Source organism: Achromobacter sp. FW305-C-28 (genome assembly GCF_058783235.1).
Map to the genome: position 1 here is coordinate 114470 of NZ_JBYSYL010000014.1, position 54710 is coordinate 169179.

The window sequence follows — 54710 nt, forward strand, 5'->3', positions numbered from 1 at the left end:
CTGGCGGGCAGCAAGCTGATCGATGCCGCCCGCGACATCGGCCTGGCCGCGGCCAGCGAAGTCTTCGCCGACCGGTCCTACCAGGACGACGGCTCGCTCACTCCGCGCACCCGCGCGGGCGCCATGATCGAAGACGTGGACCAGGCGGTTGCGCAGGTGCTGCGCATGGCGCGCGAAGGCTTGGTGCGCTCGGTCGACGGCAAGGATGTGCCGGTGCAGGCCGACACGCTCTGTATCCATGGCGACCAGCCCAACGCGCTGGTGTTCGCGCGCGCCATCCGCGACGCGCTGCAACAGGCAGGCATCGCGGTGCGCACGCCGCAGGCGCGCTGACGGGGTATCGACGTGAAGAAGGCCGCGCGTTAGCCGCGGCCGAAACGCGGCGCCGGCTCTTCGGCGTCCTGCAGCGAGGCCTCGTGGTAGGCCCGCAAAATGCCCGGCAGCACATCCAGCACGTAGCTGCGCGTCAGTTCGGCCGCCCGGTCGAAATCGCGGCTGGCCATGGCCTGCGTGATGCCCTGGGTGTAGGTCTGCAGGTTGTTCGAGTCCATCGTCTCTTTGGCCAGCAGATAGCGCAGCGGCTCGACCTGCTCGTACAGCTTGGTGAGCACGCCCACCAGCGGCGCATTGCCCGTGAAACGGGCGCCGGCCAGGTAGAACTCGCGCAGCGCCGCGATGTAGGCGCGCACGTCGCGCTTGGCCATGGCCGCGGCGATGGCATCGTCGTAGGTGCGCAGTTCGGCCACCAGCGGCGACACGTCGTCCATCTCGGCGACCTGGCGGATACAGTAGGCTTCCAGTTCGGCGCGCAGCTTGTACAGGTGGCGGATCTGGGTTTCCGAATACAGGGTGGCCCTGAAACCTTTGCGTTGGACATGCGTCACCAGGCCGCTCAATTCCAGCAACCGCAGCGCTTCCCGGATGGGACTGCGGCTGGTGCCGAAACGCTGCTCCAGTTCCTGTTCCCGCAACGGCTGCCCGGGCCTGATAGTGCCATCCACTATCAACTCACGAATCTGTTCCTGTAGGAAATACGGAATCGTGGCGGGCGCTTTGACGTCCAATCGGCTCCCCTTGTACTGCGTGATGCAAGTATTGCGACACCGAGAAGATACTAGAAATCTATTGAAACACAAATAAGAAAATTGTTGCAGCAGTTCGTGTGTGAGCCCATTGATGGCAATCGGATTGGCGGGCCGACCTGGGCCGCTACCGGCTCAAGCGTCAGGCCAGCAGACGTCGCCTGAGCGCGTCAATCCCAGTCGTCGCGGTAGACGAACTTGGGCATCTGCCAGTTGAAGCGCAGGGCCAGCAGGCGCAAGGCCAGGCCCGCCGCCAGGGCGATGGGCACGGCGGCGTTGGCGGACAGCCCCAGCGCCTGGCTGCCCAGGTACAGCGCCCCGGTCACCACAGACACGCTGGCGTAGAGTTCCTTGCGGAACAGCAGCGGCACCTCGTTGCAGAGCACGTCGCGCAGCACGCCGCCAGCGCAGCCGGTGATCATGCCGCTGATCAGCACCACCGTGATCGGCAGCTGCATCAGTTGCGCCACCTGGCAGCCGATGACGGTGAAGGCCACCAGGCCCAGGGCGTCGGCCAGCAGGAACAGGCTGCGCAGCCGCCGCATGATCGGTGCGATCAGGGCCGTAAGCAGCGCCGCGCCCGCCGTCATCCACAGGTATTCCGGATGCACCACCCACGTCAACGGGTAATGGCCCAGCAGCACATCGCGCAGCGAGCCACCGCCCAGCGCGGTGACGCAGGCGATGATGCACACGCCCATCCAGTCCATGTCGCGCCGGCCGGCCGACAGCGCCGCGGTCATGGCTTCGGCCACGATGGCGACCAGGTAGAGCGTGTGCAGCAAGGTGGGAGAAAGATCGGGGAACATGGATCGGGCAAGCGTGAAAAAAGCGCCACCGGGGTCGGACCCCACGGCGGGCGGCAGGCCCCCATTGTATTGACACCGCGCAATGGCGTTGCCGCCGGCCCCCGCCATCCCTTACGCTGAAAGCACGTTGATATCGGTCAAGCCCCCGTTCGCGCCGCGGCCGGACAATGGGGTATGCCCGCCAAGGGCGCCATCGGCCGGACGGAGGCTGGCGGGAGTCTCCGGCCCGGCCACTCATCGGGAGAAACGTATGTCTGAACAACCAGGCCCCATCCTTCTGGCCACGGACCTGAGCGCGCGGGGCGACCGCGCACTGGACCGGGCGCTGCAGCTGGCCAAGGAACGCAACACCAAGCTGGTCGTGCTGCACGTCATGGAAACCCATTCCGTGCCGGCGCGCCTGACCACGCCGGTCTGGCGCCGGCTGTCGACCGACCACAAGGCCCTGGCCGAGCGCGAGCTGGCCGAAGACCTGGCCGACGCCGGGATTCCTACCGAGGTCGTGGTGGCCACCGGCGATCCGCTGGTGCGCATCATGGAAACCGCCGACAGCTTCGGCTGCTCGCTGATCGTCACCGGCATTGCCCGCGACGAAACGCTGGGCCGGCTGCTCTTGGGCACCACGGTGGAAAAGCTGGCGCGCCAGGCCCGCCAGCCGGTGCTGGTGGTCAAGACCCGGCCGCGCAAGCCCTACCACGACGTGCTGGTCGCCACCGACTTTTCGCCGGGCTCGCGCCAGGCCCTGCGCGCCGCGCTGCACCTGGTGCCCGACGCCAGCCTGACGCTATTCCACGCCTACGACATGCCGTTCCAGGGCAAGAATGTGCCGGACGACGCCGTGACGCGCAGCTTCTACAAGGCGGCCGAGCAAAGCGCGCGCGAGTTCATCGCAGAAACGGCGGAACTGGCGGACGTGGCGGCGCCCAAAGTGGTGCTGGAATGCGGCCAGCCGGAAACCGTGCTGTCGGAATACTCGTTCAACCATCGGTCTGACCTGGTGGTGACGGGCACCCATGGCCGCACCGGCCTCTTGCGCACCGCCATCGGCAGCGTCGCCGAACGGCTGCTGGAAGCCCTGCCCAGCGACGTGCTGATCGTGCGGCTGACCGACGAGCAATAGCCCGCCGCGCGGGAACTCAGGCGTCCCCGTTCTGGATCATGGCCTCGATGCGGCTGCGCAGCATGCGCAGCAGCACCAGGCCGGGCAACGCAATGACGACCGTCACCAGGAAGAACCCTGGCCAGCCCAGGTGTTCGACCAGGGGCGGCGTCAGCGGTCCGGCCAGGTAGGTGCGGCCCACGGCCGACAGCGCCGACAAGAGCGCGAACTGCGTGGCCGAAAAGCGCTGGCGGCACAGGGCCATCAGCAGGCCCACGAACGAGGCCGTGCCCAGCCCGCCGCACAGGTTTTCAAGGCCCACGGCGCTGGCCATCAGCCAGATGCTCTTGGGGCTGACGGCAATGAGCCAATAGCCCAGGTTGGACACCGCCTGCAGCAGGCCGAACACCATCAGCGACCGGTACAGGGTCCAGCGCGACATGATGAAGCCGCCGGCCAGCGCGCCGACAATGGTGGCGGCCATGCCCATGACTTTATTGACCGCGCCGACCTCGGTGGGCGTGTAGCCCGCGCCGCGGATCAGGAAGGTGGTGGACAACGCGCCGGCAAAGGCGTCGCCCAGCTTGTACAGCACGATCAGCAGCAGCACCAGCAAGGCGCCGCGGCGGGTGAAGAATTCCTGCAATGGCGCCGCCACGGCTTCGCCCAGGCTGCGCGGGGCCACGGCCACGCGTTCCGGTTCGGGCGCCCACAACGTAGCCAGCGCGCACAGCAGCATCAGGCCGCCCATCACCACATAGGTATTGCCCCAGCCGATCCATTGGTCGGCCATGATCAGCGCCAACCCGCCCGAGACGATCATGGCCAGGCGGTAGCCCATGACCTTGATGGCCGCGCCCGCGCCGCGCTCTTCCTTGCGCAGCACGTCGGTGCAATAGGCATCGAAAGCGATGTCCTGGGTGGCGGACAGGAAAGCCACCAGCACCGCCAGCAACGCCAGCGTCTGCAAGGCCGACGACGGCGACAGCGTCCCCATCACCATGATGGCCAGGGCCAGCAGGACTTGCGTGACCAGCATCCAGCCGCGGCGCCGGCCCAGCAGCGGGGGCACGTAGCGGTCGACCAGCGGGGCCCACAGGAATTTCAGGGTGTAGGCGGTGCCTACCAGGGTGAGGAAACCGATCTGCTGCAACGGCACGCCGGCCACAGTAGCCCAGGCCTGCAAGGTGCCGCTGGTCAGGGCCAGCGGCAATCCGCTGGCAAACCCCAGGACCAGCAGGGGTGCAACGCGGGGGCTGGTGTAGACGTTGGATACAGCGGTAATGACGGTCTCCTGGAACGGGCCGGCGCGGCGCACAGGCGTGCGCCACGGGCTTGCGGCATTTTAGGCGCGGATCGCCCGAGCCGTCAGCCGCCGTTGCAGAAAGTCAGGGAGAGGCGAAGCGATACACCGCCAGGGTGCTGCGCCAGCTGGGAAACGCCTTGATCTCGCGCCCTTCGTTGAAGGTGGCGCGTTCCAGGATGCGCAGGCCCAGCTCACCGGCCAGCTGTTCGAAGTCGCGCAGCGTGCACAGGTGGATGTTGGGCGTGTTGTACCACTGGTAAGGCATCTGGCCGGTCACCGGCATGCGGCCGCGCAGGATCATCCAGCCGTGCGGCCAGTAGCCGAAATTGGGAAACGACACCACGCCGTGGCGCGCCACGCGGGCCATTTCGCGCAGGATGTGCTCGGTGCGGTGCATGGACTGCAGCGTCTGCGACAGCACCACGGTGTCGAACTGCTTGTCGTCGAACAGCGCCAGGCCGTCTTCCAGGTTCTGCTGGATCACTTCCACGCCGCGCTTCACGCAGGCGATGACGCAGGTGTCGTCCAGTTCCACACCCGCGCCGCGCACCTGGCGGTGGTCGCGCAGGTGCGCCAGCAGCGCGCCGTCGCCACAGCCCAGGTCCAGTACGCGGCTGCCGGGCTCGATCCAGCTGGCGATTCGCGCCAGGTCGGGCCGTAGCGTGGCCACGGCGGGCCGGGGGGTGACAGGGTTCATGCGTAGGATCCTTCGATCTGAGCGGCGTCGACCAGGCCCAGTTCGCGGGCGATGCGCTCGTAATAGCCGCGAACCACGGCATGGTAGCGCGCGTCGTCCAGCAGGAAGGCGTCGTGCCCGTGCGGGGCGTCGATCTCGGCGTAGGTGACGGGGCTGGCGTTCTTGAGCAGGGCCCGCACGATCTCGCGCGAGCGTTCCGGCGGGAAGCGCCAGTCGGTGCTGAACGACACCAGCAGGAAGTCGGCCTTGGCCGGCGCCAGCGCGCGCGCCAGGTCGCCGCCGGTCTTGCGGGCCGGGTCGAAGTAATCCAGTGCGCGGGTGATCAGCAGGTAGGTGTTGGCGTCGAAATAGCGGGTGAATTTCTCGCCCTGGTAGCGCAGGTACGATTCGACCTCGAACTCGACGCCGTAGCCATAGTGGTAGGCGCCGTCCGCCGCCGGCTCGCGCTGGGCGCGGCCGAATTTCTCGGCCATGTCGTCGTCGGACAGGTAGGTGATGTGGCCGATCATGCGCGCCACCGACAGGCCGCGGCGCGGCACCGTGTCTTGCGCGTAGTAGTCGCCGCCGTGGAAATCCGGGTCGGTGATGATGGCGCGGCGCGCCACCTCGTTAAAGCCGATGTTCTGCGCCGACAGGCGCGGCGTGCTGGCGATGACCACGCAATTGGCCACGCGGTCGGGCAAGGTGATGGCCCAGCTCAGCGCCTGCATGCCCCCCAGCGAACCGCCCATGACGGCGGCAAAGCGCTCGATGCCGAAGTGGTCGGCCACGCGGGCCTGCGCCTGCACCCAGTCTTCCACCGTCAACACCGGGAACGCGGCGCCCCAGGGCTTGCCGGTCTCGGGGTTGATGCTGGCCGGGCCGGTCGAACCGAAGCACGAGCCCAGGTTGTTCACGCCGATGACGAAGAACAGATTGGTATCCACCGGCTTGCCGGGGCCCACCATGTTGTCCCACCAGCCTACGTCGCTGGGCGTGTCGGCCGCCTGGCCCGCCACGTGATGCGAGGCATTCAGGGCATGGCAAATCAGCACGGCGTTGCTGCGCTGGGCGTTCAGGGTGCCATAAGTTTCGACCGCCAGTTCGTAGGCGGCCAGCGACTGTCCGCTGAGCAAGGACAGCGGCTCGTCGAAACGAAGATAGACGGGTGCGACCAGGCCGACGGAACCGGGATCAACGGCGTCGGACTGAGTGACGGGTGCGACGGTGGCAGGCGAGCCTGCAAGCGCGGCGCTGGCCGAATCACCGGCCAAATGTTGGGCAGGAGTGGTCATACGGACCTCTTTAGCTGGATTTATTGGAAGGCGCCCGCAAGCGGATCAGGCAAATCGGCGCCGAAATTAGGATAGTGCGGCAGGAATTCTAGCACTGCTTGCGGTGGGGGCCGCAAGCCCCGCCGCCGCCGCGCAGCGGCGGGCTGCCGGTCAGGCGCCGGCCTCCCAGGGTTCGTGGCCCAGGTATTCGTAGTGCTCGGTGTTCACGCGCGAGATGCGCCATTCCACCGGCTGGCGGTTGTACGAAAACGCCACGCGGCGAATCTCGAGCAGGGGCGCGCCCTCGGCCACGCCCAGCCAGCGCGCGTGGGCGCGGTCGGCCAGGCAGGTGCGCAGGCGCTCGTCGGTGGCGATGACGTTGACGCCGAATACGTCCTGGTACAGCGCGTACAAGGTGCTGGCGCGCTCGCGCAGGTGCGCCTCGGTCATGCCGGGAAAGCGCGCTTCGGGCAGGCAGATGTCGTCGATCATGACCACGTCGCCGTTCAGCGACAGCATGTTCAGGAACTCGAACACATAGGCGCCGGCAGGCAGGCCAAGCTTCTCGCGCGCCGCGGCCGATGCCTTGACGCGGCGAAACCGCAGCAACTCGGTCGTGGGGTACGACTTGTTGCCGTCCTGGCGCAGGATGCGGAAGAACTTGAAGAAGTGGTGGTTGCGCGTGTGCACCGCCACATAGGTGCCCCGGCCCTGATGGCGCACCAGGATGTTTTCCGCGGCCAGTTCGTCGATGGCCTTGCGCAGCGTGCCGATCGACACGCCAAAGCGTTCTGCCAGGTTCTTTTCCGGGGGGATGGCCTCGCCCTGCTTCCATTCGCCTTGCGCCAGCGCGGCAAGCACGGCTTGCTTGACCTGCTCGTACAAGGGACTGCCCAAAGGCACAGTCGATGACAGGCTGGTGTTCATGGGTGCATCGCAAAAATCAGGGACCTCCAGTGTAGCGGTCCAGGACGCCTCGGCTCAAGTCATACAATTCATATATATGATTTAGTTGACATACCGAAAAGCCGATCTTAAGATTTGCCGGACGTTGTGATCCCGAAGCGCTTGCGGCATCCGCCGCATGCCCAGCCCAAGAGAGGAAGACGATGATTCATGCCGTATTGCACGATGCCAAGGACACGGTGGCGGTCGCCGTGGTGGAAGGCCTGACCGCCGGAACGGAACTGAACGCCTGGATCATGGACGAGGACAAGATCATCCATGTGCGGGCCTCGCAGGACATTCCCATCGGCCACAAGGTCGCGATGAAAGACATGGCCGAGGGCGACACGGTCTTCAAGTACGGCGTGGACATCGGCCGCGTGGTGGCGCCGATCAAGGCCGGCCAGCACGCCCACGTGCACAACATCAAGACCAAGCGCTGGTAAGCGACCCACCTGCCCCCAAGAGGAAAAAATCATGTCCGTCATCAATGCTCAGACCACCTTCCAGGGTTACCGCCGCGACAACGGCCGGGTCGGCGTGCGCAACCACGTCATCGTGCTGCCCGTGGACGATATTTCCAACGCCGCGGCCGAGGCCGTCGCCCACAACATCAAGGGCACGCTGGCGTTGCCCCACCCCTATGGCCGGCTGCAATTCGGCGAAGACCTGGAGCTGCACTTTCGCACCCTGATCGGCACCGGCTGCAACCCGAACGTGGCCGCCGTGGTGGTGATCGGCATCGAAGAAGGCTGGACCAAGCGCGTGGTCGACGGCATCGCCGCCACCGGCAAGCCGGTCATGGGCTTCAGCATCGAACTGCATGGTGACCACGACACCATCATGCGCGCCTCGCGCTGCGCCAAGGAATTCGTGCACTACGCCACGGCGCTCACGCGCAGCACGTGTCCGATCTCGGACCTGTGGGTGTCGACCAAGTGCGGCGAGTCCGACACCACGTCCGGCTGCGGCGCCAACCCCACGGTGGGCAACGCCTTCGACAAGCTGTATGCGCTGGGCTCGACCCTGGTGTTCGGTGAAACCTCGGAACTGACGGGCGGCGAACACATCGTGGCCGAGCGCTGCGCCAACGACGCCGTGCGCGAGCGCTTCATGTTCATGTTCGACCGCTACCAGGCCATGATCGACCGCTGGAAGACCAGCGACCTGTCCGAATCCCAGCCCACCAAGGGCAACATCGCCGGCGGCCTGACCACCATCGAGGAAAAGGCGCTGGGCAACATCCAGAAGATCGGCAAGCATTGCCGCGTGGACGGCGTGATCGACAAGGCCGAGATTCCCGACGGGCCGGGCCTGTGGTTCATGGATTCGTCGTCGGCCGCGGCCGAAATGGTCACGCTGTGCGCGGCGTCCGGCTATGCGGTGCACTTCTTTCCCACCGGCCAGGGCAACGTCATCGGCAACCCCATCCTGCCGGTCATCAAGATCTGCGCGAACCCGCGCACCGTGCGCACCATGTCGGAACACGTGGACGTGGACACCAGCGCGTTGCTGCAGCGCGAGATCGACCTGAACCAGGCCGGCGACAAGCTGCTGGAATGCATGCTGGCCACCGCCAACGGCCGCTGGACCGCGGCCGAGGCGCTGGGCCACCGCGAGTTCGTGCTGACCCGCATCTTCGAAAGCGCCTGACAAAAAAAACGCAGACCCGGGCGCAAGCCGCCACGGCAGCACAGGCGTATGCATTCCTACCCGGGCGCCACCCCCAAGGAGGAAGACAGATGAATCGCGAGCAATCCCCCCCGATCGACGACGCGCAGCGGCGCCGGGTACTTGGCGCCCTGGGCGCCGCCGGCCTCTGTATGCTGGCCCCCTGGCAGCAGGCGCTGGCGCAAAAGCGCGCATGGCCCGAACGCCCCATCAATTACGTCGTGCCGTTTCCCCCGGGCGGCCTGACCGACGTGGCCGCGCGCCAGGTCGGCAAGGCGCTGGGCGATGCCGAACGCTGGAACGTGGTAGTGGAAAACAAGCCCGGCGGCAGCGCCAACATCGGCGCGGCCCACGTATCGCACGCCGCGCCGGACGGCTACACCTGGCTGGCGATCACCCTGTCGCACGCCGCCAATGCCACGTTGTTCGCCGGCAAGGCCGGCTACGACCTGACACGCGACCTGACGCCGCTGGCCGGGCTGGCCTCGTCGCCCATCATGGTGGTGGTCAACGCCAAGAGCCCCATCAAGACCATGGACGACCTGGCCCGCGCGGCGGCCGCCAAGCCGCTGGCGGCCGGCTCCAGCGGCAACGGCACGCCCCCGCACCTGACGCTGGCGCTGTACCAGAAGCTGACCGGCGCGCCGCTGATGCACGTGCCGTACAAGGGCGGCGCGCCTTCGCTGACCGACCTGATCGGCGGGCACCTGGACGTGGTGTTCTCGAACTACCCCGAGTCGCTGTCGCACGTGAAGAACGGTTCGCTGCGGGCCCTGGCCATCACCACCCGCGAGCGCAGCGCCGACCTGCCCGACGTGCCCACCGTGGCGCAGGCCGGACTGCCCGACCTGGTGGTGGAGAACTTCACCGGCGTCATGGGCCCGGCCGGCATGCCGCCCGAACTGGTGCAGCGTATCGGCGCGGCCATCGTCAAGCAGGTGTCGCAGCCCGCCATGCAGCAGGCGCTGCAACAGCTGGGCTTCGTGCCGCAACCGCGCGGACCGGAGGAATTCGGCGCCTATGTGCGGTCCGAGGTCGACCGCTGGGCCAAGATCATCCGCGATGCCAACATCCAGATCGCCTGAGCCCGGAGGCCACATGCATGTATTGATCTCGGAATTCATGGACGCGCCCGCCGTCGACGCCCTGCGCCAGCGCTTTGACGTGCGTTACGCCCCCGACCTGGTGGATGCGCGCGATGCGCTGCTCGATGCCGCGCGCCAGGCCGATGGCCTGATCGTGCGCAACCGCAGCCAGGTGGATGCCGCGCTGCTGGCCGCGGCGCCGCGGCTGCGGGCGGTGGGCCGCCTGGGCGTGGGGCTGGACAACATCGACCTGCCGGGCTGCGCCGCCCGGGGCATCCAGGTGGTGCCGGCCACCGGCGCCAATGCCCGCGCGGTGGCCGAGTACGTCATCGGCACCGTGCTGGCGCTGCTGCGCGGCGCCTATGCGTCCAGCGCCGACGTCGCGGCCGGACGCTGGCCGCGCACGGCGCTGTCGCAAGGGCTGGAGGCGCACGGCCGCACCCTGGGCGTGGTGGGCTTTGGCGGCATCGGCCAACTGACGGCGCGGCTGGCGGCGGGCCTGGGCATGCGCATCGTCGCCTGCGACGCGGCGCTGCCGTCCACGCATCCCGTCTGGGCCGAAAGCGGCGCCACGCCCCTGCCGCTGGATGCGCTGCTGGCGCAGGCCGACGCCGTGTCGCTGCATGTGCCGCTCAATGCCGACACCCGCCACCTGCTCAACGCCGACCGTATCCGCGACATGCGGCCGGGCGCCATTTTGGTCAATACGTCCCGCGGCGGCATCGTCGACGAGGCCGCCCTGGCCGCGGCGCTGCGCATGGGCCACCTGCGCGGCGCGGCGCTGGACGTGTTCGACCAGGAGCCCCTGCCTGCCGGCGGCCCGCTGGCGGACGCGCCCAACCTGATCCTGACCCCGCACATCGCCGGCCTGACGCAGGAAGCCAACACCCGCGTTTCCGACATGGTGGCCGCCGGTGTGACAATAGCGCTTACCGGCGGCGCCCGATGACGCGCGGCGCGCCCCCCCGAACAGGAAGGATATGGCTCACATCTATCTGGACGAACTGCAACACCTGGCCGCGGCCAGCCTGGCCGCCGCGGGCGCCAACCCCGCCATGGCCGACAGCACGGCGCGAGCCCTGGTCTTCGCCGAAAGCCAGGGCCTGAGCTCGCACGGCCTGTCGCGCGTGCCGTTCTATGCCGGCCACCTGCGCACTGGCCGCGCGCTGGGCAACGCCGTGCCGCGCATCGTGCACGAGCGCGGCGGCGCCGCCCTGATCGACGCCGGTTCCGGCCTGGCATTCCCCGCCTGCGCCATGGCGGTGGAACAGGCCGCCGTGCGCGCCCGCGAACACGGCGTGGCCTTCATCGGCGTGGCCAACAGCCACCACTTCGGCGAAGCCGGCTACCACCTGGAAGCCCTGGCCGATGCCGGCCTGGTGGCCCTGGCCCTGAGCAATTCCCCCGCCGCCATGCCGGCCTGGGGCGGCAAGCGCCCGCTGTTCGGCACCAACCCCATCGCCGCGGTGTTCCCGCGGCGCGGCGGTGCGCGCATCGTCATCGACCTGTCGCTGTCGCAGGTGGCGCGCGGCAAGCTCATGATCGCGGCGCGCGACAACCAGCCGATTCCGCTGGGCTGGGCGCTGGACGCCGACGGCCAACCCACCACCGACCCCAAGGCCGGCCTGGCCGGCAGCATGCTGCCCGCGGGCGGCGTCAAGGGCGCGATGCTGGCGTTGATCATCGAACTGCTGGCGTGCGCCCTGACCGGGTCGCATTTCGGCTTCGAGACCGAATCGTTCTTCGTCGACGAAGGCGGCCCCGCTCGCCTGGGCCAGGCCTTCATGGCGATCGACCCCGGCGCGCTGGCCGGCAAGGAAACCTACCTGGACCGTGTCGAAGTCCTGGTGGACGCCATGCTGGAAGACGACGGCGTGCGCCTGCCGGGCGAGCGCCGCCGCAAGCTGCGCGACGAAGCGATCAAGCACGGCGTGGAGATTCCCGAGGCGTTGATGGCGCAATTGCGCGCCATGTCGGGCGCGGCCTAGCGCCGGCCGGGGCGGCGCGGCGCCGCCCCCTTCCCCGCCACGGCCCCTAGCCGCCGTGGCTGAACCACAGCATCAGCGGCGCCAGCAACAGGAACACCACGGTCGACACCAGCACGGCGCCGGCCGCGGTATCGCCCATGGCGGTGTAGCGCTTGGCGTACATGTAGCTGACCACCGCGCAGGGCATCGCCATCTGCAGCGTCAGCGCGCCGGCCAGCACCGGTTCCAGGTCCAGCAACCACACGATTGCCAGGCCCGCGGCCAGGCCGGTGACCAGGCGCATCGCCGCCACCTTGGCGCCGTCCTTGATGCCATTGGCCGGTATCAGCGCCAGCGCATGGCCCAGGCTCAGCAGCATCAGCGGCACGGTCACCGCGCCCAGCATGCGGGCCGTCTCGATCACCCAGTCAGGCACCGGAATGTGCAACGTGCGCATCGCAACCGCCACGATGGAAGCCAGCAAAATCGGACTCTTCCAGCTGCCCTTGGTGTTGACGCCGGGCAGCAGCCGCACCGCGATCGTGTGCATCACGAAGGAATTGACGGCGAAGAACGCCACGGCCACCGACAGGCCCGCGTCGCCGAAGGCCAGTTGTGAAATCGGCAAGCCCAGATTGCCGGCATTGGGCAGGAAGGCGGTGGGCAAGAGCGTGCGCACCGGCAGCCGGCCCAGCTTGAGCAGCAGCGCGCAGGCCAGCGCGCACAGCAGCAGCGCCAGCAGCGTGGCCGCGGCCACGTCGGCCAGCGCGCGGTCGTCCAGGTGGGTGGTGACGAAGGTATGGAACACCAGCGCGGGCGTGGTCACCGAGGTGACCAGCGTGGTGATGAAGGAACCGCCGAACGGCAGGTCGCGCTTGCCCCAGAACACGCCGATACCCACGCACGACAACAGGGGCATCATCAGCACGATGGCCGACAGGTAGAACTGCGCGATGGCGAGCATCCGGTTATTCCGTCAGAGATAAGTAAAGTAATTCGCGGCAGCATCAAAGCTTGCCCGGCGCACCGGCTTGGCCTCAGCATGGGAATTCTCATGCCAGGAACCCGCGCCATTGCCCACGCCCGCCAAACCCGTCCCCGCCGTCCGGCTGTCGCCGCGCGAATCCGCGTGCCTGCACTGGGCAGCCGCCGGCAAGACCAGCTGGGAAACCGGCCGCATTCTCGACATCAGCGAAAGCACCGTCAATTTCCATCTGCGCAATGCCAGCCGAAAACTGCAGGTGCGGGGCCGGCGCGCCGCGGTGGCGGCGGCCATTCGGCAGGGGCTGCTGCACCCCGTCACGGCTTGACGACGACCGATCTCAGGAATTCGCGGGCGCGTTCGGCCGGCAGGCTTTCCTCGGTGCCGGCAGCCACGGCCTCGATCAGCATGTTGTCAGTCACCCACACCCGCGCCCGCAGCCAGCCGGGCTTGCCCATGGCCTTGCCCTGCACGTCGATGTCCTGCCCGAACGGCGGCCAGTCGGTAGGCGGCGGCGCCTGCATGTTGACGTACAACGAACGCATCAGCGCCAGGCCCAGCGCCTGGCGGGCCACCGGGTCGGCGGCAATCTCGGGCGGCAGCGGGGCCGAGCCGACGGCGAACACCGCCTCGCCGACCGTGGCGCTGGCCAGGGTAAAACTCAGGGTATGGGTATCCAGCCGCAGTTGGCGGGTCTCGGTCTGCACCCGATCCGGGAAAGCCGCCCGCACGCGACCGTCCGCCACGTCGACTTCCCGCCAGTTGTAACGGGGCGAGCACGCGGCCAGCAGCAGGGCCAGCGCAAGAATCGCGCCGCCTTTCTTGAACATGAAACGAAACAGCGATGAAATCGTCATTACCGGAAGACCCCACGGTCTTTTCATTTCGAGGAACGCCCCAAATTGTCGCCGATTTCGATGACCCCCGCGCCCGACGGCACGCTTTTGGCCAATTATGTCTGGGCCGCCGCCCCGAACGTGCCCACGCCGGTCACCGGCCCCGGCACCCCCAGTATCTACCTGTTGCACGGCCTGAGCGAGCACGCCGGGCGCTATGACCGGCTGGCGCGCTGGCTGACCGCCCGGGGCTGGACGGTCGGCGCCCACGACCACCGCGGCCACGGCCGATCGGCCGGCCGGCCCGCCACCCTGGCGCGCCAGGAAGACCTGGTCACCGACGCGGTGTCGCGCCTGGACGCCTGGACCGCCGCCCATGGCCGCCCGCCCATCCTGCTGGGCCACAGCCTGGGGGCCCTGGTGGCGGTGCGCATCGCCCTGCAACAACTGACCCCGATCGACGCCCTGGTGCTCAGTTCGCCGCCCTTCGTGGTCAATGTGCCGATGTGGGTGCGCCGCACGCTGACCTGGATGTCGCTGCACGCTCCCGACCTGCGGGTGCCCCACGGCCTGGCGCCCGCCCGCATCTCGCACGACCGCGCGGTGGTCAAGGCGTATCGATCCGACCCTCTGGTGCGCCGCAGCATGACCGGCCGGCTGGCTCGTTTCGTGGACGACGGCGGGCGTGATTCCCTGCGCGAGGCCCACCTGCTGGCCTGCCGCACCCTGTTGATGGTGGCCGGCGACGATTCCATCGTGGCGGCCGAGGGCAGCCGCCAATTCGCCCAGCGGGCCCCCGCCGAATTGCTGACATTGCGCTGGTACGACACGGCCTGGCACGAGATTTTCAATGAAACCGCCCCCATCGCCGACCCGGTCTACTCCGACCTGGACGAGTGGCTGGCGCGCACTGCCGCGGCATTGTCCCTGTCCCCAGTACTGACTCCCTCTGCAGAGGAGGCCAGCACCCCGTAAAATCCCGCGACAGACCCCATCGAGAATATTCCGTGACTGATACCGCCGCACACCGCCTCGCCCGCCTGGAGGCCAACCGCCCGCTGCTGGCCCAGACCCTGCGAGGCATCGAAAAAGAAGGCCTGCGCGTCGACGAGCAGGGCATCCTGGCCCGCACGCCGCACCCGGCCGCGCTCGGTTCCGCGCTGACCAACGAGCACGTCACGACCGACTATTCCGAATCCCTGCTCGAACTCATCACCGGCACCCACAACAATGTGGAGGCCCTGCTGGCCGAACTGACGGCCACCCACCGCCACGTCTACAGCGTGCTGGACCATGAACTGATCTGGAACCAGTCCATGCCCGCCACGTTGCCGTCCGAGGCCGACATTCCCATCGCCTGGTACGGCACGTCCAATACCGGCATGCTCAAGCACGTGTACCGCCGCGGCCTGGCCGAACGCTACGGCAAGACCATGCAATGCATTGCCGGCGTGCACTACAACTTCTCGCTGCCCGAACAACTGTGGTCGGTGCTGGACAACCAGCCCGGCACCGATCAGGAACGCCGTTCGCGCGGCTATATCGGCCTGATCCGCAACTTCACGCGTTATTCCTGGCTGCTGATGTACCTGTTCGGCGCGGCGCCCGCGCTGGCGCGCGATTTCCTGCGCGGCCGCGAACACCCGCTGCAAAGCCTGGGCGACCACACGCTGTACCTGCCCTACGCCACCAGCCTGCGCATGAGCGACCTGGGCTACCAGAACAAGGCGCAGTCGCAGCTCAAGCTCTGCTACAACGACCTGGATACCTTCCTGGGCCGCCTGTACGACGCCGTCACCCAGCCCTGGCCCGATTACCAGAAGCTGGGCACGCACCGCAACGGCGAATGGATCCAGCTCAATACCAACGTGCTGCAGATCGAAAACGAGTACTACTCCAGCATCCGCCCCAAGCGCGCCACCGGCCGCTGTGAACGCCCGATCACCGCGCTGGCCGAGCGCGGCGTGCAATACGTGGAAGTGCGCTGCCTGGACATCAATCCGGAATCGCCGGTGGGCATCGACGCCGACACCAGCCGCTTCGTCGACGCCTTCCTGCTGTTCTGCGCCACCGCCGACAGCCCCTTCTTCCCGGCCAACGGCTATTGCCAGCGCAGCGCCGATAATTTCTCCACCGTCGTCAAGGAAGGCCGCAAGCCCGGCCTGCAACTGGACCGCGACGGCCAGGCCATCGGGCTGGCCGAATGGGGCGAGCAACTGCTGGACCAGATCGCGCCTTACGCCGCCTTGTACGACGCCGCGCTGGGCGGCAGCGCCTATGCCGACAGCCTGGCCGTGCAGCGCGCCAAGCTCGGCCGCCCCGACGCCACCCCGTCGGCGCATCTGCTGGCCGCGCTGACCGACAGCGGCGAATCGTTCCACGACTTCTCCCTGCGCCAAAGCCAGGCACACGCCGATACGCTGCGTGCGCAGGCCCTGCCAGCCGACCTGGCAGCCCAGTACCGCCAAGGCGCGCTGGACTCCAGCGCCGAGCAGTTGCGCATCGAACAATCGGACGACGTGGATTTCGACACCTACGTCGCGCGTTACCACGCCGCCCTGAAGGCGCCGCGCAAATAAGGCGTATCGTATGGCCTGTTGATACCCAGGTTTTGGATCAGGAGACTTTTTCCATGCGCCGCTTCGCAACTCTATTGCTGGCCCTGGCCGCCAGCACCGCGGCGATTTCCCACGCCGCCCCGCCGCCCATGCAAACCGTGGACTCGGTGGACCTGAAGCGCTATGCCGGCATGTGGTACGAGATCGCCAATTTCCCGATGTTCTTCCAGCGCAACTGCGTGGGCGACACCACCGCCGAATACACGTTGCACCCGGACGGCACCGTTGGCGTGAACAACCGCTGCCGCACGAAAGACGGCGAGGTCGACTCGGCATCCGGCACCGCCACCGTGGTCGAAGGCAGCAACAACGCCAAGCTTGAAGTCTCGTTCTTCAAGCCGATCAAGGGCGATTACTGGGTGATCGGCCTGGACCCCGACTACCGCTGGGCCGTCGTCGGCACTCCCGACCGCAAATACCTGTGGATCCTGTCGCGCTCGCCGCAACTGCCCAAGGAAGACCTGGACCGCGCCCTGGCCGCTGCCACGGCGCAGGGTTACCAGCTGGACGAACTGCGCTACACGCCGCAGAAATAAGCAAGCTCAACCCGCGTAATCGCGCGCCAATCTCACCACCGTCACGCCGGGTTTCAATTGCCGCAGCGACGGCATGACCAAGGTGCAGCGGTCATACGGCGACACGATCGCCTGGCCGTCCGCCCAGCCGATCACCGACCCCGCCTTGTCCAGCGTTTCCAGCCCCTGCCAGGGCTGCGAGAACGTCAGGTCCATCGACGGCGCCACCACGGCGTCGGTCACTTCCAGCACGCGCTGCGCGGCCGGGTCGGGCCGCAGCCAGCCGGCCGGGATGTCAGCCGCATCGACCACGCCCGATTCGACCAGCATGCGCGCCACCATGTCGCGCGCCACCTCGCGTGCGGCAAGGTCGCCATGAAAGCCGCATTCGATCAGCAAGGCGAAGGCGTCTTCACGCGCGGGGTCACCGAACTGGGCAAAGTCGCGCATGCGCACGCCATCCTTGTGGCCGGCGTCCACGATCACGTGCTGCGGCGCCTTCAGGCGCCGCGCCAGCGCGATATTGCGCGGCAGCACGCCGGTCAACAGCAGCGGCGCGCCCGGCTCGTGCATCGAGTGCAGGTCCAACAGCCAATCGGCGCGTTCCACCCAGGGGCGCAGTTGCACTGCGCGTTGGCGGTCGACGCTTGTGGGGTTGTCCAGCCGCTCGGCGCTCCAGACCCGGTTCATGTCTTCGTCCACGAAACGCGAGGCGTCGTGGCGGGCCAGGTCGAACCGGTCAAAGGCCGGCAGGTTGCAGAACGCCAGCGTCAGGCTGCCGCGGCGCGGCCGCAGGCCGGCCGCCAGCAGGTCTTTCAGCGCCCAGGCCCCGCACAATTCGTTGCCATGAACCAGGGCTGACAACATGAGGGCACGGCCCGGCACGCCAGCGTCAAAATGCCAGACGCCCGGCGTGTCGGTGTTGCCCTTGCGTTCGGCCGCAAGGTCGGGGACGGGAAGCGTGAATTCCATGAGGTTGCCTGTGTTGCTGCGGAGATATCGGATGTCTTGATGCAACGGCGGCGGCCGTCGCCCGTTTCAGATGCGCTTACTGCGCCTCGATCTTGGCCGCCTTGACCAGCGCCCCGTACTTGCGTATTTCGGCGGCCTGCGAGGCGACGGGGTCCACGCCCGGCGCCGCCAGCGCGCCGCCGGCTTCCTGCATCTTGACGCGGAACGACTCGGACTTGAGCGTGTCCGCCAGGGCCTCGCGCAGCTTGGCCGCTACCGGCTCGGGCAAGCCGGCCGGGCCGAACAGCGAAAACGTGATGCTGATATCCACCGATTCAAAGCCCGGCGTCTCGGCCAGCGCCGGAATGTCCGGCGCCATCGGCGAACGCTTGGCCTCGGTCACACCCAGCGCCACGACCTTGTCGCCACGCACCTGTGGCAAGCCCGAAGACAGCACCAGCATGCCGAAATCCAGTTGCCCGCTCATCAGGTCGGTCACCAACGGCGCCACGCCGCGATAGGGTACATGCTCGGCGCGCGTGGCGGTGGCCTGGTTGATCATTTCACCGGCCAGGTGCAGCGTGGTGCCCACGCCCGACGAACCGTAGTTGAAGCTGCCCGGCGCCGTTGCGCGCAGCTTTTGCAGATATTCGGCCGCCGTCTTCACGCCCGAATTCTTGCTGGCGGCCAGCAACATGGGCTGCGAGGCGATCACGCCCAACGCCGAAAAATCCTTGACGCCGTCGTACTTGACCGCGGTGTTGATCATCCGGGCAATGACCATCTCGTTGGTCGATCCCAGCAGCAGCGTATAGCCATCAGGCGCGGCGCGAGCCACGCGCTGGGCGCCGATGGTGCCGCCGGCGCCACCGACGTTTTCCACCACCACGCTCTGGCCCATGCGCTTGGCCAGCTCCTCGCCGAACAGGCGCGCGGTCAGGTCGACGCTGCCGCCAGCCGGGTAGCCGACCACCAGCGAAATTGGGTGATCGGGATAACCGGCGGCCAAGGCCGGCTGGGTCACGGCCAACGCCGTTGCGGCGCAGAACACGGCCAATGCGCCGCGCAGCGGATACGGTACGGATTTCATGAATTTCTCCCTGGGGTGCTGTGTCGGACGGCGGAGCCGCCTCGTTCGAATTTCGGGAGACATTTTGCGATGCCGGGCAGACCCGCTACGTGCCATATCGGCACATATCGGTGCTATTTCAGCTATCCGGTCAATACCTTGTCCACGCCTGGCGACGCTCAGGCCTTGCGGTTGGCGGTGGCTTGCCACGCCGCCTCGGCCAGATCCGCCAGCCGCGCCCGCGACCGATACAGCCGCACCTCGAAGGCAATCTCGTCGCTGCGTCCGCCCAGGGATACCAGCGTGCCACGGCGGCAATCGGCGGCCACCATCGACCAGGGCAGCCAGGCCACGCCCAGCCCCTTGACCGCCGCGCCGTGCGCCGCGTCCAGGGAATCGCTGCGCATGAATGGCGCCAGCGCATAGGGCGTGGTTTCCAAGCGGTCGCCCAGAATGCGTTCCATCGACAGCCCCCCCGCGTAGGTGATCAGCGGTGCGGGCTGCCCCCCCTCGCTGAGCGGATAGCGAGCGCGGCCGCGGCTGTCGGCCTGGCTGACGGGCACCAGTTTGTCGGTGCCCAGCGTCATATAGCGGTAGCGCACCGGACTGAGCTGCATGGACAGCGCCGGGTGCTCGTAGCAGCACAGCAGGTCCACCTTGCCCTGCTCCAGCCGTATGGACAGGTCTTCCATCTTGCCGGTGGAGATTTCCACCTGCGTACCATCGACCAGCACCTTGGGCGCACGCAGGCGCAGACGCGCGATCCAGTCGGCCACCAGCGTGCGCGCCAGGCTGCGGCCGGTGGCGATGCGCAGCACCGCCTCGCCGCCCGCGCCCGAGCTGCGGATGCGATGCCGCACCAGCCCCATCTGCTCGACCACCTGCGTGGCCGTCTTGAGCAGCGCCTCGCCCTCGGCCGTGAGCGTGACCGGCACGCGCTGGCGTTCCACCAGCGGCGCACCGGCCCAGGCTTCCAGGGCGCGGATGCGGCGCCCGAACGCCGGATGCGTCACGTGCCGCGCCTCGGCGGCGCGCACGAAGCTGCCGGTCTGCGCCAGCGCGATCAGGTCTTCCAGCAGCTTCAGGTCAGCCATGGCATGCGAGACGTCGGCTTGGCCGTCAGGCCGGCACCAGGCCCATCATCGCCAGGGTGGCCCGGGTCAGGTCGCTGTTCGGGTCTTCCAGCTCATTCACCAGGTCGAAGTGATTGCACTGCGGCGTGGGGATGCGGGTGGCTTGCAGGCCGGCGCCCGTCCAGGCCCGTTCAAAGGCCTCGGTCTGGTTCTTGAAGCCTTGCGTTTCCAGCCCGCCCACCGCCAACAGCATCGGGCCGGCGCGCTTGGGCAGGTGAAAGATCGGGCTCTGGTGCGCGGCCTGGTCAGGCGTGAGCTGTAGCCAGGTATTGGGCAGGATGTCGCACAGCGGCCGCAGATCGAACAGGCCGCTCAGCGCCAGGGTGCCTTTGACCACGTCGTCCGGCACGCCATAGCGCGCCGGCCAGTCGGGCGCGGCCAGCATGCCGGCCAGTTGGCCGCCGGCCGAGCTGCCGCCCACGTAGATGCGGTCGCGGTCCACGCCATAGGCAGCCGCGTTGTGATACAGCCAGGCCAGCGCCGAACGCATTTCGCGCACCACCTCGCCTAGCGTGGCCTCGGGCACCAGCGTGTATTCGGGCACGGCCACCGCGGCGCCGGCGTTGTTGAAGGCCTCGGCCATCACCGGCGCGTCTTCCTTGCGCTGTGCGCGCCAGTAGCCGCCATGGATGAACACGAACAGCGGCGCCGGCGTGCACGTGGAGGCGGGCAGGAACAGGTCCAGCCGTTCATCGTGTCCCATGCCGTAGCGCAGGTTCAAGAGACCGGGGCGGCGCGACTTCACCGCTGCAGCAGATTCCGCGTAGCGGCGCACGCAGGCGTCGAAATCCGACACCGATTCCCGGGCGTTGTATTGCACCTCGCGCTCGGCGATGGTGGGAAAAAACAGATCGATATCCGCGTCACTCATTGATGGCCTGCCTGTCGTCCTGGGAAATGATGTGTTCGATGAACTGCGCTGTCTTGCGATAATGCGCCGCCAGCATCGCCACCGAGCGCTCGACATCGCGCGAGATCGCGGCGTCCAGCAGCTGTCGATGCTCGTCGTCGACGTTGCGCTCTGGCCCATAGGCCGTGGCGCCGGCACGCGCCGGGCGGCGGTAGCGTTCGGTCTGCGCGTACAGCTGCGTGGACAGGTCCAGCAGCCAATGCGAACGGCAGGCGCCGATCAAGGCGTGATGGAAGTCCAGGTGGCGGGCCTCGAGCGATTCTTCGAGTTCCTGGCTGGGCGGCGAGGCTTCGCCCGCGCGCTGCGCCGCCAGCGTCAGCGCGTGGTACGCGCCGACCAGGCGCGTCTCCCAGCCATCGTCGGCATTGGCCAGCGACCGTCTCAAGGCGTCGCAATCGATCAGGATGCGCGTTTCACAGGCGTCCCACATCTCTTCGATCGACAGGGGCGCAATGCGAAAACCGCGCGAGGTGGTGGTGACCACCATGCGCTCGCTGCGCAGGCGGTTCAGGGCTTCGCGGATGGGAGAAAAGCTGCTGCCGTAGCGCTGCTTGAGCAATTCCAGGCGCAGGGACTGGCCCGGCGCGAAGGCCCCGCTCATGATGTCGCGCCGAAGCAGGCGGTAGACCTGCTCGGACAGCGTGATTTCCTCTACCTCGGCGCTCCCGTCCGATCCGGGCTCGTCCTGGCGGGAGGCTTTGATTCTTGGCTTCAACGTGCTCTCCAGATGTCGGCGGCTAGCCGGCCGGCCCGGGGCCGGCGGCCCATTCTACTCGCGGGCCGACCGCCCTTGCCGGCGCGCATCGGGCTGCGGCTCGGCGGGTGCGGCCGACGGGGCCCAGTCGGGCTCCTCGCGGTTCAGATCGTCCTGGTCGTCATAGCGGGCCGCCTGCAAGGGCCGGCGATTCACGCGCAGGTCGAACACGTCGAAGCGGTTGTAGTGGCCGGTGATGTCGTGCATCTGGCGCGGCTGGATGCAGCGCGACAGGTCGATGTCGGCATAGACGATGCCTTCGTCGTCGATCAGCGGTTCGCCGATCACGCGGCCGTCCGGCCCCAATATTCCCGAAAACGCGCTGTTGCGGCGCGCCAGCGTCTCGCGGGCCTCGGGGTGGCTGGCGCTGATGGCGTCCTGGATCTCGGTCGAGATCGTCGAGCACGACACCACGGTGAACACCTTGCCTTCGAACGAATGGGCCGCCGCGCGCAGGCGGATGGCCTCGGCCATGTCGTAGTCGGGTGGCGCCACCGGCAGCGAGATATAGCTGGCCACGTGCACCATTTCGCCCTGCGCCAGCAGCGAAAAGCGCGCCAGCGTATTGGTGTTCTCGCCGCAGGCCAGCCCGCCCAGCTTGCCGACCGAGGTGTCGTACACCCGCAGCGATTCGCCATCGCCGTGCGCCCAGGTCAGCTTTTCGGCCCAGGTCGGCACCAGTTTGCGATGACGGCCCAGGATGCGGCCTTCGTCGTTGATGAACACCATCGTGTTGTAGATCGTGCCCACGCCAAAACGGCTCCGCTCGTTCACGCCCACCACCACGTTGATGCCGTGCTGGCGCGCGGCTTGCGCGATGCGGCGGATCTCGGGGCCGGGCAGTTCGATGGCGCTCTTGCAGAGCTTTTCGAACCACGGACTGCCCTGCACCGGGTTCATCACCCAGCTCCAGTACGGATAGGCCGAGATGAACACTTCCGGAAACGCCACCAGCCGGGCGCCCTGGCCGGCGGCCTCGGCGATCAGCGCGCAGGTCTTGTCGACGGTGGCGTCGGTGTCCAGGAAGACGGGCGCCGCCTGCACGGCAGCGGCCTTGAATTGGGGCAGATTCAGCATGATTTCGGCTCCTGTTGCGGGTCAGATACCCAGATAGCGCTGCGCCAGATCGGGCTGCGCGGACAGTTCGGCAGGCTGGCCCGACCAGGCCACGCGGCCCTTGTCGACGATGTAGTGGCGGTCCACCAGCGTCGCCATCTCGGGCAGGTTCTTGTCGATCACCAGAATCGTCTGGCCTTCGGCCTTCAGGGTGTGCAGGCACCGCCAGATTTCCTGCCGGATCAGCGGGGCCAGCCCTTCGGTGGCCTCGTCCAGGATCAGCAGCTTGGGGTTGGTCATCAGCGCCCGGCCCACCACCAGCATCTGCTGCTCGCCGCCCGACAGCGTGCGCGACGATTGCCCGCGGCGTTCCTGCAAGCGCGGAAACAGCGCATAGACGCGGGCCAGGTCCCAGCCGCCGGGTGCGGCGCGCGAGGTCGCCACCAGGTTTTCTTCCACCGTCAGCGACCCGAACACACGCCGGCCCTCGGGCACCAGCCCCACGCCCAGCCGCGCCACCACGCTGGGCGCCGGCCGCAACAGCGTCTGGCCGCGAAACTGCACCTGCCCGCCGGTCGCCGGCAGCATGCCCATCAGCGTCTTGATGGTGGTGGTCTTGCCCATGCCGTTGCGGCCGATCAGCGAAATCACCTCGCCCTCGCCCGCCTCGAACGACATGCCGAACAGCACCTTGCTCGAGCCATAACCGCCCGTCAGGCCGTCAACCTTCAACATGTTCTTCTCCCAGGTAGGCGGCGCGCACGTCCGGATGGCGCCGCACCTCGTCGGGAGCACCGCTGAACACCACCTTTCCGTAGACCAGCACGCTGATGCGGTCGGCCAGCGCAAAGACGGCGTCCATGTCGTGTTCCACCAGCAGGATGCCGTAGTCGCCCTTCATGCCCAGCAGCAGCCGGGTCATGCGGGCCGATTCCTCGGGTCCCATCCCGGCCATGGGCTCGTCCAGCAGCAACAGCCGCGGTGAGCGCGCCAACGCCACTGCCAATTCCAGCTGGCGCTTTTCGCCATGGGCCAGGTCGGCCGTGCGCACATGGCGGCGCTCGGCCAGGCCCACGTGCGTCAGCCACTGCATCGCCTGCGCCTTCAGGCCCGCGTCGCGCCGGGGATCGGACCAGGCGCCAAACGCCCGACCGCCCTTGAGCATGCTCGACAGAATCACGTTTTCCAGTGCGGTGTATTCGTGGCACAGCTCGGTGATCTGGAACGAACGCCCCAGCCCCAGCCGGGCGCGTTCGAAGGCCCGCAGCGCGGTCACATCGCGCCCTTCCAGGTGGATGGTCCCCGAATCCGGCCGGATCTCGCCGCAGATCTGCGCGATCAGCGTCGACTTGCCCGCGCCGTTCGGGCCGATGATGGCGTGGATCTCGCCCGCCCGCACGTCCAGGTCGACCCCATTGGTCGCCACCACGGCGTCGAAGGCCTTGCGCAGCCCGGATAGCTGCAGAAGTACCTTCCCGGCAGCAGCTTGCGATGCTGCTTCCCCATCGGGATGCCACGGAGCCGGCTCCGCCGGTCCGTCGGCATGCCCCCTGGAGGGGGAGGCGCGTAGCGCTTCGGGGGGGGTCTTAATCAGCATGACGGGTCTCCAGCAGACGACCGAAGAGGCCTTTCTGACCCCACAGCACCACCAGCACCAGGATCGGCCCCATGTACAGCAGCCAATGCTCGGTCAACGACGACAGCAGTTGCTCCAGCCCCAGGAACACGGCCGCGCCCGCAATCGGGCCCAGCAGCGTGCCCACGCCGCCCAGGATCACGATCGCCATCAGCTCGCCGGACTTGGTCCACGCCGCCATGTCGGGCGTCACCAGCCCCGCGTAGTTGGCCCACAGCACGCCGGCCAGCCCCGTGCCCACCGCCGACAGCACGAAGGCGGAGAGGCGGTAAGGCGTGGGCGCCACGCCCAGGTTCAGCGCGCGCCGCTCGCTCTGGCGCAGCGCTTGCAGCACCATGCCGAAACGCGAATTCACGATGCGGATGCACAGCAGCGTCCAGGCCACCAGCAGCGCCAGGCAGACGTAGTAGAACGTCACCGGGTTCTCCAGGTTCAGGCCCGGCAGCACATTGCGCTGCGCGATCATCAGGCCGTCGTCGCCGCCGTAGAACTGCAGCGACACCAGGATGAAATACACCATCTGGCCGAACGCCAGCGTGATCATGATGAACTGCACCCCGCGCGTGCGCAGCGCCAGGTAGCCGAACACCCAGCCCGCCAGCGCGCACACCACCAACGCGATCGGCCACACCACCAGCGCGGCATTGCTGCCGGCCCAGCCGAACAGCGGGCCCGCCTCGGCCGTGTGGAACGCGATGATGCCCACCGCATAGCCGCCCAGCCCGAAGAACATCGCATGGCCGAAGCTGACCATGGCGCCATAGCCGATCACGAGATCCAGGCTCACTGCCGCCAGCCCGTAGATCAGAAAGCGCGTCACCACGCCGATCAGGAACGGCGAACCCGAGGCCGCCGCGGCCCCCGGCAGCGCCAGCAGCAGGACCAGCCCGGCCAGCCCCCAGCGCGCGCGATTCGAAAGATTCATTGTCATCATCATCCCCGCGCCGGAAACAGCCCGCCCGGCTTGGCGATCAGCACGATCGCCATCAACACATAGATGCTGGCCGATGCCAGGCCCGCCGCCAGCGGGTCTGCCGTGGCCGGCGAGAACACCGCGCCCAGCAGTTGCGGCAGGAAGGCCCGCCCCATGCTGTCCACCATGCCCACCAGCAAGGCCCCCGCCAGCGCCCCACGCACCGAGCCCACGCCGCCGATCACGATCACGACGAAGGTGGTGATCAGGATGCGTTCGCCCATGCCGATTTCCACCGCCAGCAGCGGCGCGGCCATCACACCCGCCAGGCCGCACAAGAGCGCGCCCAGGCCGAACACCAGCGTGTAGAGCTTCTTGATGTCGATGCCCAGCGCGTCGACCATTTCACGGTCGTCGGCGCCGGCACGGATCAGCATGCCGATGCGCGTGCGGTTCACCAGCCACCACAGCCCCACCGCCACCAGCGCGCCGATGGCGATGAACGACAGGCGGATCAGCGGATACTGGAACCCCGGCGCCAGCGTCACCGCGCCTTCCAGGAACGACGGAATGCCTACCAGCGGCGGGCGTCGCCCGAAGATCAGGCTGACCGCCTCGTTCGAAAACAGCAGCAGGCCGAACGTGGCCAGCACCTGGTACAGGTGGTCGCGCTTGTACAGCTTGCGGATCACCAGCACCTCGACCGACAGGCCGTACAGCCCCGCCCCCAGCAACGCCGCCAGCACGCCCGCCAGGAACGAGCCGGTGGTGCCGATGGCGTAGGCCGCGCAGTACGCGCCCACCATGTAGAACGAGCCGTGGGTCAGGTTCACCACGCCCATGATCCCGAAGATCAGGGTCAGTCCGGCCGCGAGCAGGAACAGCATCGCGCCGAACTGCAGCCCGTTGAGCAACTGTTCAAAGAGCAAGGTCATGACGGCATCTTGCAGAATTGGGCGTAGGCGTCCTTGTCGTCCGACACCAGCTTGCGCACCAGGTGCGGCGACAGCGCGCCGCTGGCGTCCTTTTCAATCTTCATCAGGTACAGGTCCTGCACCGGGTGCTGATTGGTGTTCATGCTGAACTTGCCGCGCAGCGACGCGAATTCCGGCTTGCGCAGCGCGGCCCGGAACTCGGCCTGGCGCGACAGGTCGCCGCCGGTGGCCTTGAGGCCCGCCCCGATCAACTGCGCCGTGTCGTAGGCCTGCATGGCATAGTCGGTCGGCACGCGGCCGTAGGCCGCTTTGAATGCCGCCACGAAGGCCTTGGACTGCGGGTTGTCGAAGTCCACCGACCAGATGCCGGTGGTGTAGGCGCCCAGCGCCGCGTCACCGGTGGCCTGGATCATGCGCGCATCCATCGAGAAGCTGGGCATCAGCATCGGGATGGTCTTGTTCAGGCCGGCCGCCGCGTACTGCTTGACGAAGTTGATGCCGGTGCCGCCCGGATGGAACTGGTAGACGGCTTCGGGCGCCAGCGACCGCAGGCGCGCCAGTTCCACCGAGAAGTCCGACTGATCCAGCTTGGTGTAGATCTCGGCCACCACCTCGCCCTTGTAGGTGCGCTTGAAGCCTTCGATGGCGTCGCGCCCGGCCTGGTAGTTGGGGGCCAGCAGCACGACCCGCTTGTAGCCCAGCTCGTTGGCGGCCACGCCGCCGGCCGTGTGGAAGGCGTCGTTCTGGTACGAAGCCACGAAGTAATTCTGGTCGCACTTCTCGCCCGCGAAGCTGGACGGCCCGGGGTTCAGGCTGACGTAGAAGGCGCCCGCCTTGACTACGCCCGGCGCCACCGCGGCCAGCACGTTCGAAAAATTCACGCCCGTGAACAGCTTCACGCCCGATTGCAGCATGCGGTCGGCCGCCTGTTTGGCATTGGCCGGCTTCAGGCCGTCGTCCTCGATCACCAGCTGCACCGGCACCCCACCCAGCGCGCCGCCGCCCTGCTTGATGGCCAGGTTGAAGGCATCGCGTTCGTCTTCGCCGATGTAGCCCGCCGGCGTGGACAGCGTGGCGATGAAGCCGATCTTGACCGGGTCCGCGGCCTGCGCCGCGCCGCCCAGCGCCATGGCCAGTGCGGCCGCCCATACTGTTTGCTTGATCATTGTTTTCCCCTTGGAGACCGCTGCGCCGGCCGCCCTTGCGGCCCGCGCCGGAATTCGCCTAGACCGCCACCACCGGATGCCGCAGCGTGCCGATGCCTTCCACGCACGCCACCACCACGTCGCCCGGCCACAGCCATTCCTGCGGCTTGCGGCCCGCCCCCACGCCTTCCGGCGTGCCGGTGGCGATGATGTCGCCCGGCTCCAGCGTGATGCCCGCGCTGATGTCGGAAATCAGGAACGGCACCTTGAACAGCATGTGGCGCGTGTTCGAGCCCTGCTTCTTTTCACCGTTCACCGTCAGCCACAGGTCCAGCACCTGCGGATCGGGAATCTCGTCGGCAGTGACGATGCACGGGCCGAACGGCGCGTAGGTGTCCTGGCCCTTGGAATAGATCCACTGGCCGGCGCGGCGGCAATCGCGCGCGCTCATGTCCAGCATCACGCTGTAGCCAAACACATACGACAGCGCATCGGCCTCGGCCACGCGCGTGGCGCGCCGGCCCATGATCACTGCCAGTTCCACCTCCCAGTCCAGCTGCTGGGTGATCCTGGCGTTGTGCTCGATGGCATCGCCCGGCCCGATCACCGTGGTGGGCGGCTTGGAGAAAATCACGGGCTGCTTGGGCAGGTCGGCCGACGTGTCCAGCGTGCGGCTCGATTCCGCCACGTGCTCGACGTAGTTCAGCCCGATGCCGAAGATGTTCTTGCGCGGACGCGGAATCGGCGCCAGCAGCTTCACGTTTTCCTGCGGCAGGGCGGCGCCCACGGGCCAATTACCGCGGTAGGCCTCCAGCAGTCGCGACGCCTGCGCCACGGCCACCGGCCCCAGGTCGATGAAGGCCAGCATGTCGTCCGGCAGCGCCACGCCGCCCGCCTCGCCCAAGCGGGCCAGGTCGATCACATAGCCTTCGGCCAGCGCCCCCAGGCGGGCGGCGGCGGTGGGATGGGCGCGAAAAGTTACCAAGCGCATAGGAACTCCAGGAAATTGAAGATGAGTTGAGACAGGCGCCCGGGTGGCCCCGGGCGGCGAATGAAGATTCAGAGTGGGGGCTGCCGCCGCTAGATCAGTTTCTGGTGGCCGCCGTTGTCCTTGACCGCCTCTTCGCGGTACAGGGCCAGCGATCGCATCACCGGCAGGTCGTTGAAGCAGAACAGGCAGGCATCGTCGTTGGACGACAGGTTGGCGTGCTCGTGCACGGCCCAGGACGGCACACAGAAGATGTCGCGTTCGGTCCAGTCGTAGCGCTTGCCATCGATGATCGAAAAGCCGCTGCCCTTGGCCACCTGGTAGATGAAGCTGCCGGTATGGCGGTGGGCCTGCGTGTGTTCGCCCGGCCGCAAGAGCTGCATGCTGGCGCCGATGGTGGGCATGACCGGCCCGCCCGTAGCCGGGTTGACGTAGTCCATCAGCACGCCGTCGTAAGGGCTGCCGGCCGACACCCGCGCGTGGCGGCGCAGCGCTTCGTAGGTGGGTTCCCATTCGTACTTGAACAGCGGTGAATAAGGCTTGGTCCAGCCCGACGCCTGCGGCCGCAGCGCCACGTTGCCCCAATTGGCGCTGGTGTCGTCCACCGGGTACGTCACCGTCTGGTTCAGGTCGGGATGCACGGCATAAAAGCCTGCCTCCAGCGCATTGACCAGCGGAATGTCCAGGCCGTCCTGCCAGATGCACGTGCTGCCGTCTTCGGCCACGCCATGCTCGTGCCAGGTGCCATTGGGCGTCAGCACGAAATCGTTCGCGCCCAGCGTCATCTTGTGGCCATCGACCACCGTGAACGCGCCCGTGCCTTCCATGATGAAGCGCAGCGCCGAATGCGAATGCGCGTGGGCCGACGCCAGTTCGCCCGGCTGCATCACCTGCAGGCCGGAATACAGCCAGCCCACCGCCGCGGCCACGTCACGCCGGCCGGGGTTGTTCAGGTAGATCACCCGGCGGCCCGCTTCTTCGGGCGAGACCAGCTCGGCCGAGCGCAGCACGTGGCCCCGCAGTTCCTGGTAGCGCCACACGACTGGCACCGAGGCCGAACGCGGCGCCCAGGGCTCGATCTTGTTGGCGACCGTCCAGAGCGCGCCGGTCTCCAGGCGCGCCAGTTCCTGGTAGTAGGCGATGCGCTCCGGCGAATCCGCCACGTTGGCGCGGCCGGCGGTGCTTTCCCGGTAGGCGTCGTACCTGTTCGCTTCCATCCCTTGCCTCTTTTTATAAAACCTAAAAGATTTTCGAAAATATTAGAGGCGGGCGGGACTTTGGGCAATCTTTGCGCGCTAGGGGTTTTCCTGGGGCCGCGGGGTCCGTCAGGAATTTACCTGCACGATCGCCAAAAATACTGTACAAAAACACAGTGCAACGTGCTACATTTCGCTCGCCGAAAAACGTCGTCCAGGAGAATCCTGTGTCCGAAGCCGCCCTCAACGCCCCGACCCACGTCGTCCAGTACATCGTCATCCCCTACCGCGCTGCCGCCAACGGCGTGGCCCCCGGAGAAATCCGTCCGGCCAGCAGCGAGTTCGGCGCCATCCGCATCGCCAACTCCATGGCCTCCAAGTTCGCTGGCGTGGCCGCCTACGAAGTCATGATCGATAAGGAAACCGGCGACATGGAATCGCCCCGCATCCTCGCCCAGATTGGCACCGTGCCGTCGCTGGACGACTGACCCTTCCCCTTTTCCGTCCCCTCAAACGGAAGCGCCACCGGCACCGCATTGCGGTGCCGGTGGCGCTTGGGCCTTCGGGCAGGCTGACTCATCCTGACCTGGGTTAGGGTGAGCGGACTGAGAGTGGAGCTAGGGAGGTGGCCGCTTTTTTCGCGTCTGTGGCCGGGTAAGACGCCCAGTCCGCTCAATGCAACCGCGGTCCGCCGAACCGGGGCATGGCCGCCGGTCCGGCGGGTCCGGCTTTTCCACGGCGCGCACCATGCACGCGCCGTCGATGCGCCGGACCGCGAGGCCTCGCTTAGAAGCGGTGACGCACGCCCACCAGGCCGACCGTGCTCTTCACACCGTCGATGAAGGCGAAGTTCGTGGCGTACGAACCCAGCGCGTACAGGTTGGTGCGCTTGGACAGGTTGTAGGTGTAGCCGATGCTGTAGATGTTCATCGTGGCATCGTCGCCGGTCAGAGCGGTGTTGTTGGCGTCAGCACGCTGCCACGAGGCCAGGATGCTGCTTGCGCCACCGATCGGGGCCGACAGGCCAACCAGGTACGAGTTCGACTTGAAGTCCTTGGCGACGACGTTGCTGCCGAAGCTCTTGGCCGTGGTCGAACCGCTGCCGAAGGCGTTGATGGCCTGGCCGGTGAACCAGCCGTCACGCGTCTGGCCGTAGGCCAGGGCCAGCTTGACCACTTCGAAGTCATACGAACCGCCAATGATCCACTGCTTGGGCGACGAGTCGTTGGCGCCAGCAACCTGGTTGGCCAGGTTCAGCTGGTCGTACGACAGGGCCACGTTCAGCGGGCCATTCACGTAGCGCACGCCGGCCGTGATGGCGCGGGTGTTGTCGGCGGTCTTGAAACCGGTTTGCGCGGCGGTGGTGTCAGCCACGTTGAACGAGTAGCCCAGGCCGACCTGGAAGCCACCGAACGACGGGGTCGAGTACTGCACCATGTTGTCGTGACGGACCGTGTTGGCCGCGCCAAAGGCCGCGCCGACGTTGGCCTGGCCGTAGCTGGCGCCGAACGGATCGATCGCGCCGAAGTACTTCGAAGCGATGTTGGTCTGGCGGCCGAATTCCAGCAGGCCCCAGGAATCGCTCTTCAGGCCGACGGTGGCTTGGCGGCCGAACAGGCGGCTGCTCTGGCCCGACTGGCCGTTGGCCGAGTTGAAGCCGCTTTCCAGCGTGAAGACGGCGCTCAGGCCATCGCCCAGATCTTCGGCGCCACGCAGGCCCCAACGCGAACCGCTGGACACGCCGTTGGTCATGCCGACCTTCGATTCCTTGTAGCCGTCGTTGCCCTTGATGCGCTGGAAGCCCACGCCCGTGTCGATCAAACCGTACAGAGTCACCGAGGTATCAGCGTGCGCAACGCCAGACAGCGCGGCGAACAGGGCGGTGACGAACAAAGTCTTTTTCATTACAGATTCCCGTTAATTGAACAGACATGCGCTTGCGGGCGGCCCGCAACACCAGCGGCAACGCCGCGCATGACAGGAACGGATTCTAGGAACGCTATGTGTCAGTTTTCGGGACACAAGCGGAAACAGTCCGGGCGTAAAGGAATCTGCAGGAATTTGTGGCGCAAGGCCGACAGGCAAGAAGACGTCGCACCATACGCTTAAGCCTGTCATGCCGGTGTGCTATTACGGAGGGGATAACAATCCTCCAAGCCATAATTCGGCCGACAAAAAAAGAAAGCCCGCAATGGCGGGCCTGCAAACACAGAAACTTGAGCCGATACGCTGTCAGAAGAGATCGCTATGTGTTCCCAAGCGAACCAGCTTGAGAACATCTGGATCAAGCCTATAAATTAAAACCAAGTCATTGCGAACATGACAATCGCGATAGCCCTTGTACTCTCCTGCCAACGGATGGTCGCAATACCGAGCATCTAAGATGGCGCCTCGGCACAAGGTCGTGAGCACAGCACGCAAGTCTATTTGCAGTCTCGCACTAGGTCCGTGCACGCCTGCGCTTAAGCGCTTCAGATCTCGTTCGAACTGCTTCGACACCTCGATTTTTCTCGCCATTCACGCCATCCTGGAACATAGCGTCCACGCTGGCATATTGCTTACCTTGACCGCTCTCAAGCTCTTCAATAGCCGCTCGAGTTGTTCGATTCGGAAGCTCAACTGCAAAAGGCAATCTTCCTTCCGCAGCCACCCGGGTCATCAGCAAACGAATCGCTGTAGAAACATTGAGTCCCATAGCATCCAGCACGCGCGTAGCGCGTTCTTTCGTCTCGTTGTCAATTCGGGCACGAATATAAGTGTCAGCAGTGGACATGGGTTTCTCCCTGTAGCGGGTGGTTTGGCTATCAGGACTACATTGTAGTCACAATGAAGCCGCCCAACAACTCAGGAGGATTGATCTGACCATCAATACTTTCGTCAAATCCATCAAACTACATCGATCCTCGTACCGTTACTTAAGACAGGCCGCAGAATCAGAAGAATCCGACGAAGACCCTGTCAGAAGTTTTGTCACGAACGCAACATCCATCCCTACCCACTCCGCCGCAAAGCACGAAAAACGCATGTCACATGCAGCCCGCATGCCTCGTGCCGATGAGGTGTCGAAGACGACGCTCACGCAAGGAAGCAAAACCAGATGTGATGTTTTTGCCACCCTTTTCCCCATATGTCTCAATCTTCCCGTCGATTTGTCTCGTCCCGCCGCAAGCATGGTTTTACGTGCGATACCCCGGTGTAAATTCTGCCGCACATTCAGGTCGGGCCGCGCCAGGCCGCAATGAATGACTTCCCGCAGACACTGATTTCACCCACGGTACAGGCCGAACATGCGCTCGAGAATCTCCAAGACGGCAACCCTTTTTGCGCTGGCCCTGGCCGGCATGAACACCGGGGTCGCTGCCGCGCAGGACGCGCCCGGCCCTAAGGTCACCGATCCGCACTTCCAGCTGGCGGCCGGCTACATCCCGCCCAAGGAACTGCCCGACAGCCTGGAACTGCTCGGCCCCCCGCCCGCCAAGGGCAGCGCCGCGCTGGCCCGCGACGAAGAGGCCCGCGCCGCCACGATCCCCTTGCGCGGCAAGGCGCGCGCCGGCCTGGCCAGGCTGGACGCCGATCTGCAGTTTCCGCAACCGGCCGCGAACTTCTCGTGCGCCATGGGCATCGAGATCAGCGAGACCACCACGCCGCGCCTGTTCGTGCTGATGCAGCGCGTGCTGACCGACGCCGGCCTGTCCACCTACGGCGTCAAGAACACCTACAACCGCACGCGTCCGTTTGTGGTGCACAACGAAGGCACCTGCTTCGCCGAGCAGGAACCGCTGCTACGCAACGACGGCTCCTATCCGTCGGGCCATACCGCCGCGGGCTGGGCCTGGGCGCTGGTGCTGGCCGAACTCAATCCTGAACGAACCAACGCGCTGCTGCGCCGCGGCCTGGAATTCGGCCAAAGCCGCGTCATCTGCAACGCCCACTGGCAAAGCGATGTCGACGCCGGCCGCACGATGGGCGCGGCCACCGTGGCCAAGCTGCACACCAACGCCGAATTCCTGGCCGACATGGCTGCCGCTCGCCAGGAAGTGCTGGCGGCCAAGGCCAATGGCGCAGCGCCCAGGCAGAACTGCGGCGTGGAAGACGCCGTCCTGTCCGCACGTTGATCGGCGCGGATCGTCACGCCTTTCCAGACCTTGCTTCTTCAGGAAATCATGCGGTCTTTCTTCCCCACCTTGATTCTCGCCACCACGCTGTCCGCCCTGTCCGGCGCGGCGTTGGCCGACAACCCGCTGCCCATCAGCCCGCTGCTCAAAGACAACGCCAACAGCGGCGACAGCTGGAGCGTCAGTGCCAGCCCCTATATCTGGGCCGCGAGCCTGAGCGGCAAGGCCGGCCAATTCGGCCAGCCGGCCAGCAGGATCGATTCCAGCTTCAGCAAGATCTTCAGCGATCTGGACCTGGCGTTCATGGGCGCCATCGAGGCCAGGCGCCAACGCGTCAGCCTGCTGGGCGACGTCATGTACAGCCGCCTGTCGGTCAGCGGCAAGAACCGCATCGGCGTGCTCAGCAAGGAAGTCGACATCACGTCCAAGTCGTTCTCCGGCTTTCTAGGGGCAGGCTACAGCGTGGCCGAATCCGATCGCGGCCACCTGGACGTCGTCGGCGGCGGGCGCCTCTGGTATGCCAGCACCGAGATTTCACTGAAGGGCGGACGGCTGGACGGCAAGGGCGAACGCGACAGCGCGACGTGGATCGACGCCGTCGTCGGCCTGCGCGGGCGCTACATGCTGGACGACAGCTGGTTCGTGACCGGATGGGGCATCGTCGGCGCAGGCCAGGCCCGGCTCGACTGGGACGCCACCGCGGCATTTGGCTACCAGTTCAAGAACAATTTTTCAGCCGTGCTGGGCTATCGCGCGCTGGGCGTGAACTACAACCGCAACGGCTTCATCTACAACGTGGTTCAGCAAGGCCCGATCATGGGGCTGGCCTACCGCTTCTGATCCGCGCCGTAGGCCGCGAAGTGCTGCGATAGCTGGGGCGCCCCGCCAGTGATGGACACGGGCCAGTGTTCCCGATCCCGCGCGTCTTGCGGCGTCATGCCAAAGCGCTCGATGAATGCCTTGCGAAACTTGCCGGTAGCCGCGAACCCCGTATCGGCGGCGATCCGCGCCGTGGCGACCGCGGCGTTGCGCGGATCGATCAGTGCGGCGTAGGCGGCATCCAGCCGCTTGCTCTTGATGACGTGGGCAATGCCGCCCAGATCGGCAAACGCGCGGTACAGGTGGGCGCGCGAGACACTGAAGCGCTGCATCAGCATGTCCGGGCCCAGCTTCGGATCGGCCAGGTAGCGGTCGATGAAGGCCAGCGTGCGCGCGCGCAGCGCCCGTCCCAGCACGGATTGCGGCTCATCCTGCGCCGGGCCGGCCCCAGCCAGGCCCGCCGACAACAAGGTCATCAGCGCTTCCTGCACCGCCACGTCCTCGCTGGCGGAAAGATCGCCGGACACCGCATGCAGCCCTTGCAGATAATCCACCAGCAGCCGCGTGATCGGCAGCCGGGGATCCAGCGCGAAACCGTGCAGGTCGCGAGCGCCCAGCAATTTATCGATGCTGGCGCGCGGCACCGTCGTGGCCAGGCGCACGCCCGCGTCCACCTCGCAGGCGTAGGGCCGCGACAAGTCGATGATGCAGATGCCTCCGGGCGCGGCCACGGCGTTGCGCCCGGCGAAGTCGCCGCGGATCGAGCCGGCCATCAGTACGTGCACCAGATAGTGGTCGATGGGGCTGCGGGCGATGGTCCAGCGGTCGCGCCTGTAGCGCTGGGCATTGAAGGCCGTGGACCCCAGCGTCAGACCAGCCACGGTGCGGATGCGCATCGTGCCTTCCAGCGTCGCGGCCTCGCCATCAGCCACCGGCGTCGTGTCGCAGAACGGCCGCGTGACCTCGCGCCAGTAGTCGTTGCGAAGCGCGGGCTCGACTGCGTCCGTGGAAATAAGGATATCCGTGGAGGCCATGATGGGGTCTTCTTCATTGAGAGCGATCTGCCGCAGGATAACCGACGCACGTGGCTTTGCCGCCAATACGCGTGACGATCCGGGCACGGCGCCCCGCTTGAGCGCGACGCCCGATCGGTTAAAATCGCATTTACTCAAGCGCACTCGCGCTTGCCCCGCCAGGACGACCTGGCCGGCGTGTCACTCCTAGGGACGACCCTGTCATCTTTCACGGAAAGAACAGCGATGCCCGTCCCCTCCTCTTCTGCACACCCCCCTCGCATTCCCAAGACTACCTGGTTGAAACTGGGCTGGGCCTGGTTGGTCGTGACTGCCTTCACCGTCTACGGCGGCACGTGGCTCGCGCAGCCGCTGATGCCGATGGCCGCGATGCTCTGCTTCGCCGTCCTGTTCTTCACCATCATCGCGGCCTCGTTTGGCGTGGTCCATGAAGCAGACCTGCTGGCCCACAAGCTGGGCGAACCCTACGGCACGCTGATCCTGACGCTGTCCATCGTCTCGATCGAGGTGATCCTGATTGCGTCGATGCTGCTGGGCCCGGGGGAATTTCCCACCATCGGCCGCGACTCGATCTTCGCGGTGATGATGATTATCCTGAATCTCGTCATGGGACTCTGCCTGGTCCTGGGCGGCTTAAAGCACGGCGAACAGGAATACAACGCGCAAGGCGCCAACGCCTACCTGACGATGATCGTGCTGCTGACCGGCACCGCGCTCGTCCTGCCCAACTACCTGTCGGGCGCCGGCGAATTCACCCCGCTGCAGGCCTGGACCATTGCCGCCATCACTGCCGGCCTGTATGCGGTGTTCCTGTGGTTGCAGATGGGCCGCGAAAAGCGGCTGTTCATCCAGCCGCCCGCGGGGCAGATGGCCGTGGCTGCCGGCAGCGCAACCATCCCGGCCAACGAGCCGACCACCGAAGCGGGCGACAACACCTCGATCTGGCGCAGCAGCGCGCTGCTGCTGGGCATGATCATTCCCATCGTGCTGCTGGCGCACCACCTGGCCATCGTCATTGATTACGGCGTGGTTACGGCCGGCGCGCCCATCGCCGTCAGCGGCGTACTGATCGCCATCATCGTCTTCACCCCGGAATCACTGACCGCGATCAAGGCGGCGCGCAGCAATGAAATGCAGCGCTCGGTCAACCTGTGCCTGGGCGCCTTCGTGTCGACCGTCGGCCTGACCGTCCCCGCCGTGCTCGTCATCGGCCTGGTGACCGGCAAGCAGGTCGTCATGGGCATATCGATGCTGGAAACGGTATTGCTGGGGCTGACGGTGCTGGTGGGCATGCTGTCTTTCAATGGCCAGCGGACTTCCGTCATGCAGGGCGCGATGCACCTGGCACTGTTTGCGGTGTACGGCTTTTTATTATTCAACCCCTGAATCGGAATCGACGACGTTAAATGCGCGCCCGATATTCGTCATGGCAACGAACCGCCAGCTTCGTTATGACGACGACCAGGCAGCATGCATCGGCCACGGCATATTCGAGGCTGGCTCGAAGGCGGCAAAGACAGGGCTTGAATAAAGCTGGAAGGGGGACTTGAAAGGAGGGGGACTTGAAGGGGGGGGTAAAGCGCAGAGGTGGCGCGCCCGACAGGAATCGAACCTGTATCAAGAGCTTCGGAAACTCTCATTCTATCCATTGAACTACGGGCGCAGCGCAAGGAGGCGGTATTGTACCTAGTTTTGCGCAATCTGCATGAAGCAGATCAAACCATAGGGAAAACTCCGCGAAAACCCGTGTCCGGGGGTTGGACGCGTGTCCATGACACCGTTATATAATCCAGCGTTTGCTTGCAAGGCGGTCTGCTTTTGCCGCCCTTTGTGCAGTACTGATTTTCTGTTGCCGCCGCCAGGCGCCCCCGGTACCCGTTAGCAGGATTTGGTCATGAGCAACGAGCAGGAACACATAGAAGAGCACTCCTCCCCCATCAAGACCCCGAAGCAACTGGTCGTCACCATCGTCCTATCCTTCGTGGTGCCCATCGCGATCATCATCCTGTTGGTGAATCTGGTCGTATCAGGCACCAAGGTAGGCGCCGGCTCGGACACCCTGTCCAACGAAGCCGTCACCAAACGCATTGCCCCAGTCGCCGGTTTCGATCTGGTCGACGCCAACGCCCCCAAGGTCTTCAAGACGGGCGAACAAGTCTTTGCCGCCGTCTGTACGGCCTGTCATACCGCCGGCGTGGCGGGCGCCCCCAAGATCGGCGACAACTCCGCTTGGGCGCCCTTCATCCAGTCCGGTTTTGACGCCATGATGAACGTGGCCCTGCATGGCAAGGGCGGCATGCCCGCCAAGGGCGGCAACCCCACGCTGTCCGACTACGAAGTAGCCCGCGCCGTGGTCTACATGGCCAACAAGTCCGGCGGCTCGCTGCCCGAACCGGCCGCCCCCGCGGAAGAAGGCGCCAAGAAGGAAGCCGACGCCACGCCCGCCGCGGCGCCCGCTGCTGCGGCGGCCCCTGCTGCTGCACCCGCTGCGGCCGCCCCTGCCGCCGCTGCGCCGGCTCCTGCTGCCGCACCGGCCCCCGCGCAGTCCACCGCTGCCGTCAATCCGGCCGGCGAAAAGCTCTACAAGAGCGTCTGTTTCGCCTGTCACGCCACCGGCGTGGCCAACGCGCCCAAGTTCGGCGACAAGGCCGCCTGGGACCCCTACATCAAGACCGGCATGGACGCGATGGTCAAGGTCGCCATGCAAGGCAAGCCGCCGATGCCCCCCAAGGGCGGCGCGGCCAACGCCTCGGAAGACGACATCCGCGCGGCCGTGCAATACATGGTGGACGCTGCCAAGTAGGGCAGGCCCGCACCCCGCTGCGGCCACGCTTCACGGTGGCCTCCAACAAAAAGCCCTTCGATCACTCGAAGGGCTTTTTACATGGCGCGGTGCGCGCCGGCCGTCAGTCGGCGGCGGACGACTTCAACAGCGACATGCCCAGCTGCACGCGGCGTTGCAGCCACAGGCTGGGCCGATAGCGCGGGTCACCGGTAACGCGCTGCATGCTCTTTAGGATCTCGAGGATGCGCTCGGCGCCCAGGGCATCGCCCAGCGCCAGCGGGCCCACCGGATAGCCCAGGCCCAGCGTCACGGCACGGTCGATGTCCTCGGGCGTGGCAATCTGCTGCTGCGCGATGTCGGCGGCAATGTTGACAATCATGGCCACGATCCGCTGGGCCACGAAACCCGGCGAATCCTGGATCACCGACACCGGCACGCCATCGCCCGCCAGCAAGGCGTGGGCAGCATCGCGCCATTTGTCCTGCGTGGCCGGCGACACCATGATGCTGCGGCGGCGCGCCGTGTCAAAGGCCTGCAGCGTGTCCAGGCCCACCGCGCGCGAGGCGTCCAGGCCCTGCGCCGACACCGTGGTGGACACGTCTTCGCCAAAGGGCGTGACGATGATGAGCGCGTCCGCGGCCGGCGATGCCCCCGACACCAGCGGCGCACCCAGCTTTTCCAGCAGCGCCGTGGCGCGTGCATAGCCCTCGGGATGCTTGGGGCTGACCCAGACCTTCAGGCCCTGCGGCAACGCCGGCACGGGCGGCTCGGCGGGCACCTGCTTCTGGCCGTCCACATAGGTGTAGAAGCCCTCGCCAGCCTTGCGGCCGATCAGGCCGCCGGCCAGGCGCACGGTGGTGATGGGCGACGGACGAAAGCGCGGCTCGTCGAAGAACTGGCGATAGATCGATTCCATCACCGGGTGCGAGACATCCAGCGCGGTCAGGTCCAGCAGCTCGAACGGGCCCATGCGAAAACCGGCCTGCTCGCGCATGATGGCATCCACCTGCGCGAAGGTCGCCACCGACTCCTGTGCCACGCGCAGGCCTTCGGTGTTCATGCCACGGCCCGCATGGTTGACGATGAAGCCGGGCATGTCCTTGGCACGCACGGGCGTATGACCCATGCGGCGCGCCAGCTCGGCCAGCGCGTCGCCCGTTTCTGGCGCGCTGCGCAGGCCGTCGATCACCTCGACCACCTTCATCAGCGCGACCGGATTGAAGAAGTGATAGCCCGCCACGCGCTGCGGCCGCTTGCACGCCGCGGCGATGGCGGTGATGGACAGCGACGAGGTATTCGAGGCCAGGATGCAGTCATCGGCCACCACGCCTTCCAGCGCGGCAAACAGGTCACGTTTGACGTCCAGGCGCTCGACGATGGCTTCGACCACCAGCTGGCACTGCGACATGTCGGTCAGCGCCGTGGCCGATTCGACACGGTCCAGCGCGGCCTGCGCATCCGCGGCCGACAGCTTGCCCTTCTGGGCCAGCTTGTCCCAGGTCTGGCGCAGCGATTCACGCGCCGCCGCCACCGCGTCGGCGCTGGTGTCGTACAGGCGCACGCGCAGACCGGCTTGCGCCGCGATCTGGGCAATGCCTCGCCCCATGGCCCCGGCGCCCACGACGCCGATGGTTTGAATCTCCGTCATCAACTCTCTCCTGCCTGTAATGGGAATAGTGTTCGCGCGCCGCGGCGCTTGCTGCCACGCGGCGGCAAGCGCCGCGCGGCCATATGAATCAGGCCTGGCCCTGGGCCAGCGCCTGGATTTCTTCGGCGGACAAGCCCAGCTTTTCAGCCAGCACCTGCGCCGTGTGCTCGCCCAGCATGGGCGGCGGACGCCGGTATTGCACCGGGCTGCCGGAGAACTTCAGCGGACTGGCCGCCATCGGCACCGTGCCGGCTACCGGATGCGGCAGCTCGCGCTTCATGCCGCGCGCCAGCACCTGCGGATCTTCGTAGACCTGGTCCAGCGTATTGATGGGCCCGGCCGGCACGCCCACGCCTTCCAGCGCCGCCAGCCAGTAATCACGCGCCCCCGTGGCCATGCGCTCGACCAGCAAGGGCACCAGTTCTTCGCGGTTCTTCACGCGCTGCGGGTTGGTGGAAAACCGCGGATCCGCCGACAGCTCGGGCAAACCGATGGCACCGCAATAATTGCGGAACTGGCTGTCATTGCCCACGGCCACGATCAGGTGGCCATCGCTGGCCGCAAAGACCTGATACGGCACCAGGTTCTGGTGCGCATTGCCCGCGCGCCGCGGCGCGTTGCCGGAGGTCATGAAGTTCAAATTCTGGTTGGCCATCATGGCCACCTGGCAATCGAGCAGCGCCATGTCGATGTGCTGCCCCAGCCCGCTGACCGAACGCTCATGCAGCGCCGCCAGGATACCCACGGTGGAATACATGCCGGTCATCAGATCCGCCACGGCCACGCCCGCCTTCTGCGGCCCGCCGCCCGGCAAATCATCGCGTTCGCCGGTGATGCTCATGAGCCCGCCCATGCCCTGGATCATGAAGTCGTAGCCCGGACGGCTGGCGTAAGGGCCGGTCTGGCCAAAGCCGGTGATGGAGCAATAGATGAGGCGCGGATTGATTTCCTTGAGGCTGTCGTAATCCAGCCCATATTTGGAAAGCCCGCCGACCTTGAAGTTTTCCACCAGGATGTCGCTCTGCAAGGCCAATTCCCGCACCAGCTCGGCCCCACGCGGCGACGCGATGTCGAGCGCGACCGAAAACTTGTTGCGATTGGCCGACAGGTAGTAAGCCGCCTCGCTGGTGTCATTGCCCGCCGCATCCTTGAGATACGGAGGCCCCCAGGCGCGCGTGTCATCGCCCGCGCCGGGCCGTTCGATCTTGATGACCTCGGCCCCAAGATCGGCCAGGTTCTGCGTGCACCAGGGACCCGCCAACACACGAGTCAAATCCAACACACGCACACCAGTAAGAGGAGCAGGACGTTGCGACATTTTTTATCTATACGCGGCAAGAGTGATAGGTTAGGGGGGATATTAGCCGGTGGGGGCTTTGTGTGGCTTTTTGGATGGTCGAGTGGCGGACGGTTGATTGCTTGAGTTTAGGTTCTTGAGACGCTCTGCGGCGTGTGGCCGGGGGGACGCGGGGCTACGATTGCGGTCCGGAGCCTTCGCTCCGGACTGCCCCGTCCTCATCCTCGTACGCCTTCGGCTCCCTACGGATTCCGTCGGGCGCATCTACACGCCCCGCGTCCCCCCGGCCGCACGCCACAGAGCTGCATCAGTTGCAATTTCACGGACGCTGGGGCGGGCGGTGTGCTTGGCATTTTTATGTCGAACTAGGGGGGGTGGGCGGGGTGGGACGGTGCCCGCCTCGTGCCGGCCGCGCGGGCGGCCTTACGAGGCTTACGCGGCGTCTTGCGTGCACCGATGGCGCTCTCGCGCATAGGTGAGGCTGCTGTTCTCGAGCGGCGCGGATGCCGTGGCGTTCCGCATGAACATACAGCGCCCGATGGGCGGCGCGCGAGACAGTCACCCCGCGCAAACCAGTACCTGCCGCGCCGCCCATCACCGCCCCTCCCCCCTGACGGGGAAACCACTAGAAAACCAATCTCCATAAGCGCGAAGCGCCCCCGCAACACTGTCAACAACACGAATGCCAAACGTGGCCGCCCGCGCGGCCGCGGCTTGGCGACCCTGTAGATTCCATTCCCTGACCACAGGTCTAGCAGCGCCACAAACCCAGACACACGTAGCCCCTTGCGGCGGCGGCATGCGGAGTGGGCAACCTCGATGCGCCCAAGGGAATCCGTAGGGAAGGCCGAAGGCCTGGACGAGGATGACGCAGGGGCAGTCCGGAGCGAAGGCTCCGGACCGCAATCGTGGGCGCCCACTCCGCATGCCGCCGCCGCAAGGGGCGACCTACGAAGAACAACTCGACGCACAAGCCCAAAGCAACAAAAAAACTACCCCTGCGCCTTGATCACTTCCCGAGCAATCACCAGTTGCTGAATCTGCGTAGTCCCTTCAAAAATTCGGAACAACCGCACATCCCGATAAAACCGCTCCACCGCATATTCCGACATATACCCCGCCCCCCCGTGAATCTGCACCGCCCGATCCGCCACCCGCCCCACCATCTCCGTCGCATACAACTTGCAGCATGCCGCCTGCATCGTCGTGTTCTCGCCGCGATCCCGCATCTTTGCGGCATCCAGCACCATGCAGCGCGCCGCGTACAGCTCTGCCTGGCTATCGGCAATCATTGCCTGGATCAATTGGAATTCAGAGATCGGCTGCCCGAACTGCTTGCGGTCCATCGCGTATTGCACCGCGTCGCGCAGCAAGCGGTCTGCGATGCCCACGCAGAGCGCCGAGATGTGCAGGCGGCCCTTGTCCAGCACGCGCATCGACGTCTTGAAGCCGTTGCCTTCCTCGCCGCCCAACAGCGCCGACGCCGGCACCCGGCAGTTGTCGAACACCACATCGCTGGTCAGCGCGCCCGCCTGGCCCATCTTCTTGTCCGGCTTGCCGATGATCAGGCCCGGCGTGCCGGCTTCCACCAGGAAGCATGAGATCGAGGCCGCGCGGCGTTCCGGGGCCGTGCGCGCCATCACCGAGAACAGGCCCGCGATCGGCGCGTTCGTGATGTAACGCTTCGTGCCGTTCAGCACATAGTGGTCGCCGTCGCGCTCCGCCGACAGGCGCAGCGCCATCGCATCCGAGCCTGCGTCCGGCTCCGTCAGTGCGAACGAACCGATCAGCTCGCCGCTGGCCAGGCGCGGCAGATAGCGTGCGCGTTGCTCGTCCGTGCCGGCCAGCACGATGGCCTGCGAACCGATGCCGATATTGGTGCCTGCCAGCGAGCGGAACGCCGGCGACGTCTGGCCCAGCTCGAACACCACCCGCACCTCTTCTTCCATCGTCAGCCCCAGGCCGCCGTAATCGGGCGAGATCGACAAGCCGAACAGGCCCAGCTCACGCATCTCGGCCACGATGTCCGGCGGCACCTGGCCGCTCGTGGCCAGTTCGTCTTCGGCGGGAATCAGACGTTCGTGCGTGAAACGGCGCACCGCGTCCAGCAACAGGGTCAGGGTTTCGGTATCCAGGGCCATGATCAGGGTCTCTCAAACGTGCGGGGCAGCGGCGCTCAAGCGCGCATGCCGCCAATCAGTAAATCGAAATAGCCGGCGGCGATCGTCTCGGCGCTGTCGCCCTGCCCGGGCTTGTACCAGCGCACCATCCAATTGAGCATCGACAGCACCGCGCGGCCCGTGGCCGGCACGTCCAGCGCGCGGAATGCGCCGTCCGCCACGCCTTGCGCGATCACCTCGCGCAGCCGCTTCTCGTAGCCGTCGCGCAGGCGTGCCGCGTCTTCGCGTTCGGGCAGCGCCATGCCCGAATAGCCGATCAGCATCGTCACGAACTCCGCGTGGTGCTGCTCGAAATAGCGCGCATGGCCCACCATGAACGCCCGCAGCTGGTCGGCCGCGCCCTCGGCCCGCGCCACGGCCTGGCCCACGCTTTGGGTCAGGCCGTTCAGCACTGCCAGGATGATCGCGTCATAGATGTCCTGCTTGGTCGTGAAGTAGTGGTAGATCGCCGCCTTCGACACGCCGATCGCCGCGGCCAGGTCCGACACCGAACTGCCGTCGTAGCCGCTGCGCGCAAACAGCTTGGCGGCTTCGGCCAGGATGCGTTCGCGCGGCGCCGCCATGGTGGGCGGGCGGCCGGCGCGGGCGCGTTTTGAGGCGGGGGCAGCAGAGGTCGGCATGACGGGGCCAGGTGAGGCAGCGCTGGCTTTTTCAATAGCGGACCATTGGTAGGGCCCCTTCCATTGACAGCAGTTTGGCGCTTGCCGTTAAATAAAGATTAATTAATTACCGGACGGTCGGTAGGTAATTATAGGCACATCCGTTCCCGCCGCTCAAGCCACCCTTGCGCGATTCCCCGAAACTTCACGCGACGACGCTATGCCCCACTCTCTAGTGACTGATTTGTATGGCCAGATGTCCCTGCCGGTCATCAGCGCCCCCATGTTCATCGTGTCCAACCCGAAACTGGTCGTTGCGCAATGCACGAGCGGCATCGTCGGTTCGTTTCCGGCGCTGAATGCGCGGCCCCAGAGCCTCCTGACCGACTGGCTGGACGAAATCGAAGCCGGCCTGGCCTCGTACCGCGAGGCCCACCCCGGCGCCGCCGTGGCCCCGTACGCCGTCAACCAGATCATCCACCAGTCCAACGACCGGCTCGAGCAAGATCTGGCCGTATGCGCCAGCCACCGCGTGCCGCTCATCATCACCAGCCTGCGCGCGCCCGGCGACCTGGTCAAAGGCGTGCACGACTGGGGCGGCAAGGTGTTCCACGACGTCACCACCATCCGCCACGCCGAAAAGGCGCTGGAAGCGGGCGTCGACGGCCTGATCCTGGTGTGCGCGGGCGCGGGCGGCCATGCCGGCACGCTCAGTCCGTTCGCGCTGGTATCTGAAGTGCGCCGCTTCTACGACGGCCCGCTGATCCTGTCAGGCGCCATCACGTCGGGCGAACACGTGCTGGCCGCGCTGGCCATGGGCTGCGACTTCGCCTACATGGGTACGCGCTTCATCGCCAGCGACGAAGCCAACGCCAGCGACGGCTACAAGTCGGCCATCGTAGAGGCCAGCGCGTCCGACATCCTCTATACCCCGTTCTTTACCGGCATCCCGGGCAACTACCTTAAGGCCAGCATCACGGCCGCCGGGCTCGACCCCGCCAACCTGCCCCAGCCGGACAGCGGTGCGTCCAACTTCGGCTCCGGCCGCGTCAAACCCTGGAAAGACATCTGGGGCGCCGGCCAGGGCGTGGGCGGCATCGCCAGCGTGCAACCCACGCGGCAGATCGTCGACACGTTGCGCCAGGAATACGCCAAGGCCAAGGACCAACTGGCCAGCAGGACCTACGCATGAGCGCCGGCCTGAAGGTTTCCCGCGAAGGCGCGGTGCTGACGCTGGTGATCGACCGCCAGGATCGTCGCAACGCGCTGGACACCGCCACCTATGCCGCCCTGACGGCACAGATCTCGCTGGCCGCAGCGGACACCTCGGTGTCCGCCGTGATCCTGGCCGGCGCGGGCGAACACTTCACGGCCGGCAACGACCTGCGCGATTTCCAGGCGGAACGCGGCGCAGGCGACAGCGCCGGCCTGACCTTCCTGCGCGCGCTGACCCAGGCCGACGTGCCCGTCATCGCTGCGGTCGAAGGCTACGCCATCGGCATCGGCGTGACGCTGCTGCAGCATTGCGATTTCGTCTATATCGGCGAAGGCGCGACGCTGCGCATGCCCTTCGTGGCGCTGGGCCTGTGCCCGGAAGGCGCATCCAGCCTGGTGATGCCGCGCCTGGCCGGCGCCCGCCGCGCCGCCGAATGGCTGCTGCAGGGCAAGGCGTTTTCGGCCCAGGAAGCTTGCGAGGCCGGGTTGGCCACGGCGGTCACGGCCAAGGGCCAGGCGCTGGCCGCCGCGCAGGCCACCGCGGCCAGCCTGGCCAGGCAGCCGCCCGCGGCGCTGCGCCTGACCAAGGCCATGCTCAAGCGCCCCGACCGACAAGCCATCCAGGAAACGCTCGACTACGAGGCGCAGCAGTTCCGCGCCCGGCTCCAGACGGAAGAAGCGCAGGCCGCCTTCGCAGCCTTTTTCAAGAAATAAGGTTCAGAACGGCGAGTCAGGCCGGAAGTTCGGCGCCCGCCGTTCGCGCAGCGACTGCACGCCTTCGCGCACGTCCGGGCCGCCAAAGCCCATGAATTCCAGCGCCAGCGACGTGTCGAACGTGGGGCCGGCCATGCGCAGCCAGTTGTTCAGCGAATACTTGGTCCAGCGAATGGCAGTCTGCGAGCCGGCCGCCAGGCGGTTGGCCACTTCGAAGGCGCGGCCGATCAGTTCGGCCTCGTCCACGCACAGGGACACCAGGCCGATGCGTTCGGCTTCTTCACCGGTCACGGTTTCGCACAGCATCAGGTAGTACTTGGCGCGCGCCATGCCGCACAACAGCGGCCAGACGATGGCGGCGTGGTCGCCGGCCGTGACGCCCAGGCGGGTGTGGCCGTCGATGATGCGGGCATCGCGCGCAGCGATGGAGATGTCGGCCAGCAGCCCGGCCACCAGGCCCGCCCCCACCGCCGCCCCGTGCATGGCCGACACGATCGGCTTGCTGCAATTGATGATGTTGTAGACCAGGTCGCGGGCCTCGCGCCAGACGCGGGTGCGCACGTCGAAGTCGTCGGCCATCTGCTGCACCAGGTCCAGGTCGCCGCCGCCGGAAAAGCCTTTGCCCTCGCCGCGGATCACCACCACGCGGGTGTCCGGGTCCGTGTCGATGTCGCGCCAGATGTCGGCCAGTTCGCGGTGCATGCGGTCATCGGCCGTGGACAGCTTGCCCGGCTTGCCGTCCTTGGACCCCATGATCAGTTCCAGCACCCCGTTGGGATGCCGGCGCAGCTTCAGGGATTCATAGGCGGAATAGTGTTCCAGCGTGATGTCGGTCATTGTCTTCTCCGGTGGCGCGGACGAAAGGCCGCGCGTTTTTGGGCACTATAGTGGATACGGCATGCGCCACCGCGGCCGCCCTGATCAGGAACCTCAGCCCATGAACACCCCCACCATCGCCCCTGCCGGCGAGATCCGTCGCGACGACCTGCCCGCCCTGTTCGCCCCGCGCGGCCAGGACACCCACAAGGGCAGTTTCGGCACCGTCGGCGTGGTGGGCGGCGGGCGCGGCATGGAAGGCGCGGCGCTGCTGGCGGCCCGCGCGGCCCTGAAGACCGGCGCCGGCAAGGTGCTGGTGGGCTTTGCCCAAGATCGCGCGCCGCTGGCCTGCGACCCCCTGCAACCCGAACTGATGCTGCGCGACGCGCGTTCGTTGCTGGAAGGCGACTGGGGCGTCACCGCCTGGGTCGCCGGCTGCGGCATCGGCACGGGCATCGAGGCGGCCAACGCCCTGTCCGAATTGTTCGTGCTGCGTCAGGGTGCCCCGCTGGTGCTGGACGCCGACGGCCTGAACCTGCTGGCCCGGGGCGCCGTGCAGCCCAATTGGGGCGTTGGTCCCGTCGTGCTGACCCCGCATCCTGCCGAAGCCGCCCGCCTGCTTGGCACCGATACCGCCCACATCCAGGCCGACCGGCCGGCCGCCGCCCAGGCCCTGGCACGACGCCATGGCGCCTGGGTGGTGCTGAAAGGCGCCGGCAGCGTGGTCTGCGACCCGGATGGCGCCTGGCGCCGCAATACCAGCGGCAACCCGGGGTTGGCCACGGCCGGAACCGGGGACGTATTGGCGGGCATGCTCGGCTCGCTGCTGGCGCAGCGCCTGCCCCTGGACCAGGCCGTGGCCGGCGCCGTCTGGCTGCACGGGGCCGCCGCGGACGCCCTGGTTTCCCAGGGCATCGGGCCGATCGGACTGACCGCGGGCGAGCTGGCGGACGCCGCCCGGCGCCTGCGCAACGGCGGCTGACGCCCGTGCCGGCAACGCTAAGTCCCTGGGGCAAAAAACATTTTTACAACATACTAGGGTTTTCCCCTAAAAACCCATTGCGTTGGTTTTAGGGTTTTCCCTATAATGGTTTACACCAAGACGAAACGGACTGGAGCAAACCATGAGCGAACTGACCCTGAACCACACTGCCCGCCTGACCGATGCGCTGGAGCGCGATCTGCTCCGCGGCGCCCTCGAGAACCAACCGAATTCCCACCCGCTGACCAACCTGAAGAAGGCTGGCCAGGCGATCGCCGCCGCCGTCGCTGGCGTGTTCGCCTTCATCGACGAAGTCAACGAATCGATGAACAAGGCCCGCGCCGCCAGCTCGCGCTTCTCCGGCTCGCAGTGGTAAGAACAGCCGCGCCGGGCTGAATCGCGACCGATCTCCCGCGATTTCACCCAGCGTGCTGTAGACGCAACGCCCGCCGCCCACGCGGCGTCCGTTGTGTCGATCCCGGTGCCCGGGGCTTCCAAGCCCTTCCCCTCACCGGGCGCCATCGCGCCGCGCCGGCCCCACTTGCGGGGCCCCCGCGACGCCCTCCGCCACGCAATACCGCAGCAAGAATCCCTGTCGCCCCAGCGCGAAGCCGTCCCGAAGCGGGACTGCCTCGCACTGGGGCGATTGGCATTTGCGAAGCCGCAACAGGCGCAATGGCCCTCTCGGCGTTTACCCTAGCGTCGGCCCGGCGCGCATTGACAGCGCGCGAAGCCCCTACCGATAATCGGCCCCTTGCCGTCGTGCTGGCGCCAAAAACACCGCAAGCCCCCCCGGCCGACGTCTCTGTTCCCCGGTTGGCTTCCCCGCTGTTCCCCGCCCGCACGATCCGGTTCGTTCCCCATCCGGAGTTGTCACCATGAAGTTGCGCACCACCCTGGCCCTTGTGGCCGCCGCCATTCCCTTGGCTGCTGCCCAGGCCCAGACGCTGAAGATCGGCCTGTCCGCCGAACCCACCTCGGCCGACCCCCACTACCACAAGATGACGCAGAACGACGCCTTCTCGGCGCACGTCTACAGCTCTCTGGTGGGCCGCAGCGCCGACATGAAGCTGGTGCCCGCGCTGGCCACGTCCTGGAAGAACCTGGATGACCTGACCTGGGAATTCAAGCTGCGCGACGACGTCAAGTTCTCGAACGGCAAGCCGTTCACGTCCGAAGACGTGCTGTTCACGATCTGCCGCACGCTGAACAACGAGACCAACGTGTCGCAGTCCTACATGGACACGACCAAGCTGATCACCGACGTGCAGACGCCGGACGCGCACACCGTCATCATCAAGACGGGCGCCCCCTTCCCGCTGATGCCCGCCGAACTGGCGCGCTCGCTGCCGATCGTCTGGAACGGCATCGTCGAGCACGGCAAGCTGACGTTCGACCCCAAGAAGGGTTGCGGCGTGACCGGCCCGTGGCCGACGGTGGCCGACTTCAACAACGGCAAGGACGCCATCGGCACCGGCCCATACACCCTGAAGTCCTACGTCAAGGGCACCGGCATCGAGCTGGTGCGCAACGAGAACTACTGGGGCCCCAAGCCCTACTGGAAGGAAGTGAAGTTCGTGCCGGTGCCGGCCGCCGGCCCGCGCCTGACCGGCCTGTTGTCGGGTGACTTCGACATGATCGAAAACCCGGCCGCGCGCGACCTGCAACGCCTGAAGGACAACCCCAAGTTCGGTTTCGTGGCCACGCCCTCGACCCGCCTGGTGTTCTTCCAGCCTGACGTGGCGCGCAACCCGAGCCCGTTCGTGAAGTCCGCCGACGGCAAGAACCCGCTGCAGGACCTGCGCGTGCGCAAGGCGATTTCGATGGCCATCGACCGCAAGACCATCACCGCCCGCATCATGGACGGCATGGCCACCCCGGCCTACCAGTACATGCCCGACGGCATGTTCGGTGCGCTGCCCAAGGCCCCCGAAATCAAGTACGACCCCGAAGGCGCCAAGAAGCTGCTGGCCGAAGCCGGCTACCCCAACGGCTTCGAGCTGACGCTGTCGTCCACCAACGACCGCTACGTCAACGACGGCCAGGTGGCCCAGGCCGTGGCCCAGTACCTGGCCCGCGTCGGCATCAAGACCAACGTCGACGCCATGACGGCCTCGATCTACTTCCCCAAGCGCGCCAAGCGCGAGTTCAGCTTCTCGATGGGCGGCTGGCCGGCGGAAACGGGTGAAGCCTCGGCGCTGTTCCAGCTGTGGGTCGCCTCGCTCGATTCGCCCAACAGCCTGGGCACCAGCAACTACGGCGGCTTCACCAACGCCGACTTCGACAAGGTCTACAAGCAGGCCATCGTGACCGTCGACGCGCCCAAGCGTGAAAAACTGCTGCAGGAAGCCACCCAGATCGCGCTGGACAACGTGCCGCTGATCCCGCTGCACTTCGAAAGCAGCATCTGGGCCTTCCGCAAGGGCATCACCTACGAAGGCCGCCGCGACCAGTTCACGCTGGCCACCTCGGCCAAGCCCGACGCCAAGTAATCCGGCCTCGCGCCATGCAAACGGCTGCCCCGCGGGGCAGCCGTTTTTCATTGAGGCCGACAGCCGTCAGACCCCGGGCCCCTGGTCCAGCACCCGATCCAGCTCGCGCGACAGCAGCGCGATGAACGCCTCGGCCTTGGGCGGCAGCACCCGCCCTTCCATGACGTAAATCTGCAGCGTGCGCGACTGCAATTCCGCGTTCGAGATCGGCACCGCCACCAATTCTTCGCGCTCCAGGCTCCAGGCCACCGAAATGTAGCCGCTGAGCATGATGGCGTCGGATTCCAGCACGAAGCCGTGCAGCGGCGACGAGTCGTTGCAGGTCAGGGTGGGTTCGAGCTGCACCGATTCCAGCAGGCAGCCCATCTCGAACAGGTGCCGGGACGAGGTGCCCAGCCCGGTCAGCGCCAGTGGATATTGGCCCAGGTCCTGCAGGCTGACGCTTCGGCGCCCGGCCAGCGGATGGCCGGCGGCCATCACCGCGTGCACCGGGGCGCGGCGGGAATAGCGCACGCTGACGCCGCTGACCCGCTCTACGTTGAAGGTCATGCCCAGTTCGACACTACCCTCGGCCACCCGCCGGGCCACGTCGTGCGACGGGCCGACGTACAGATCGAAGCGCACGCCGGGCCAATCACGGCGAAAGCGCACCATCGACGAAGGCAGGAAGACGCGGGCCACGCCCTCGACGGCTGCCATGCGGATTTCGTTGCGCGCCATGCCCTTGAGGCCGGCGATTTCCTGCAACACGGATTCGGACTCCAGCAGCGTGCGGCGGGCGTGCGCCAGCAGCAGCTGACCGGCTTCGCTCAGCACCATGCCGCGCGCGGCGCGCTCGAACAGCGGCGCGCCCGCCTCTTCTTCCAGCTTGGAGATCTGGCGGCTGATGGCCGACACGGCCACATGCAGGCGCTCGGACGCCCCGCTCAAGCTGCCCGCCTGGGCGACCTCGACAAAGTAGCGCAAGGCAATGCCGTGCATATTCAACCCCTGTAGGTGGTGAAGCGCCGGAATGAAGCTTTGCCTTTTATGCAAAGCTATCAATAAATATTCTAATTGTAGAGAAAGCTTCCCTGATCCTAGAATTTGCGCAACGATCCAGGCTGGCGCGCAGGACGCGTCCGCCCACAAAAGGGGAAGTCCGTGTCAGCAGCAGTTCCGAACGCCAGCCGCGCCGCCGCTGTCGGCCGCGCGGCCGCCTATGCCGAAAGCGGCGCCTTGCAGCGCGACCTGGCCAGCCTGGTCGCGTACCGCACCGAAAGCCAGAATCCCGACCTGCGCGACGCGCTGTACGACTACCTGCGCACCGCGGTGGCGCCGCGGCTGCAAGGCCTGGGCTTTTCCTGTCAGGTCAAAGACAACCCCGTGGACGGCGGGCCGCCCTTCCTGATCGGCGAACGCCTGGAAGACCCGGCCCTGCCCACCGTGCTGATGTATGCCCACGGCGACGTGGTGCGCGGCTACGACGAACAATGGCGTCAAGGCCTGGCCCCCTGGCAACTGACCGCCGAGGGCGACCGCTGGTACGGCCGCGGCACGGCCGACAACAAGGGCCAGTACTGCATCAACATGGCCGCGCTGGAACAGGTGCTGGCCGAACGCGGCCAACGCCTGGGCTTCAATCTGCGCATGCTGGTGGAATGCGGCGAAGAGGTCGGCTCGCCCGGCCTGCACCTGGCCTGCGACCAATGGCGCGACCTGCTTGCCGCCGACGTCTTCATCGCCTCCGACGGCCCGCGGCTGGCCGCCGACCTGCCGACCCTGTTCCTGGGTTCGCGCGGCACGCTGCTGTTCGATCTGGTAGTGGACCTGCGCGGCCACGCCCACCATTCCGGTAACTGGGGCGGCGTGCTGCCCAACCCCGGCATCATCCTGGCGAACGCGCTGGCCAGCCTGGTCGATGCGCGCGGCCGCCTGCTGGTCGATGGCCTGCGGCCCCCGGCCATCCCGGCCACCGTGCGCCAGGCGTTGGCCAGCATCCAGGTCGGCCAGGACGAAGACGCCCCCGATATCGATCCCGACTGGGGCGAACCGGGACTGTCGCTGGCCGAACGCCTGTTCGGCTGGAACACGCTGGAAGTACTGGCCTACAAGACCGGCAACCCGGAAAACCCGGTGGGTGCGATTCCGCCGCGCGCCAGCGCCACCTGCAATCTGCGCTTCGTGGTCGGCACCGACTGGCGCCAGACCGAACCCATCCTGCGCCGCCATCTGGACGCCCACGGCCTGTCGCAAGTGGCCATCCGCATGCGCCGCGGCACGCCCGCCACCCGGCTGGACCCCGATGATCCCTGGGCCCGCTGGGCCGTGGCCTCGCTGGCCGCCACCACCGGCAAGACGCCGGCGCTCTTGCCCAACCTGGGCGGCACCGTGCCCAACGACGCGTTTTCCGAAGTGCTGGGCCTGCCCACGGTGTGGGTGCCCCATTCCTACCCTGCCTGTTGCCAGCACGGCCCGGACGAGCACCTGCTGGCGTCCGTGGCGCGTGAAGCGGCCGCCGTCATGGCGGGCCTGTTCTGGGACCTGGGCGAACAAGGCGCGGATATCGTCGCCCAACGGGCACGCTCAAGCGTGCGCCTGACCGTCGCCTGACCGCCCTCTGCCGTCATCCCCTATACAATCCCCCTCGCTTGATCGGAGTTCCCATGTCCTTGTCTTCGTCCGCGCCCCAGCCGCGCCCCTTTCTGCTTGCCTGTCCGGATCTGTCGGCCGAACGCCTGGGCAATACGGATACGCCGGGCGTCTGGCATTTCGACTCCGGCGTGCCTGGCAAGCGCGTCATGCTCAGCGCCCTGATCCACGGTAACGAGCTGTGCGGTGCGTGGGCCTTGAAAGAAGCCCTGGCCGCGGGCCTGCGCCCGCGTCGCGGTTCGCTGACGCTGGCGTTCTGCAACCTGGCCGCGTTCGACCGCTTCGACCCCGCCCACTACGCCCCGGCGCGCTTTGTCGACGAAGACATGAACCGCGTCTGGAGCGACGACAAGCTGGCCCAGCCCATCAGCCAGGAACGCCGCCGCGCCGCCGAGATCCGCCCCTGGGTGGCCCAGGCCGACTGGCTGCTGGACTTTCACTCGATGAGCAATTCCGACGTGCCGCTGCAATTGACCGGCATGGAACAGCGCAACATCGACCTGGCCCTGGCGCTGGGCAACCCCGCTACCATCATCGCAGACGCCGGCCACGCCGCCGGCGTGCGCATGCGCGACTACGGCCGCTTCGGCGAAGCCGGCGACAACGGCACCCGTTCGCTGCTGATCGAATGCGGCTTTCATGGCGCCCCCGAGGCCCGCGGCGTCGCGATCGACCAGATGGCACGCTTTCTGGTCGCGGCCGGCACCGTGGACGAAGCCGACCTGCCCCAAGACTGGATCGCGCCCCAGGCCAGCGCCCAGCGCGCCCTGCGCGTGACCCACGCCGTGGCCGCGAAAAGCGCCGACTTCCGCTTCGCCGAGCCCTGGAAGGGCCTGGAAACGCTGCCACGCGCCGGCACCGTCATCGGCTGGTCCGAAGGCGAAGCCGTGACCACGCCCTATGACAACTGCGTGCTGATCATGCCGTCCACCGCCAACCTGCGGGCCGGCGTCACCGTCGTACGGCTGGCCCAGCCCATCGCCTGATCGACCGAGCGGCGCGCCCTCGACGGCGCGCCGCCACCTATAAAAACACACCAAGGGAACACAATGTCCGCAAACGTTTTCATCCGCAGCGCCTTATCCGCCTGTACGCTGGCGGCCGCCACGGCCATCGGCGCCCCCGCGGCCCTGGCCCAGGCCGCCCCCCAGACGCTGCGGATCGGCCTGTCGTCCGAACCCACCGCGATGGACCCGCACTACCACCAGGCCACGCCGAACGACTCGATGACCTCGCACATCTTCGAGACGCTGGTGGGCCAGGACGCCAAGATGAACCTGATTCCGCGGCTGGCCACGGCCTGGAAACCGGTGGACGACACCACCTGGGAATTCACGCTGCGCGACGGCGTGAAGTTCTCCAACGGCCAGCCGTTCACCGCCGACGACGTGATCTTCACGCTCTGCCGCGCGCTGCACAACGAACAATCCATCGGCGGCTCGTACGCCGGCGTGGTGCAGAAGCTGGCCAGCATCGACGTGCGCGACGGCAACGTGCTGGTCATCAAGACCCACCAGCCCTACCCCCTGCTGCCCAACGACCTGACCCGCAACGCCATGATCTGGAGCGGCATCGTCCAGCACGGCCCGATCCGCTTCGACCCGAAGAACCAATGCGGCGTGACCGGCCCCTGGCCCACGGTGGCCGACTTCAATACCGGCAAGTCCGCCATCGGCACCGGCCCCTATGTGCTGAAGTCATACGTCAAGGGCAGCGCCATCGAACTGACGCGCAACGAAGCCTACTGGGGCGACAAGCCCGCCTGGCCGAACGTGAAACTGGTGCCGGTGCCCGCCGCCGGGCCGCGCCTGACGGGCCTGCTGGCCGGCGAT

Annotated in this window: 55 protein-coding genes, 1 tRNA gene and 1 riboswitch (2 of these 57 running past the window's edge); of the genes, 24 read left to right on the forward strand and 32 right to left on the reverse strand. The window is 66.9% G+C overall.

The genetic code is table 11. The features are described 5' to 3' along the window. A protein-coding gene (locus AC3WMR_RS26790) for a LamB/YcsF family protein (RefSeq protein ID WP_175193597.1) crosses the window boundary here: on the forward strand, window positions 1-333 show its 3' end. 435 nt of this gene lie to the left of the window's left edge; 333 of the gene's 768 nt are visible here — the last part of the coding sequence; the start codon falls outside the window, past its left edge; the stop codon is at window positions 331-333. Between the two features lie 29 nt (window positions 334-362). On the opposite strand, the gene AC3WMR_RS26795 is transcribed toward AC3WMR_RS26790, so the two are convergent. Both AC3WMR_RS26795 and AC3WMR_RS26800 read right to left on the reverse strand, forming a co-directional pair. Continuing rightward, window positions 363-1088: a GntR family transcriptional regulator gene (locus AC3WMR_RS26795; RefSeq protein ID WP_425486149.1), complete on the reverse strand. Its 726-nt coding sequence runs from the start codon at window positions 1086-1088 to the stop codon at window positions 363-365. Window positions 1089-1252: 164 nt separating this feature from the next. Beyond that, window positions 1253-1891 (reverse strand): trimeric intracellular cation channel family protein, encoded by a 639-nt coding sequence (locus AC3WMR_RS26800; protein WP_025135551.1) that lies wholly within the window; start codon window positions 1889-1891, stop codon window positions 1253-1255. A gap of 250 nt (window positions 1892-2141) precedes the next feature. On the opposite strand from AC3WMR_RS26800, the gene AC3WMR_RS26805 reads away from it, so the two are divergent. Then, on the forward strand, window positions 2142-3011 hold the full coding sequence (locus AC3WMR_RS26805) for a universal stress protein (protein WP_492266771.1): 870 nt from the start codon (window positions 2142-2144) through the stop codon (window positions 3009-3011). A gap of 16 nt (window positions 3012-3027) precedes the next feature. Here the strand turns inward: AC3WMR_RS26805 and AC3WMR_RS26810 are convergent, their stop codons facing one another. From AC3WMR_RS26810 to AC3WMR_RS26825, 4 genes are all read right to left on the reverse strand, one after another. Beyond that, window positions 3028-4308 carry a muropeptide transporter gene (locus tag AC3WMR_RS26810; RefSeq protein ID WP_492266772.1) on the reverse strand — a complete coding sequence of 427 codons (1281 nt, stop codon included), beginning with the start codon at window positions 4306-4308 and terminating at the stop codon, window positions 3028-3030. A 70-nt stretch (window positions 4309-4378) separates the two neighbouring features. Continuing rightward, entirely contained in the window at window positions 4379-4993 is a 615-nt protein-coding gene (metW, locus tag AC3WMR_RS26815; RefSeq protein WP_025135549.1) for a methionine biosynthesis protein MetW, read from the reverse strand. After that, window positions 4990-6267 carry a homoserine O-succinyltransferase MetX gene (gene metX, locus AC3WMR_RS26820; protein WP_492266773.1) on the reverse strand — a complete coding sequence of 426 codons (1278 nt, stop codon included), beginning with the start codon at window positions 6265-6267 and terminating at the stop codon, window positions 4990-4992. The genes metW and metX overlap by 4 nt, the downstream gene beginning before the upstream one ends. After that, window positions 6257-6338: riboswitch (SAM riboswitch) on the reverse strand. It overlaps the preceding gene by 11 nt. A gap of 79 nt (window positions 6339-6417) precedes the next feature. Then, window positions 6418-7173 carry a GntR family transcriptional regulator gene (locus tag AC3WMR_RS26825; RefSeq protein ID WP_492266774.1) on the reverse strand — a complete coding sequence of 252 codons (756 nt, stop codon included), beginning with the start codon at window positions 7171-7173 and terminating at the stop codon, window positions 6418-6420. A gap of 182 nt (window positions 7174-7355) precedes the next feature. On the opposite strand from AC3WMR_RS26825, the gene AC3WMR_RS26830 reads away from it, so the two are divergent. The 5 genes from AC3WMR_RS26830 to AC3WMR_RS26850 all read left to right on the forward strand — a co-directional run bounded on the left by AC3WMR_RS26830 (window position 7356) and on the right by AC3WMR_RS26850 (window position 11935). Further along, the gene (locus tag AC3WMR_RS26830; RefSeq protein ID WP_025135546.1) at window positions 7356-7637 is read left to right on the forward strand and encodes a UxaA family hydrolase; all 282 of its coding nucleotides are present in this window, start codon (window positions 7356-7358) and stop codon (window positions 7635-7637) included. Window positions 7638-7668: 31 nt separating this feature from the next. After that, window positions 7669-8844 (forward strand): UxaA family hydrolase, encoded by a 1176-nt coding sequence (locus tag AC3WMR_RS26835; RefSeq protein ID WP_175193601.1) that lies wholly within the window; start codon window positions 7669-7671, stop codon window positions 8842-8844. An 89-nt stretch (window positions 8845-8933) separates the two neighbouring features. After that, window positions 8934-9947, forward strand: coding sequence for a Bug family tripartite tricarboxylate transporter substrate binding protein (locus AC3WMR_RS26840; RefSeq protein ID WP_492266775.1), 1014 nt, complete (start codon window positions 8934-8936; stop codon window positions 9945-9947). A gap of 13 nt (window positions 9948-9960) precedes the next feature. Continuing rightward, window positions 9961-10896, forward strand: coding sequence for a hydroxyacid dehydrogenase (locus tag AC3WMR_RS26845; protein ID WP_492266776.1), 936 nt, complete (start codon window positions 9961-9963; stop codon window positions 10894-10896). A 31-nt stretch (window positions 10897-10927) separates the two neighbouring features. Then, window positions 10928-11935, forward strand: coding sequence for an Ldh family oxidoreductase (locus AC3WMR_RS26850; RefSeq protein ID WP_025135542.1), 1008 nt, complete (start codon window positions 10928-10930; stop codon window positions 11933-11935). 46 nt (window positions 11936-11981) lie between these two features. Here AC3WMR_RS26850 and AC3WMR_RS26855 read toward each other — a convergent pair whose 3' ends face one another. Next, window positions 11982-12878: an AEC family transporter gene (locus AC3WMR_RS26855; RefSeq protein ID WP_492266777.1), complete on the reverse strand. Its 897-nt coding sequence runs from the start codon at window positions 12876-12878 to the stop codon at window positions 11982-11984. A gap of 109 nt (window positions 12879-12987) precedes the next feature. Between AC3WMR_RS26855 and AC3WMR_RS26860 the strand changes: the two genes are divergently transcribed. Next, entirely contained in the window at window positions 12988-13224 is a 237-nt protein-coding gene (locus AC3WMR_RS26860; RefSeq protein ID WP_492266778.1) for a helix-turn-helix domain-containing protein, read from the forward strand. Here the strand turns inward: AC3WMR_RS26860 and AC3WMR_RS26865 are convergent. Beyond that, window positions 13214-13753 carry a hypothetical protein gene (locus tag AC3WMR_RS26865; protein ID WP_025135539.1) on the reverse strand — a complete coding sequence of 180 codons (540 nt, stop codon included), beginning with the start codon at window positions 13751-13753 and terminating at the stop codon, window positions 13214-13216. The genes AC3WMR_RS26860 and AC3WMR_RS26865 overlap by 11 nt on opposite strands. Window positions 13754-13813: 60 nt before the next feature. Between AC3WMR_RS26865 and AC3WMR_RS26870 the strand changes: the two genes are divergently transcribed. The 3 genes from AC3WMR_RS26870 to AC3WMR_RS26880 are packed head-to-tail and all read left to right on the forward strand — an operon-like array spanning window position 13814 to window position 16886. Beyond that, window positions 13814-14707, forward strand: a complete 894-nt coding sequence (locus AC3WMR_RS26870; RefSeq protein WP_492266779.1) for an alpha/beta hydrolase — start codon at window positions 13814-13816, stop codon at window positions 14705-14707. A gap of 32 nt (window positions 14708-14739) precedes the next feature. Next, complete coding sequence (gene gshA, locus AC3WMR_RS26875) at window positions 14740-16311, forward strand: glutamate--cysteine ligase (protein ID WP_492266780.1); 1572 nt, start codon at window positions 14740-14742, stop codon at window positions 16309-16311. Between the two features lie 53 nt (window positions 16312-16364). Beyond that, window positions 16365-16886, forward strand: coding sequence for a lipocalin family protein (locus AC3WMR_RS26880; protein ID WP_492266781.1), 522 nt, complete (start codon window positions 16365-16367; stop codon window positions 16884-16886). 6 nt (window positions 16887-16892) lie between these two features. On the opposite strand, the gene AC3WMR_RS26885 is transcribed toward AC3WMR_RS26880, so the two are convergent. The 13 genes from AC3WMR_RS26885 to AC3WMR_RS26945 all read right to left on the reverse strand — a co-directional run bounded on the left by AC3WMR_RS26885 (window position 16893) and on the right by AC3WMR_RS26945 (window position 29572). Beyond that, window positions 16893-17837 (reverse strand): M14 family metallopeptidase, encoded by a 945-nt coding sequence (locus AC3WMR_RS26885; RefSeq protein WP_492266782.1) that lies wholly within the window; start codon window positions 17835-17837, stop codon window positions 16893-16895. Between the two features lie 76 nt (window positions 17838-17913). After that, window positions 17914-18906, reverse strand: coding sequence for a Bug family tripartite tricarboxylate transporter substrate binding protein (locus tag AC3WMR_RS26890; RefSeq protein ID WP_492266783.1), 993 nt, complete (start codon window positions 18904-18906; stop codon window positions 17914-17916). Window positions 18907-19064: 158 nt separating this feature from the next. Further along, window positions 19065-19979, reverse strand: coding sequence for a LysR family transcriptional regulator (locus AC3WMR_RS26895; RefSeq protein WP_492266784.1), 915 nt, complete (start codon window positions 19977-19979; stop codon window positions 19065-19067). A gap of 25 nt (window positions 19980-20004) precedes the next feature. Continuing rightward, window positions 20005-20889, reverse strand: coding sequence for an alpha/beta hydrolase (locus tag AC3WMR_RS26900; RefSeq protein ID WP_492266785.1), 885 nt, complete (start codon window positions 20887-20889; stop codon window positions 20005-20007). Next, on the reverse strand, window positions 20882-21643 hold the full coding sequence (locus AC3WMR_RS26905; RefSeq protein WP_492266786.1) for a GntR family transcriptional regulator: 762 nt from the start codon (window positions 21641-21643) through the stop codon (window positions 20882-20884). Before AC3WMR_RS26905 ends, AC3WMR_RS26900 begins: the two co-directional genes overlap by 8 nt. Window positions 21644-21697: 54 nt before the next feature. Beyond that, the gene (locus AC3WMR_RS26910; protein ID WP_492266787.1) at window positions 21698-22759 is read right to left on the reverse strand and encodes a carbon-nitrogen hydrolase family protein; all 1062 of its coding nucleotides are present in this window, start codon (window positions 22757-22759) and stop codon (window positions 21698-21700) included. 21 nt (window positions 22760-22780) lie between these two features. Further along, entirely contained in the window at window positions 22781-23473 is a 693-nt protein-coding gene (locus tag AC3WMR_RS26915; RefSeq protein WP_492266788.1) for an ABC transporter ATP-binding protein, read from the reverse strand. Continuing rightward, entirely contained in the window at window positions 23460-24335 is an 876-nt protein-coding gene (locus AC3WMR_RS26920) for an ABC transporter ATP-binding protein (RefSeq protein ID WP_492266789.1), read from the reverse strand. The genes AC3WMR_RS26915 and AC3WMR_RS26920 overlap by 14 nt, the downstream gene beginning before the upstream one ends. Further along, entirely contained in the window at window positions 24325-25308 is a 984-nt protein-coding gene (locus tag AC3WMR_RS26925) for a branched-chain amino acid ABC transporter permease (protein ID WP_232786473.1), read from the reverse strand. The genes AC3WMR_RS26920 and AC3WMR_RS26925 overlap by 11 nt, the downstream gene beginning before the upstream one ends. Continuing rightward, on the reverse strand, window positions 25308-26222 hold the full coding sequence (locus AC3WMR_RS26930; RefSeq protein ID WP_175193613.1) for a branched-chain amino acid ABC transporter permease: 915 nt from the start codon (window positions 26220-26222) through the stop codon (window positions 25308-25310). The genes AC3WMR_RS26925 and AC3WMR_RS26930 overlap by 1 nt, the downstream gene beginning before the upstream one ends. Beyond that, on the reverse strand, window positions 26219-27388 hold the full coding sequence (locus AC3WMR_RS26935; RefSeq protein WP_492266790.1) for an ABC transporter substrate-binding protein: 1170 nt from the start codon (window positions 27386-27388) through the stop codon (window positions 26219-26221). Before AC3WMR_RS26935 ends, AC3WMR_RS26930 begins: the two co-directional genes overlap by 4 nt. A 58-nt stretch (window positions 27389-27446) precedes the next feature. Beyond that, a complete protein-coding gene (locus AC3WMR_RS26940; protein WP_492266791.1) occupies window positions 27447-28358 on the reverse strand; it encodes a fumarylacetoacetate hydrolase family protein in 912 nt (303 codons plus the stop codon). A gap of 89 nt (window positions 28359-28447) precedes the next feature. Then, entirely contained in the window at window positions 28448-29572 is a 1125-nt protein-coding gene (locus tag AC3WMR_RS26945; RefSeq protein ID WP_492266792.1) for a cupin domain-containing protein, read from the reverse strand. A 206-nt stretch (window positions 29573-29778) separates the two neighbouring features. Here AC3WMR_RS26945 and AC3WMR_RS26950 point away from each other — a divergent pair, with 206 nt between their 5' ends. Then, the gene (locus AC3WMR_RS26950; RefSeq protein ID WP_492266793.1) at window positions 29779-30039 is read left to right on the forward strand and encodes a hypothetical protein; all 261 of its coding nucleotides are present in this window, start codon (window positions 29779-29781) and stop codon (window positions 30037-30039) included. 298 nt (window positions 30040-30337) lie between these two features. Here AC3WMR_RS26950 and AC3WMR_RS26955 read toward each other — a convergent pair whose 3' ends face one another. The 3 genes from AC3WMR_RS26955 to AC3WMR_RS26965 all read right to left on the reverse strand — a co-directional run bounded on the left by AC3WMR_RS26955 (window position 30338) and on the right by AC3WMR_RS26965 (window position 32324). Then, window positions 30338-31456 carry a porin gene (locus tag AC3WMR_RS26955; RefSeq protein WP_492266794.1) on the reverse strand — a complete coding sequence of 373 codons (1119 nt, stop codon included), beginning with the start codon at window positions 31454-31456 and terminating at the stop codon, window positions 30338-30340. 327 nt (window positions 31457-31783) lie between these two features. Next, complete coding sequence (locus tag AC3WMR_RS26960; protein WP_492266795.1) at window positions 31784-32068, reverse strand: type II toxin-antitoxin system YafQ family toxin; 285 nt, start codon at window positions 32066-32068, stop codon at window positions 31784-31786. Continuing rightward, a complete protein-coding gene (locus AC3WMR_RS26965) occupies window positions 31992-32324 on the reverse strand; it encodes a type II toxin-antitoxin system RelB/DinJ family antitoxin (protein ID WP_492266796.1) in 333 nt (110 codons plus the stop codon). The genes AC3WMR_RS26960 and AC3WMR_RS26965 overlap by 77 nt, the downstream gene beginning before the upstream one ends. Window positions 32325-32838: 514 nt before the next feature. On the opposite strand from AC3WMR_RS26965, the gene AC3WMR_RS26970 reads away from it, so the two are divergent. Continuing rightward, entirely contained in the window at window positions 32839-33666 is an 828-nt protein-coding gene (locus AC3WMR_RS26970) for an acid phosphatase (RefSeq protein ID WP_492266797.1), read from the forward strand. Window positions 33667-33714: 48 nt separating this feature from the next. After that, window positions 33715-34506: a hypothetical protein gene (locus AC3WMR_RS26975; RefSeq protein WP_492266798.1), complete on the forward strand. Its 792-nt coding sequence runs from the start codon at window positions 33715-33717 to the stop codon at window positions 34504-34506. Here AC3WMR_RS26975 and AC3WMR_RS26980 read toward each other — a convergent pair. Further along, on the reverse strand, window positions 34494-35519 hold the full coding sequence (locus AC3WMR_RS26980) for an AraC-like ligand-binding domain-containing protein (protein ID WP_492266799.1): 1026 nt from the start codon (window positions 35517-35519) through the stop codon (window positions 34494-34496). The genes AC3WMR_RS26975 and AC3WMR_RS26980 overlap by 13 nt on opposite strands. 225 nt (window positions 35520-35744) lie before the next feature. Between AC3WMR_RS26980 and AC3WMR_RS26985 the strand changes: the two genes are divergently transcribed. Further along, entirely contained in the window at window positions 35745-36905 is a 1161-nt protein-coding gene (locus AC3WMR_RS26985; RefSeq protein ID WP_492266800.1) for a calcium:cation antiporter, read from the forward strand. 202 nt (window positions 36906-37107) lie between these two features. Here the strand turns inward: AC3WMR_RS26985 and AC3WMR_RS26990 are convergent. After that, window positions 37108-37182, reverse strand: a tRNA-Arg gene (locus tag AC3WMR_RS26990). A gap of 231 nt (window positions 37183-37413) precedes the next feature. Between AC3WMR_RS26990 and AC3WMR_RS26995 the strand changes: the two genes are divergently transcribed. Further along, complete coding sequence (locus AC3WMR_RS26995; protein ID WP_492266801.1) at window positions 37414-38322, forward strand: c-type cytochrome; 909 nt, start codon at window positions 37414-37416, stop codon at window positions 38320-38322. Between the two features lie 103 nt (window positions 38323-38425). On the opposite strand, the gene AC3WMR_RS27000 is transcribed toward AC3WMR_RS26995, so the two are convergent. The 4 genes from AC3WMR_RS27000 to AC3WMR_RS27015 all read right to left on the reverse strand — a co-directional run bounded on the left by AC3WMR_RS27000 (window position 38426) and on the right by AC3WMR_RS27015 (window position 44049). Beyond that, window positions 38426-39952: a 3-hydroxyacyl-CoA dehydrogenase gene (locus tag AC3WMR_RS27000; protein WP_492266802.1), complete on the reverse strand. Its 1527-nt coding sequence runs from the start codon at window positions 39950-39952 to the stop codon at window positions 38426-38428. Between the two features lie 88 nt (window positions 39953-40040). Beyond that, a complete protein-coding gene (locus AC3WMR_RS27005) occupies window positions 40041-41270 on the reverse strand; it encodes a CaiB/BaiF CoA transferase family protein (protein ID WP_175193622.1) in 1230 nt (409 codons plus the stop codon). Between the two features lie 971 nt (window positions 41271-42241). Beyond that, the gene (locus AC3WMR_RS27010; protein ID WP_492266932.1) at window positions 42242-43390 is read right to left on the reverse strand and encodes an acyl-CoA dehydrogenase family protein; all 1149 of its coding nucleotides are present in this window, start codon (window positions 43388-43390) and stop codon (window positions 42242-42244) included. 35 nt (window positions 43391-43425) lie between these two features. Next, the gene (locus tag AC3WMR_RS27015) at window positions 43426-44049 is read right to left on the reverse strand and encodes a TetR/AcrR family transcriptional regulator (protein WP_492266933.1); all 624 of its coding nucleotides are present in this window, start codon (window positions 44047-44049) and stop codon (window positions 43426-43428) included. A 199-nt stretch (window positions 44050-44248) separates the two neighbouring features. On the opposite strand from AC3WMR_RS27015, the gene AC3WMR_RS27020 reads away from it, so the two are divergent. Both AC3WMR_RS27020 and AC3WMR_RS27025 read left to right on the forward strand, forming a co-directional pair. Then, window positions 44249-45220: an NAD(P)H-dependent flavin oxidoreductase gene (locus tag AC3WMR_RS27020; protein WP_492266934.1), complete on the forward strand. Its 972-nt coding sequence runs from the start codon at window positions 44249-44251 to the stop codon at window positions 45218-45220. Next, on the forward strand, window positions 45217-45957 hold the full coding sequence (locus tag AC3WMR_RS27025) for an enoyl-CoA hydratase-related protein (protein ID WP_492266935.1): 741 nt from the start codon (window positions 45217-45219) through the stop codon (window positions 45955-45957). Before AC3WMR_RS27020 ends, AC3WMR_RS27025 begins: the two co-directional genes overlap by 4 nt. Before the next feature lie 3 nt (window positions 45958-45960). Here the strand turns inward: AC3WMR_RS27025 and AC3WMR_RS27030 are convergent, their stop codons facing one another. Continuing rightward, entirely contained in the window at window positions 45961-46794 is an 834-nt protein-coding gene (locus tag AC3WMR_RS27030) for an enoyl-CoA hydratase/isomerase family protein (protein WP_263915785.1), read from the reverse strand. A gap of 100 nt (window positions 46795-46894) precedes the next feature. Here AC3WMR_RS27030 and AC3WMR_RS27035 point away from each other — a divergent pair, with 100 nt between their 5' ends. From AC3WMR_RS27035 to AC3WMR_RS27045, 3 genes are all read left to right on the forward strand, one after another. Further along, entirely contained in the window at window positions 46895-47755 is an 861-nt protein-coding gene (locus AC3WMR_RS27035) for an NAD(P)H-hydrate dehydratase (RefSeq protein ID WP_492266936.1), read from the forward strand. 142 nt (window positions 47756-47897) lie between these two features. Further along, window positions 47898-48131, forward strand: a complete 234-nt coding sequence (locus AC3WMR_RS27040) for a hypothetical protein (RefSeq protein ID WP_006392557.1) — start codon at window positions 47898-47900, stop codon at window positions 48129-48131. Window positions 48132-48633: 502 nt separating this feature from the next. Next, window positions 48634-50247, forward strand: a complete 1614-nt coding sequence (locus tag AC3WMR_RS27045; protein ID WP_025139720.1) for an ABC transporter substrate-binding protein — start codon at window positions 48634-48636, stop codon at window positions 50245-50247. A 66-nt stretch (window positions 50248-50313) separates the two neighbouring features. On the opposite strand, the gene AC3WMR_RS27050 is transcribed toward AC3WMR_RS27045, so the two are convergent. Further along, the gene (locus AC3WMR_RS27050) at window positions 50314-51228 is read right to left on the reverse strand and encodes a LysR family transcriptional regulator (RefSeq protein ID WP_025139721.1); all 915 of its coding nucleotides are present in this window, start codon (window positions 51226-51228) and stop codon (window positions 50314-50316) included. Window positions 51229-51390: 162 nt separating this feature from the next. Here AC3WMR_RS27050 and AC3WMR_RS27055 point away from each other — a divergent pair, with 162 nt between their 5' ends. The 3 genes from AC3WMR_RS27055 to AC3WMR_RS27065 form a co-directional block, all read left to right on the forward strand. Further along, on the forward strand, window positions 51391-52839 hold the full coding sequence (locus AC3WMR_RS27055) for a M20 family metallopeptidase (RefSeq protein ID WP_492266937.1): 1449 nt from the start codon (window positions 51391-51393) through the stop codon (window positions 52837-52839). 53 nt (window positions 52840-52892) lie between these two features. Then, on the forward strand, window positions 52893-53864 hold the full coding sequence (locus tag AC3WMR_RS27060; RefSeq protein WP_025139723.1) for a M14 family metallopeptidase: 972 nt from the start codon (window positions 52893-52895) through the stop codon (window positions 53862-53864). Between the two features lie 63 nt (window positions 53865-53927). Continuing rightward, window positions 53928-54710: the start of an ABC transporter substrate-binding protein gene (locus AC3WMR_RS27065; protein ID WP_492266938.1), read on the forward strand. It continues 861 nt past the right edge of the window; 783 of the gene's 1644 nt are visible here — the first part of the coding sequence; the start codon lies at window positions 53928-53930; its stop codon lies off the right edge, out of view.

What these genes read in the sequence shown, in the direction of transcription:
- AC3WMR_RS26800 (WP_025135551.1), bottom strand. Translation starts at nt 1,891, where the DNA reads ATGTTCCCCGATCTTTCTCCCACCTTGCTGCACACGCTCTACCTGGTC.
- AC3WMR_RS26805 (WP_492266771.1), top strand. Translation starts at nt 2,142, where the DNA reads ATGTCTGAACAACCAGGCCCCATCCTTCTGGCCACGGACCTGAGCGCG.
- metW (WP_025135549.1), bottom strand. Translation starts at nt 4,993, where the DNA reads ATGAACCCTGTCACCCCCCGGCCCGCCGTGGCCACGCTACGGCCCGAC.
- metX (WP_492266773.1), bottom strand. Translation starts at nt 6,267, where the DNA reads ATGACCACTCCTGCCCAACATTTGGCCGGTGATTCGGCCAGCGCCGCG.
- AC3WMR_RS26825 (WP_492266774.1), bottom strand. Translation starts at nt 7,173, where the DNA reads ATGAACACCAGCCTGTCATCGACTGTGCCTTTGGGCAGTCCCTTGTAC.
- AC3WMR_RS26830 (WP_025135546.1), top strand. Translation starts at nt 7,356, where the DNA reads ATGATTCATGCCGTATTGCACGATGCCAAGGACACGGTGGCGGTCGCC.
- AC3WMR_RS26835 (WP_175193601.1), top strand. Translation starts at nt 7,669, where the DNA reads ATGTCCGTCATCAATGCTCAGACCACCTTCCAGGGTTACCGCCGCGAC.
- AC3WMR_RS26840 (WP_492266775.1), top strand. Translation starts at nt 8,934, where the DNA reads ATGAATCGCGAGCAATCCCCCCCGATCGACGACGCGCAGCGGCGCCGG.
- AC3WMR_RS26845 (WP_492266776.1), top strand. Translation starts at nt 9,961, where the DNA reads ATGCATGTATTGATCTCGGAATTCATGGACGCGCCCGCCGTCGACGCC.
- AC3WMR_RS26850 (WP_025135542.1), top strand. Translation starts at nt 10,928, where the DNA reads ATGGCTCACATCTATCTGGACGAACTGCAACACCTGGCCGCGGCCAGC.
- AC3WMR_RS26855 (WP_492266777.1), bottom strand. Translation starts at nt 12,878, where the DNA reads ATGCTCGCCATCGCGCAGTTCTACCTGTCGGCCATCGTGCTGATGATG.
- AC3WMR_RS26865 (WP_025135539.1), bottom strand. Translation starts at nt 13,753, where the DNA reads ATGACGATTTCATCGCTGTTTCGTTTCATGTTCAAGAAAGGCGGCGCG.
- AC3WMR_RS26870 (WP_492266779.1), top strand. Translation starts at nt 13,814, where the DNA reads ATGACCCCCGCGCCCGACGGCACGCTTTTGGCCAATTATGTCTGGGCC.
- AC3WMR_RS26880 (WP_492266781.1), top strand. Translation starts at nt 16,365, where the DNA reads ATGCGCCGCTTCGCAACTCTATTGCTGGCCCTGGCCGCCAGCACCGCG.
- AC3WMR_RS26885 (WP_492266782.1), bottom strand. Translation starts at nt 17,837, where the DNA reads ATGGAATTCACGCTTCCCGTCCCCGACCTTGCGGCCGAACGCAAGGGC.
- AC3WMR_RS26890 (WP_492266783.1), bottom strand. Translation starts at nt 18,906, where the DNA reads ATGAAATCCGTACCGTATCCGCTGCGCGGCGCATTGGCCGTGTTCTGC.
- AC3WMR_RS26895 (WP_492266784.1), bottom strand. Translation starts at nt 19,979, where the DNA reads ATGGCTGACCTGAAGCTGCTGGAAGACCTGATCGCGCTGGCGCAGACC.
- AC3WMR_RS26900 (WP_492266785.1), bottom strand. Translation starts at nt 20,889, where the DNA reads ATGAGTGACGCGGATATCGATCTGTTTTTTCCCACCATCGCCGAGCGC.
- AC3WMR_RS26910 (WP_492266787.1), bottom strand. Translation starts at nt 22,759, where the DNA reads ATGCTGAATCTGCCCCAATTCAAGGCCGCTGCCGTGCAGGCGGCGCCC.
- AC3WMR_RS26915 (WP_492266788.1), bottom strand. Translation starts at nt 23,473, where the DNA reads ATGTTGAAGGTTGACGGCCTGACGGGCGGTTATGGCTCGAGCAAGGTG.
- AC3WMR_RS26920 (WP_492266789.1), bottom strand. Translation starts at nt 24,335, where the DNA reads ATGCTGATTAAGACCCCCCCCGAAGCGCTACGCGCCTCCCCCTCCAGG.
- AC3WMR_RS26925 (WP_232786473.1), bottom strand. Translation starts at nt 25,308, where the DNA reads ATGATGACAATGAATCTTTCGAATCGCGCGCGCTGGGGGCTGGCCGGG.
- AC3WMR_RS26930 (WP_175193613.1), bottom strand. Translation starts at nt 26,222, where the DNA reads ATGACCTTGCTCTTTGAACAGTTGCTCAACGGGCTGCAGTTCGGCGCG.
- AC3WMR_RS26935 (WP_492266790.1), bottom strand. Translation starts at nt 27,388, where the DNA reads ATGATCAAGCAAACAGTATGGGCGGCCGCACTGGCCATGGCGCTGGGC.
- AC3WMR_RS26940 (WP_492266791.1), bottom strand. Translation starts at nt 28,358, where the DNA reads ATGCGCTTGGTAACTTTTCGCGCCCATCCCACCGCCGCCGCCCGCCTG.
- AC3WMR_RS26945 (WP_492266792.1), bottom strand. Translation starts at nt 29,572, where the DNA reads ATGGAAGCGAACAGGTACGACGCCTACCGGGAAAGCACCGCCGGCCGC.
- AC3WMR_RS26955 (WP_492266794.1), bottom strand. Translation starts at nt 31,456, where the DNA reads ATGAAAAAGACTTTGTTCGTCACCGCCCTGTTCGCCGCGCTGTCTGGC.
- AC3WMR_RS26960 (WP_492266795.1), bottom strand. Translation starts at nt 32,068, where the DNA reads ATGGCGAGAAAAATCGAGGTGTCGAAGCAGTTCGAACGAGATCTGAAG.
- AC3WMR_RS26965 (WP_492266796.1), bottom strand. Translation starts at nt 32,324, where the DNA reads ATGTCCACTGCTGACACTTATATTCGTGCCCGAATTGACAACGAGACG.
- AC3WMR_RS26970 (WP_492266797.1), top strand. Translation starts at nt 32,839, where the DNA reads ATGCGCTCGAGAATCTCCAAGACGGCAACCCTTTTTGCGCTGGCCCTG.
- AC3WMR_RS26975 (WP_492266798.1), top strand. Translation starts at nt 33,715, where the DNA reads ATGCGGTCTTTCTTCCCCACCTTGATTCTCGCCACCACGCTGTCCGCC.
- AC3WMR_RS26980 (WP_492266799.1), bottom strand. Translation starts at nt 35,519, where the DNA reads ATGGCCTCCACGGATATCCTTATTTCCACGGACGCAGTCGAGCCCGCG.
- AC3WMR_RS26985 (WP_492266800.1), top strand. Translation starts at nt 35,745, where the DNA reads ATGCCCGTCCCCTCCTCTTCTGCACACCCCCCTCGCATTCCCAAGACT.
- AC3WMR_RS26995 (WP_492266801.1), top strand. Translation starts at nt 37,414, where the DNA reads ATGAGCAACGAGCAGGAACACATAGAAGAGCACTCCTCCCCCATCAAG.
- AC3WMR_RS27000 (WP_492266802.1), bottom strand. Translation starts at nt 39,952, where the DNA reads ATGACGGAGATTCAAACCATCGGCGTCGTGGGCGCCGGGGCCATGGGG.
- AC3WMR_RS27005 (WP_175193622.1), bottom strand. Translation starts at nt 41,270, where the DNA reads ATGTCGCAACGTCCTGCTCCTCTTACTGGTGTGCGTGTGTTGGATTTG.
- AC3WMR_RS27010 (WP_492266932.1), bottom strand. Translation starts at nt 43,390, where the DNA reads ATGGCCCTGGATACCGAAACCCTGACCCTGTTGCTGGACGCGGTGCGC.
- AC3WMR_RS27015 (WP_492266933.1), bottom strand. Translation starts at nt 44,049, where the DNA reads ATGCCGACCTCTGCTGCCCCCGCCTCAAAACGCGCCCGCGCCGGCCGC.
- AC3WMR_RS27020 (WP_492266934.1), top strand. Translation starts at nt 44,249, where the DNA reads ATGCCCCACTCTCTAGTGACTGATTTGTATGGCCAGATGTCCCTGCCG.
- AC3WMR_RS27025 (WP_492266935.1), top strand. Translation starts at nt 45,217, where the DNA reads ATGAGCGCCGGCCTGAAGGTTTCCCGCGAAGGCGCGGTGCTGACGCTG.
- AC3WMR_RS27030 (WP_263915785.1), bottom strand. Translation starts at nt 46,794, where the DNA reads ATGACCGACATCACGCTGGAACACTATTCCGCCTATGAATCCCTGAAG.
- AC3WMR_RS27035 (WP_492266936.1), top strand. Translation starts at nt 46,895, where the DNA reads ATGAACACCCCCACCATCGCCCCTGCCGGCGAGATCCGTCGCGACGAC.
- AC3WMR_RS27040 (WP_006392557.1), top strand. Translation starts at nt 47,898, where the DNA reads ATGAGCGAACTGACCCTGAACCACACTGCCCGCCTGACCGATGCGCTG.
- AC3WMR_RS27045 (WP_025139720.1), top strand. Translation starts at nt 48,634, where the DNA reads ATGAAGTTGCGCACCACCCTGGCCCTTGTGGCCGCCGCCATTCCCTTG.
- AC3WMR_RS27050 (WP_025139721.1), bottom strand. Translation starts at nt 51,228, where the DNA reads ATGCACGGCATTGCCTTGCGCTACTTTGTCGAGGTCGCCCAGGCGGGC.
- AC3WMR_RS27060 (WP_025139723.1), top strand. Translation starts at nt 52,893, where the DNA reads ATGTCCTTGTCTTCGTCCGCGCCCCAGCCGCGCCCCTTTCTGCTTGCC.